General features: G+C 69.7%; 35 protein-coding genes and 1 pseudogene. 20 read left to right on the top strand and 16 right to left on the bottom strand.

Going from position 1 to position 40608, the window contains the following annotated elements; genetic code table 11:
• Window positions 1–32: 32 nt before the first annotated feature.
• From ptlH to fdxA, 14 genes are all read left to right on the top strand, one after another.
• Window positions 33–884 (top strand): 1-deoxypentalenic acid 11-beta-hydroxylase, encoded by an 852-nt coding sequence (gene ptlH / locus FNH08_RS07465; protein ID WP_152770477.1) that lies wholly within the window; start codon window positions 33–35, stop codon window positions 882–884.
• A gap of 55 nt (window positions 885–939) precedes the next feature.
• Window positions 940–2394 (top strand): MFS transporter, encoded by a 1455-nt coding sequence (locus FNH08_RS07460; protein WP_152770475.1) that lies wholly within the window; start codon window positions 940–942, stop codon window positions 2392–2394.
• Between the two features lie 100 nt (window positions 2395–2494).
• A complete protein-coding gene (gene ptlF, locus FNH08_RS07455; RefSeq protein WP_322723939.1) occupies window positions 2495–3322 on the top strand; it encodes a 1-deoxy-11-beta-hydroxypentalenate dehydrogenase in 828 nt (275 codons plus the stop codon).
• Between the two features lie 17 nt (window positions 3323–3339).
• Window positions 3340–5094, top strand: coding sequence for a neopentalenolactone/pentalenolactone D synthase (gene ptlE, locus FNH08_RS07450; protein WP_407704340.1), 1755 nt, complete (start codon window positions 3340–3342; stop codon window positions 5092–5094).
• A 35-nt stretch (window positions 5095–5129) separates the two neighbouring features.
• Window positions 5130–6029 (top strand): neopentalenolactone/pentalenolactone F synthase, encoded by a 900-nt coding sequence (gene ptlD, locus FNH08_RS07445; protein ID WP_152770474.1) that lies wholly within the window; start codon window positions 5130–5132, stop codon window positions 6027–6029.
• Window positions 6026–7039, top strand: a complete 1014-nt coding sequence (locus tag FNH08_RS07440) for a polyprenyl synthetase family protein (RefSeq protein WP_152770472.1) — start codon at window positions 6026–6028, stop codon at window positions 7037–7039. The genes ptlD and FNH08_RS07440 overlap by 4 nt, the downstream gene beginning before the upstream one ends.
• Window positions 7040–7130: 91 nt before the next feature.
• Entirely contained in the window at window positions 7131–8144 is a 1014-nt protein-coding gene (gene ptlA, locus FNH08_RS07435; protein WP_152770470.1) for a pentalenene synthase, read from the top strand.
• A 70-nt stretch (window positions 8145–8214) separates the two neighbouring features.
• Window positions 8215–9609, top strand: coding sequence for a pentalenene oxygenase (ptlI, locus tag FNH08_RS07430; RefSeq protein ID WP_152770468.1), 1395 nt, complete (start codon window positions 8215–8217; stop codon window positions 9607–9609).
• Complete coding sequence (locus FNH08_RS07425) at window positions 9606–10607, top strand: 4-hydroxy-3-methylbut-2-enyl diphosphate reductase (RefSeq protein WP_152770466.1); 1002 nt, start codon at window positions 9606–9608, stop codon at window positions 10605–10607. Before ptlI ends, FNH08_RS07425 begins: the two co-directional genes overlap by 4 nt.
• 29 nt (window positions 10608–10636) lie before the next feature.
• A complete protein-coding gene (locus FNH08_RS07420; protein WP_152770465.1) occupies window positions 10637–12433 on the top strand; it encodes a 1-deoxy-D-xylulose-5-phosphate synthase in 1797 nt (598 codons plus the stop codon).
• A gap of 21 nt (window positions 12434–12454) precedes the next feature.
• On the top strand, window positions 12455–13621 hold the full coding sequence (ispG, locus tag FNH08_RS07415) for a flavodoxin-dependent (E)-4-hydroxy-3-methylbut-2-enyl-diphosphate synthase (protein WP_228033958.1): 1167 nt from the start codon (window positions 12455–12457) through the stop codon (window positions 13619–13621).
• Window positions 13618–15492: a 2-oxoacid:acceptor oxidoreductase subunit alpha gene (locus tag FNH08_RS07410; RefSeq protein ID WP_152770464.1), complete on the top strand. Its 1875-nt coding sequence runs from the start codon at window positions 13618–13620 to the stop codon at window positions 15490–15492. Before ispG ends, FNH08_RS07410 begins: the two co-directional genes overlap by 4 nt.
• Window positions 15482–16420, top strand: coding sequence for a 2-oxoacid:ferredoxin oxidoreductase subunit beta (locus FNH08_RS07405; protein WP_322723936.1), 939 nt, complete (start codon window positions 15482–15484; stop codon window positions 16418–16420). Before FNH08_RS07410 ends, FNH08_RS07405 begins: the two co-directional genes overlap by 11 nt.
• A 52-nt stretch (window positions 16421–16472) precedes the next feature.
• The gene (gene fdxA, locus FNH08_RS07400; protein WP_322723935.1) at window positions 16473–16793 is read left to right on the top strand and encodes a ferredoxin; all 321 of its coding nucleotides are present in this window, start codon (window positions 16473–16475) and stop codon (window positions 16791–16793) included.
• 88 nt (window positions 16794–16881) lie between these two features.
• Here fdxA and FNH08_RS07395 read toward each other — a convergent pair whose 3' ends face one another.
• Window positions 16882–17493, bottom strand: coding sequence for a response regulator transcription factor (locus FNH08_RS07395; protein ID WP_152770461.1), 612 nt, complete (start codon window positions 17491–17493; stop codon window positions 16882–16884).
• 1491 nt (window positions 17494–18984) lie between these two features.
• On the opposite strand from FNH08_RS07395, the gene FNH08_RS07390 reads away from it, so the two are divergent.
• Entirely contained in the window at window positions 18985–19824 is an 840-nt protein-coding gene (locus FNH08_RS07390) for an AfsR/SARP family transcriptional regulator (protein ID WP_152770459.1), read from the top strand.
• Between the two features lie 435 nt (window positions 19825–20259).
• Here the strand turns inward: FNH08_RS07390 and FNH08_RS07385 are convergent, their stop codons facing one another.
• From FNH08_RS07385 to ccrA, 4 genes are all read right to left on the bottom strand, one after another.
• On the bottom strand, window positions 20260–21030 hold the full coding sequence (locus tag FNH08_RS07385; protein WP_152770457.1) for a thioesterase II family protein: 771 nt from the start codon (window positions 21028–21030) through the stop codon (window positions 20260–20262).
• Window positions 21031–21092: 62 nt separating this feature from the next.
• Entirely contained in the window at window positions 21093–21983 is an 891-nt protein-coding gene (locus tag FNH08_RS07380; protein WP_152770456.1) for a 3-hydroxybutyryl-CoA dehydrogenase, read from the bottom strand.
• Window positions 21980–22978, bottom strand: coding sequence for a 3-oxoacyl-ACP synthase III family protein (locus FNH08_RS07375; protein WP_152770454.1), 999 nt, complete (start codon window positions 22976–22978; stop codon window positions 21980–21982). The genes FNH08_RS07380 and FNH08_RS07375 overlap by 4 nt, the downstream gene beginning before the upstream one ends.
• 51 nt (window positions 22979–23029) lie before the next feature.
• The gene (gene ccrA / locus FNH08_RS07370; protein WP_152770452.1) at window positions 23030–24388 is read right to left on the bottom strand and encodes a crotonyl-CoA carboxylase/reductase; all 1359 of its coding nucleotides are present in this window, start codon (window positions 24386–24388) and stop codon (window positions 23030–23032) included.
• Window positions 24389–24779: 391 nt separating this feature from the next.
• Between ccrA and FNH08_RS07365 the strand changes: the two genes are divergently transcribed.
• A complete protein-coding gene (locus FNH08_RS07365; RefSeq protein WP_228033957.1) occupies window positions 24780–25367 on the top strand; it encodes an RNA polymerase sigma factor in 588 nt (195 codons plus the stop codon).
• 28 nt (window positions 25368–25395) lie between these two features.
• On the opposite strand, the gene kynU is transcribed toward FNH08_RS07365, so the two are convergent.
• The 7 genes from kynU to paaA form a co-directional block, all read right to left on the bottom strand.
• Window positions 25396–26664, bottom strand: coding sequence for a kynureninase (kynU, locus tag FNH08_RS07360; protein ID WP_322723933.1), 1269 nt, complete (start codon window positions 26662–26664; stop codon window positions 25396–25398).
• Window positions 26665–26718: 54 nt separating this feature from the next.
• Window positions 26719–27564: a tryptophan 2,3-dioxygenase gene (locus tag FNH08_RS07355; protein WP_152770450.1), complete on the bottom strand. Its 846-nt coding sequence runs from the start codon at window positions 27562–27564 to the stop codon at window positions 26719–26721.
• 93 nt (window positions 27565–27657) lie between these two features.
• Window positions 27658–28761, bottom strand: a complete 1104-nt coding sequence (locus FNH08_RS07350) for a 2Fe-2S iron-sulfur cluster-binding protein (RefSeq protein WP_152770449.1) — start codon at window positions 28759–28761, stop codon at window positions 27658–27660.
• 8 nt (window positions 28762–28769) lie between these two features.
• Window positions 28770–29267, bottom strand: a complete 498-nt coding sequence (gene paaD, locus FNH08_RS07345) for a 1,2-phenylacetyl-CoA epoxidase subunit PaaD (RefSeq protein ID WP_322723932.1) — start codon at window positions 29265–29267, stop codon at window positions 28770–28772.
• Window positions 29264–30064, bottom strand: a complete 801-nt coding sequence (paaC, locus tag FNH08_RS07340; protein WP_152770447.1) for a 1,2-phenylacetyl-CoA epoxidase subunit PaaC — start codon at window positions 30062–30064, stop codon at window positions 29264–29266. Before paaC ends, paaD begins: the two co-directional genes overlap by 4 nt.
• Complete coding sequence (gene paaB / locus FNH08_RS07335) at window positions 30054–30356, bottom strand: 1,2-phenylacetyl-CoA epoxidase subunit PaaB (RefSeq protein WP_152770445.1); 303 nt, start codon at window positions 30354–30356, stop codon at window positions 30054–30056. The genes paaC and paaB overlap by 11 nt, the downstream gene beginning before the upstream one ends.
• On the bottom strand, window positions 30353–31330 hold the full coding sequence (gene paaA / locus FNH08_RS07330; protein ID WP_322723941.1) for a 1,2-phenylacetyl-CoA epoxidase subunit PaaA: 978 nt from the start codon (window positions 31328–31330) through the stop codon (window positions 30353–30355). The genes paaB and paaA overlap by 4 nt, the downstream gene beginning before the upstream one ends.
• Before the next feature lie 230 nt (window positions 31331–31560).
• On the opposite strand from paaA, the gene FNH08_RS07325 reads away from it, so the two are divergent.
• Both FNH08_RS07325 and FNH08_RS07320 read left to right on the top strand, forming a co-directional pair.
• A complete protein-coding gene (locus tag FNH08_RS07325) occupies window positions 31561–31812 on the top strand; it encodes an acyl carrier protein (RefSeq protein WP_322723931.1) in 252 nt (83 codons plus the stop codon).
• Window positions 31812–33323 (top strand): class I adenylate-forming enzyme family protein, encoded by a 1512-nt coding sequence (locus FNH08_RS07320; protein WP_152770441.1) that lies wholly within the window; start codon window positions 31812–31814, stop codon window positions 33321–33323. The genes FNH08_RS07325 and FNH08_RS07320 overlap by 1 nt, the downstream gene beginning before the upstream one ends.
• A gap of 33 nt (window positions 33324–33356) precedes the next feature.
• Here FNH08_RS07320 and FNH08_RS07315 read toward each other — a convergent pair whose 3' ends face one another.
• A complete protein-coding gene (locus tag FNH08_RS07315) occupies window positions 33357–33845 on the bottom strand; it encodes an SDR family NAD(P)-dependent oxidoreductase (RefSeq protein WP_152770439.1) in 489 nt (162 codons plus the stop codon).
• Between the two features lie 29 nt (window positions 33846–33874).
• Between FNH08_RS07315 and FNH08_RS53930 the strand changes: the two are divergent.
• A pseudogene (locus FNH08_RS53930) lies at window positions 33875–34096 on the top strand (MmyB family transcriptional regulator); the annotation flags it as partial.
• Between the two features lie 509 nt (window positions 34097–34605).
• Here FNH08_RS53930 and FNH08_RS07305 read toward each other — a convergent pair.
• Window positions 34606–37083 (bottom strand): DHA2 family efflux MFS transporter permease subunit, encoded by a 2478-nt coding sequence (locus FNH08_RS07305; protein WP_152770436.1) that lies wholly within the window; start codon window positions 37081–37083, stop codon window positions 34606–34608.
• 406 nt (window positions 37084–37489) lie between these two features.
• Between FNH08_RS07305 and FNH08_RS07300 the strand changes: the two genes are divergently transcribed.
• Window positions 37490–38071 carry a toll/interleukin-1 receptor domain-containing protein gene (locus FNH08_RS07300; protein WP_322723930.1) on the top strand — a complete coding sequence of 194 codons (582 nt, stop codon included), beginning with the start codon at window positions 37490–37492 and terminating at the stop codon, window positions 38069–38071.
• A gap of 68 nt (window positions 38072–38139) precedes the next feature.
• Here FNH08_RS07300 and FNH08_RS07295 read toward each other — a convergent pair whose 3' ends face one another.
• Together FNH08_RS07295 and FNH08_RS07290 are read right to left on the bottom strand one after the other, a co-directional pair.
• Window positions 38140–39894 (bottom strand): SPFH domain-containing protein, encoded by a 1755-nt coding sequence (locus FNH08_RS07295; RefSeq protein WP_322723929.1) that lies wholly within the window; start codon window positions 39892–39894, stop codon window positions 38140–38142.
• Window positions 39895–40045: 151 nt separating this feature from the next.
• On the bottom strand, window positions 40046–40608 hold a 563-nt coding region (locus FNH08_RS07290), incomplete at its 5' end, for a GUN4 domain-containing protein (RefSeq protein WP_194238404.1).

The raw sequence follows: 40608 nt of genomic DNA, 5'->3' as shown, positions 1-40608 counted from the left end.
CCCACGCACAGACGTCACGAGGACAAGGAATCATGACGGAAACCTTCAGCGACTACGTCGACTGCACGCCCCTCCTCGACGACCGTGAGGCCCTCAACCGGTTCTACGACGAGCACGGCTACGTCTATCTGCGCGGCGCCCTGGACCGTGAACTCGTGCGGACCGCCGCCGAGCAGATGCTCGAGGGCCTGATCGCACTCGGCCACGCCGCCCCCGGCACCACGCTCGACACCCTCGATATCGAGTCCTTCGAGGCGGTCGACGAGGTGGCGATGCACGACTACGTCAAGTACGACGACCTGTGGAACCACCCCTCGGCCCTCAAGGTCTGGGAGAAGGTCTTCGGCGAGCCCGTCTTCGTCTTCAAGTCGACGACGATCCGCTACTACCCCTCCGCCGCGGGTTCCGCGGACCCGAGCTTCCTGACGCCGCTGCACCAGGACGGCTACTACATCGGCCCGAACAAGGACTTCCGCACCGCCTGGATACCACTGCTCCCGACGACCCGCGGCATAGGCGGCGTCGCCGTCGCCGACGGCAGCCACAAGAAGGGCCCGCGCGAGCACGTCGCCACCGAGAACCACCGCCGCTTCGGCCACCCCATGCGCGGTATCCCGGCGGAGGAGTTCGGCGCGGACGAGCAGCTGCTGTTCTCGCCCATGGAACCGGGCGACGTGATCATCTTCCACGCCTTCATGTGTCACAAGTCCATCCCGAACGTCTCGGTGAACCCGGCCGGCATGCGGATGTCGATGGACACCCGCATCCAGCCCGCCTCCTCACACCGCGGGTTCAATGCTCTGACCCCCTGGGCGGACTCCGCGAAGGACCCCTCCAAGGGACTCGTCGCGAAGCTCTCCGGCACCCCCGCCACCACCGAGTGACGTTCCCTCCGCACCCGCGCCAACCGTCCCCCCACAAACGCCTGGTAGGCAGCGCATGACGAAACGCGAGGGCCTCCCCCCTTTGCAGGAGCCCACCGCGACACCCGAGCCCTCGGCCGGCACGGAACCGGCCACCGCGGGGCTCAGTGGCATCGCCCTCATGGTGGTGCTCACCGGATACGTCCTGTCCATCGTGGACGCCTCCATCGTCAATGTGGCGCTGAGCTCGATCGATGACGACCTCCACGGCGGCCCCGCCGCACTGGAGCTGGTGGTGTCCGGCTACGGTCTCACCTACGCGCTCGGCCTGGTGCTGGGCGGACAGCTGGGCGACGCCTTCGGCAGACGGCGGCTGTACGCCTATGGGCTCGCGGCGTTCACCGTCACCTCGGCGCTGTGCGGACTCGCCCCGACCATCGAGTTCCTCGTCGTGTCCCGGCTGCTGCAGGGCGCCGCCGCCGCCATGCTCGTACCGCAGGTGCTGGCGACGATCCAGGCGGTCACCGTGGGCCAGGCGCGCGCCCGTGCGATCGGCATGTACGGCGCGACCGCGGGCGTCGGCATGGTCATCGGGCAGATCCTGGGCGGGCTGCTGGTCTCGCTGGACATCGCCGGGATCGGATGGCGCATGGTCTTCGTGATCAATGTGCCGATCGGAGTGGCCGCGCTGCTGGCCGTCCGGCGTGTCCCCGCGACCAGGGCCGACACGAAGCCGGGCTTCGACCCGCTGGGCACCCTGTTGTTCGGTGTCACCATGGCCTGTGTGCTGGCCGTGGTCGTGGCGGGCCCCGACCTGGGCTGGCCACTGTGGCTGTGGTCGTTTCTCGCGCTCGCCGCCGTGGGGGCACTGGCGCTGGCGCGGGTCGAACGCGGGCTGGAGGCGCGGGGCGGCTCACCGCTGCTGTCCCCGTCGGTGCTGTCCCACCCGGGGATGCGCAGAGGGCTGGCGGCGATGGTGCCGTTCTCGACCTGTTTCGGCGCCTTCCTGTTCGTCTACGCGCTGATCGCGCAGGGTCACTTCGGCTTCGACGGGCTCGTCTCCGGCGCGGTGATGTCGCCGTTCGCCGTGGCGTTCTTCGTGGTGGCGCAGTTCACCCCGAGGATCGCGGCGGCCCTGGGCGGCCGGATCGTCACCCTGGGCACCGTCGTCCAGGGCGCTAGCCTTCTGCTGCTGGCGCTGGTGCTCTGGCTGGGCTGGCCGCATCCCTCCCTGGCGCTCGTGCTCGTCGGGATCGGCTCCTTCGGAGCGGGCGCGGCGCTGATCGGCCCGACGCTGTTCCGGATGATCCTCGCCGACGTGCCCTCCGCACAGGCCGGCATGGGCAGCGGTGTGCTGGTGACCAGCCAGCAGATGGCGACCGCGCTGGGCGCGACCATCGGCGGAACCCTGTATGTCTCCCTGGCCGGTTCGCTGTCGACGGTGTCGGCGGCCGTGCTCGTTCTCGCCTTGTTGGTGTGTTTCTCGGTGATCGTTCTCGTGATCAGCCTGAGGCTCCCCGACCCCAGATGACACCGGCGCCCCTCGAACGGCGCGCTCTGATCCAGACCTTCTCCTTGGCAACGGCGCGCCGTCCTTCGGCGTACCCGCGCGCAGAAGCGGAGACAGCCAAGTGCACTTACAGACAAGGACAGCCGTGGTCACCGGCGCGGCCAGCGGCATCGGTCTCGCCCTCAGCGCCCGCTTCGCACGGGCCGGCGCCGGCGTGGTCATGGCGGACGTCGAAGGCGACGCACTGCACCGCCGGGCCGCCGAACTCACCGCACAGGGCGCTCAGGTCACCGCCGTGACCGCCGACCTGACCGACCCGGACGCCGTCGAACGTCTCGCGGACACGGCGTTCGACGTGCTCGGCGACATCGACGTCGTGTGCAACAACGCCGGGGTCCTCGGCCCCGTGGGACAGCCCCTGTGGGAGGTGCCGCTGGAGCGGATGCGGCAGGTCTTCGAGGTGAACCACTGGGCGCACGTCCTGGTGGCCCGAGCCTTCGTCCCCCGGCTCCTGGAGCGCGGCCGGCCCGCCCATCTGATCCACACCGCCTCGATGTCCGCCTTCGTCGTCGGCGCCGGCAGCGCCGCCTACGCCGCCTCCAAGCACGCCGACCTCGCGGTCGCCCGCAGTCTCCGTGCCGATCTGCGGGGCACCGGGGTCCGGGTGTCGGTGCTGTGCCCCGGCCGGGTCGACACCCCCATGGTCCAGGGCCTGACGGCCCCGCGCGGCGCGGGCGGTGACACCTCGGTGAGCGCCGAGGACGTCGCCGGACTCGTGTGGGAGGCCCTCGGCTCCGACCGCTTCTATCTCTTCAGCAACTCCGACGCCCCGCTGCGGCTGCGCGATCAGTTCGACGACGTATGGCGTCATCTTTCCCTTCCGCCCCCTTCCCCCGAGGAGGAGCTGTGGCCCGCGCCGAAAGCGACGACCGTACCGATGAAACACTGACCATCGACCTGGAAGCGGTGAGGGAGAAATACCGGCAGGAACGCGACAAGCGCAGCGTCGGTCGCACCTACCAGTTCGCGCGCGGTGACTTCAGCCGCTACGCGCGAGACCCCTACACCGAGTGGCAGGAGCGCGAGCCGCTCACCGACGAGGTGGACGTCGCCGTCGTCGGTGCCGGCATCGGCGGCCTGCTGACCGGCGCCCATCTGCGCAAGGAGACCGGCCTGGAGCGTATCCGGCTGATCGACGAGGCCGGCGACGTCGGCGGCACCTGGTACTGGAACCGCTTCCCCGGCGTCCGGTGCGACGTCGAGAGCTACATCTACATGCCGCTGCTCGAAGAGACCGGCACGATACCCACCGAGAAGTACTCCACCGGGCCCGAGATCTTCGCCCACCTCCAGCAGATCGCCCACAGGTACGACCTCTACCGCGACGCCCTTTTCCAGACCACCGTCACCGAGCTGCGCTGGGACGAGGCCGCCGGGAAGTGGCTGGTGAGCACCGACCGCGGCGATCTGATCCGGGCCCGGTACGTGGCCATGTCGATCGGCCTGATGCACCGCCCCAAACTCCCAGCGCTGCCGGGCCTGGAGACGTTCGCCGGGCACTCCTTCCACACCAGCCGCTGGGACTTCGACTACACCGGCGGCGACAGCACCGGCGGCCTGACCAAGCTGAAGGACAAGAAGGTCGGCGTCATCGGCACCGGCTCGACGACCATCCAGCTCGCCCCGCACCTCGCCGAATGGGCCGAGCAGCTCGTCCTCTTCCAGCGCACCCCGGCCGCGGTCGACGTCCGCGGCAACCGGCCCACTTCGACCGACTGGGCGGACAGCCTCGAACCGGGCTGGCAGCAGCGCCGGATGGAGAACTTCCACGCGCTGACCTCCGGCATCCCGCAGGACGAGGACCTGGTCCAGGACCGCTGGACCCAGACCACGGCCAAGCTGGCCGCCGCGATCCTGCCCACCGGCGACACCGACGGCGACCCGAAGGAGCGGGCTCTCGCGGCCGAGCGGGCGGACTTCCTCAAGATGGAGGAGCTGCGCGCCCGCATCGACAGCGTCGTCACCGACCCCGCGACCGCCGCCGCCCTCAAGCCGTACTACCGCGTCTACTGCAAGCGGCCCTGCTTCCACGACGGCTACCTCCAGACCTTCAACCGGCCCAACGTGACCCTGGTCGACACCCAGGGACAGGGCGTGGAGCGGCTCACCCCGGCCGGGGTGGTCGCCAACGGCCAGGAGTACCCGGTCGACTGCCTGATCTTCGCCACCGGCTACGAGCACGAGTTCTCCGTCCCGTACACCGACCGCGCCGGCTACGACATCGTGGGCCGCGACGGCTTGAAGCTGTCGGAGAAGTGGGCGGACGGGGCGCACACCCTGCACGGACTCCAGGTGAACGGCTTCCCCAACTGCTTCATCCTGTCCAAGGTCCAGGCCGGCCGGCACGTCAACATCGCCTACATGCTGGGCGAGCAGACCCGGCACCTCGCGCACATCGTCAGTTGCGTCGAGGAGCGCGGCCACCAGGTCGTGGAGGCCTCCGGGGCCGGCGAGAAGGAATGGGTCGAGGAGATCCTCCGGCTCGCCAGCAACGACCTCGACTTCCTCGAGAACTGCACGCCCGGCCTCTACAACAACGAGGGCGACCCGAGCGGACTGCCCCAGCTCAACTCCAGCTACGGCGGCGGCTCGGTGGAGTTCGTGAACATCCTCAGGCGCTGGCGCGAGGCGGGCGACCTCGCCGGCCTCGACCTGCGCTGACCATCCCATCCCCTCTGCGAAAGGCGGCAACGCCCATGGACGTAACGCCGATACCCGGCGCCGCTCTCGGCGCCGTCGTGAACGGCGCCCACGTCACCGGAGACATGGACAAGACCCAGTTCGAGGAGATCTGGGCGGCGCTCGACGCGCATCTCGTCCTCGTCTTCCGCGGCCACGAGACCCCCTCCTACGAGGATTTCCTGGCTTTTGGCCGCCGCTTCGGGTACATCCCGAAGACCGGTCTGACCAGCGGCGCCCACCCCGACCACAACGAGATCCTGATCGTCTCCAACCTGGTGGAGGACGGCCGCAAGATCGGCGTCGGCGACGCCGAGTGGATGGGCTGGCACACCGACTACTCCTTCCGCCCCCGCGTCTCCCAGGTCGGCTTCCTGGAGGCCGTGGAAGTGCCGTCCTCCGGCGGCGGGGAGACCCTCTTCACCGACATGTACGCCCTGTACGAGTCGCTGTCGCCCGAGGAGCGCAGGCGTCTGCACTCCTACCGGGTCCGCCACGCCCTGCGCACCGGGTACGAGGAGACCATCGAGGAGGAGCTCCAGCGCGAGGTGTCCCTCGGCGAGGGCACCGCGCAGATCCAGCCCGAGGACGGCACCTCCACCATCCACCCGCTGATCGCCCGCAATCCGCGCACGGGCCGCCAGTCGGTCTACATCAGCACGCTGAACACCAAGCGGATCGTGGACCTCGCTCCCGACGACAGCCGCAAGCTGCTCGACGAACTGCTGTCGCACGCGGGCAAGCCCCAGTACACCTACGCCCACACCTGGCAGCCCGGGGACATCGTCATGTGGGACCAGCTCGGCACCGTCCACGCCAAGCAGGCATTCGACCCGGCCGAACGGCGCATCATGCGCCAGGTCGTCAGCATCTTCGACGACCCGACCGGCCCCTGGCGCGCGGAGGTCGCCGCATGAGCACCGCTCCCGCCTGCCTCAGCCACAGCCGGGGCACGATCACCCCGGCGCTGCGCGCGGCCGTCGACCGGCTCGACCACCGTTCACGTCATCAGGCGGCCTACCACTTCGGCTGGATCACCGCCGGCGGCGCGCCCACCAGCGCCGACGCCGGCAAGGCCGTACGGCCGGCGCTCGCGCTGCTGTCGGCCGAGGCGGTCGGCGCACCGCCGGAGGTCGCCCTGCCCGGAGCCGTCGCCGTCGAGCTCGTGCACAACTTCTCCCTGGTGCACGACGATCTGATGGACGGCGACGAGGAGCGCCGCCACCGGCGCACGGTGTGGAAGCTGTGGGGTGCCTCCAGCGCGATCCTGACCGGTGACGCGATGCTGGCGCTCGCCCAGGAGGTTCTGCTGGACTCCGGGCTGCCCACGGCGGCGCCCGCGGCACGGCTGCTGGCGCAGACCACCCGGCATCTGATCCGCGGCCAGGTGCAGGACCTGTCCTTCGAGCAGCGGCCGCACGTGGCGATCGAGGACTGTGTCGACATGGCCGCGGGCAAGACCGGGGCGTTGCTGTCGGCGAGCGCCGCGATCGGCGCCGTACTCGCCGGGGCTCCGGAGGCCACCGTGGACGCGCTGGCGCTCTACGGTGACCAGGTGGGCCTGGCCTTCCAGCTCGTCGACGACGTCCTCGGCATCTGGGGTGATCCGGCCGTCACCGGCAAGTCGGTCCACTCCGATCTGCGCGCCCGCAAGAAGTCCCTGCCGGTCAGCTACGCGCTCAATCAGGGCGGCAAGCTCAGCGTCGAGCTGTCAGCCTGGCTCTCCGCTGCCGGCGAACCCGGCGAGGAGGAACTGCGGCGCGCGGCCGAACTGATCGCGGACGCCGGCGGCCGCGACTGGGCCATGGCCGAGGCGGCGCGGCGGATGGCGCTCGCCGAGGATGCCCTGCGCGGTGTCGAGCTGGACGCCGGTGCGTGCGAGGAACTTCTCGCGCTCGGGCGCTTCGTCGTCGACCGCGAGGTCTGAAGCCGGACCGGGCCCGACTGCCCTTGTCCGTTTCTCTCCCCCCACTTTCAAAGCACCACCATGCCCTCTGCTCCCACTTCAAGGATCCCCCATGCCACAGGATGTCGACTTCCACATACCGCTGCCTGGACGGCAGAGCCCTGATCACACCCGGGCCGAGGCCGAGCAGCTGGCGTGGCCGCGCTCGCTCGGTCTGATCAAGTCCGATGCGGCGGCCGAGCGTCATCTGCGCGGCGGCTACGCCGATCTGGCCTCCCGTTTCTACCCGCACGCCACCGGCGCCGACCTGGACCTGGGCGTCGACCTGATGTCGTGGTTCTTCCTCTTCGACGACCTCTTCGACGGGCCGCGCGGCGAGAGCCCCGAGGAGACCAGGCACCTCACCGACGCGGTGGCGGCCGCACTGGACGGGCCTCTCCCGCCCTCGGCGCCCCCGATCGCCCACGGATTCGCCGACATCTGGCAGCGCGAGTGCGAGGGCATGACACCGGCCTGGTGCCTGCGCACCGCCCGGCACTGGCGCAACTACTTCGAGGGCTACGTCGACGAGGCGGAGAGCCGGTTCCTGAACACGCCGTACGACTCCGCCGCGCATTACCTCGCCATGCGGCGGCACACCATCGGCGTGCAGCCGACGGTGGACCTCGCCGAGCGTGCCGGCCGCTTCGAGGTGCCGCACCGGGTCTTCGACAGCGCGGTGCTGTCCGCGATGCTCCAGATCGCAGTCGACGTCAACCTGATGCTCAACGACGTCGCCTCCCTGGACAAGGAGGAGGCCCGCGGCGAGCTGAACAACATGGTCATGATTCTGGGCCGCGAGCACGGCTGGTCCAGGGACCGCAGCATCTCCCACATCCAGGACGAGGTGCACGCCCGGCTCGAACAGTTCCTGCTGCTGGAGTCCTGCCTGCCGAAGGTCAGCGAGATCTACCAGCTCGACGCGGGTGAACGCGAGGCGCTGGAGCGGTACCGCACGGACGCGGTACGCCCGGTGATCAGCGGTTCCTACTACTGGCACCGCTCCTCGGGCCGCTACGACGCCGAGTTCGCGCTCGCCGCCAGCTCCCAGGGCTACCTGGAGGAACTCGGCAGCTCCGCCCGCTAGCACCTGTGTGTGGCCGTGGGAACGGCCCCATCCATCAACAGCTCCGTACCGACGGGAAGTTGAGAAAAGAATGTCCGAGCAGACGACCTTCGTCGCGGGAGCGGCGCCCGGGGCCGTCCCCATCGTGGGACACGCCCTGCAGATGATGCGCAACCCCGTGAACTTCATGACGTCGCTGTCGGCCCACGGCGACCTGGTCCAGATCAGGATCGGTCCCACGACGGCCTACGTCCCGACCCACCCCGACCTCCTGCGGTATGTGCTGACCAACGACCGCATCTTCGACAAGGGCGGCGTCTTCTACGACCGCGCCCGCGACATCGCCGGGAACGGGCTGGTCACCTGCCCGTTCGCCGACCACCGCCGCCAACGCCGGCTGATGCAGTCGGCGTTCACCCGTGGCCAGCTCAAGCGCTACGCGGCGGCCATGCACGCCGAGATCGAGGACACGGCGTCGCGCTGGCACGACGGCATGGTCGTCGACGCCTTCCAGGAGATGTACGGCATGGCCCTGCGCACGGTCGGCCGCACCCTGTACTCCACCCCGGTCAGCCCGGAGCTGACGGCGAAGGTGGAACGGTCCTTCGACGTCGTACTCAACGGGCTGTTCCGCCAGATGTTCCTGCCCGGTGTGATCCGCCGTCTGCCCCTGCCGTCCAACCGCCGCTACCAGAGCAACCTCGAGTTCCTCCACGAGACCACCCAGGAGCTGATCAAGGACTACCGCAACGACGGCGTCGAGCACGACGACCTGCTCGCCGCGCTGCTGGCCTCCCGCGACGACGACGGCGGCCGGCTCGACGACAGGGAGATCCACGACCAGGTCATCACCGTGATGGCGGCCGGCACCGAGACCGTCGCCGGCACCCTCACCTGGGTGTTCTACCTGCTCTCCCAGCACCCGGAGATCGAGGCCGCGCTGTACGAGGAGATCGACACCGTCCTCGACGGCCGCGCCCCGGAGTGGGACGACCTGCCGAACCTCTCCCTGGCGGACCGGATCATCTCCGAAGCGCTCCGACTGCACCCGCCGGCCTGGCTGTTCACCCGGCTCACCGCCTCCGAGACCGAACTGGCGGGCCGGCAGCTGCCCGCGGGCACGACCGTGGTCTTCAGCCCCGCGGCGGTGGCCCAGTACGACGACGCCTTCGACAACCCCGCGAAGTTCGACCCGGACCGCTGGCTGCCGGACCGGGTCTCGCCGTCGGCCCGCCAGGCGTTCATGCCGTTCGGCACCGGCGCCCGCAAGTGCATCGGCGACCTGTACGCGCGCACCGAGGCCACGCTGGGGCTCGCCACGATCCTCGGCCGCTGGCGGGTCACCCCTGAGCCGGACATGGACATCCGCCCGGTTCCGCTGGCCACCGTCTACCACCCGCGCCGCTTGCGCTTGAAGCTGTCCGCGCGTACCCCGCATCCTGTGGCGTCCGCCGTACCGGCACCGACCGGGGGTGACGCCATATGACGGGGAGCAACGTCGTCCTGGCCCAGCCGCGCGGCTTCTGCGCGGGCGTGCGGCGCGCCATCGGCATCGTCGAGCGGGCACTGGACCTGCACGGAGCGCCGGTGTACGTGCGCAAGGAGATCGTGCACAACCACTACATCGTCTCGGAACTCAAGAAGCGCGGCGCGGTCTTCGTCGACAGCGAGGACGAGGTCCCGCAGGGCGCGGTCTGTGTGTTCTCCGCGCACGGCGTCTCTCCCGGTGTGCGGTCCTCCGCCGCCGAACGGCAGCTCGAAGTCATCGACGCCACCTGCCCACTGGTCTCCAAGGTGCACCAGGAGGCGGTGCGCTTCGCCCGCGACGGCCGGACCATCCTCCTGGTCGGGCACGAGGGACACGAGGAGGTCGAGGGCGTCCTCGGCGAGGCACCCGACCGCGTCGTCGTCATCGAGACCGAGGAGGACGTACGGCGTCTCGGTCTGCCCGACGACACCCCGGTGGCGGTTCTCACCCAGACCACCCTGTCGTTCGACGAGACCGCGAAGGTCGTCGAGGCGCTGCGCGCCCGCTTCACGGACCTGATCACCCCGAACGACGACGACATCTGCTACGCGAGCCAGAACCGGCAGAACGCCGTCAAGGACCTGGCACGCCGCAACGACCTGGTCCTCGTCGTCGGCTCGCTCAACTCCAGCAACTCGCTGCGCATGGTCGAGGTGGCACGGGAACACGGGGCCGCGGCGCATCTCGTGCCCGACGAGGGCCATCTCGAACCTGCGTGGCTGGAGGGAGTCTCGACCATCGGCATCAGCTCGGGTGCCAGTGCCCCGGAAATCCTGGTGGACGGGCTCGTCGCCAGGCTCGCCGCGCTCGGTTTCGACGGCGTCGAGCTTCAGCAGGGCATCGCCGAGGACGTCGTGTTCTCCATGCCCGGACGCCTGGCCGACCCGGCCACCGGCCGGGTGCCGCAGACACCGCTGGCCGGAGAGGCCCTGTCATCACCCGGTGGGGCGCGATGAATCCGTCACAGGAGAAAGAGGGTTCCGCAATGCCCTGCCTGGAGGAGATCCGCGGGCCGGAGGACGTACGGGCCCTGTCCCCGCAGCAGGCCCGCGACCTGGCGCCGCAGATCCGGCGGCTGCTCGTGGACACCTGCACCGCCACCGGCGGTCACCTCGGTCCCAATCTCGGGGTCGTCGAGCTGTCGATCGCCCTTCACCGGGTCTTCGACTCTCCCCGCGACCGGATCCTGTGGGACACCGGCCACCAGGCCTATGTTCACAAGATCCTCACCGGCCGCACCGAGGACCTCGCCACGCTCCGTCAGACAGACGGGCTGTCGGGGTATCCCTGCCGCGCCGAGTCCGAACACGATGTCATCGAGAACTCGCACGCCTCGACGGCCCTGTCGTGGGCGGACGGGCTGGCCCGCGCCCACGCCATCCGCGGGGTGACCGACCGCGCCGTGGTGGCCGTCGTGGGCGACGGCGCGCTGACCGGGGGCATGGCCTGGGAGGCTCTCAACAACATCGCGTCCGCCCCCGAGCGCCCGGTGGTCGTGGTGCTCAACGACAACGGCCGCTCCTACGCCCCCACGGTCGGCGCCATTGCCGAGCACCTGGCAGTGCTGCGCGGCCCCGACGCCCCGCAGGCCCTCTTCGAGAGCCTGGGGCTGGCCTACCTCGGCCCGGTCGACGGCCACGACTTGGAGGCCGTGGAGGCCGCGCTGCGCAAGGCGGCCGGCCTGCGCCACCCCGTGGTGGTGCACTGCGTCACGGAGAAGGGCCGCGGTCATCTCCAGGCCGAGCAGGACGAGACGGACCGATTCCACGCCGTGCGCGCCGCTTCCGCGAAGAAGGCGTCCGGCGCGGCTTCGTGGACGTCGGTGTTCGGTCGGGAGCTGGTGGACCTCGCAGCCGACCGGCCGGACGTGGTCGCCATCACCGCCGCCATGCTCGACCCGACGGGGCTGAGCGAGTTCGCGCGCCGCTACCCGGAGCGCATCATCGACGTGGGCATCGCCGAGCAGCACGCCGTTACCGCGGCCGCGGGACTGGCCCTGGGCGGCATGCATCCGGTCGTCGCGCTGTACGCCACCTTCCTCAACCGTGCCTTCGACCAGCTCCTGCTGGACGTGGCCCTGCACCGCGCGCCGGTGACGTTCGTCCTGGACCGGGCGGGCGTGACCGGCGACGACGGCCCGTCGCACAACGGCATGTGGGACCTGTCGCTGCTGAACCTGGTGCCCGGCCTGCGCCTGGCCGCACCACGGGACGCCGCCACCCTGCGCCGCTCGCTCAGGGAGGCCGTCGCCTGCCACGAGGGTCCCACCGCCCTGCGTTACCCCAAGGGCGCCAGCGTCGAGGACATTCCCGCCGTCGACGCCTTCGCCGGAATCGACATCCTGCGCAGCGGCGAGCGGCCGGACGTCCTCCTGGTCTCCGTCGGCGCCATGGCCACCACCTGCCTGGACGTGGCCGAGCGGCTGGCCGCGCAGGGCGTCGGCGTCACGGTCGTGGACCCCCGCTGGATCAAGCCGGTCGCACCCGAACTGATAGGGCTCGCCCTCGACCACCAGCTGGTCGCCACGGTCGAGGACAACGGCCGGGTCGGCGGCGTCGGGGCGCGTGTCGCCCAGGCGCTGAGCGAGGTCGAAGCGACGCTGCCGGTCCGTACCTTCGGTGTCCCGCAGCACTTCCTGAACCATGGCTCACGGTCCGACGTGCTGCAGGCAAGCGGCCTCACAGCCCGTCACCTCACCCACGCGCTGCTGGAATCCCTGCCTTCCGGACAGGGCCGGGCCCGGCAGGAGGCCACTCCCTCTCTGGCCCTCGGCGGACGCTGAGAACTTCAAGGAGGAATTGTCATGACTGTCGCACTCGGAGTGCCGACGGTGCCGCCGAGGCTGGCCCAACGGCGTGCCAGCCGTCAAATCAACGTAGGACCCGTGCCGGTGGGCGGGGACGCCCCGGTGTCCGTGCAGTCCATGACCACCACCCGTACGTCGGACATCGGTGCCACGCTGCAGCAGATCGCCGAACTGACCGCGTCCGGCTGCCAGATCGTGCGGGTGGCCTGCCCGACACAGGACGACGCGGACGCCCTGGCCACGATCGCCAGGAAGTCGCAGATCCCGGTGATCGCGGACATCCACTTCCAGCCGAAGTACGTGTTCGCCGCGATCGAGGCCGGCTGCGCGGCGGTCCGCGTCAACCCGGGCAACATCAAGCAGTTCGACGACCAGGTCAAGGAGATCGCGCGCGCCGCCAAGGATCACGGCACCCCGATCCGCATCGGCGTCAACGCCGGTTCCCTGGACAAACGGCTGCTGCAGAAGTACGGAAAGGCCACCCCGGAGGCCCTGGCCGAATCGGCGCTGTGGGAGGCGTCCCTGTTCGAGGAGCACGACTTCCGGGACATCAAGATCTCCGTCAAGCACAACGACCCGGTGGTGATGGTCAACGCCTACCGGCTGCTTGCGGAGAAGTGCGACTACCCCCTGCACCTCGGGGTCACGGAGGCGGGCCCGGCGTTCCAGGGCACGATCAAGTCGGCGGTCGCGTTCGGCGCGCTGCTCAGCGAGGGCATCGGCGACACCATCCGCGTGTCGCTGAGTGCCCCGCCCGCCGAGGAGGTCAAGGTCGGCATCCAGATCCTGGAGTCCCTGGGCCTCAGGCAGCGGCGCCTGGAGATCGTCTCCTGCCCTTCCTGTGGGCGTGCCCAGGTCGACGTGTACAAGCTGGCCGACGAGGTCTCGGCCGGCCTGGACGGCATGGAAGTGCCGTTGCGCGTCGCCGTCATGGGCTGTGTCGTCAACGGCCCCGGTGAGGCCCGCGAGGCCGACCTCGGTGTGGCCTCCGGCAACGGCAAGGGCCAGATCTTCGTCAAGGGCGAGGTCATCAGGACCGTTCCCGAGTCGAAGATCGTCGAGACGCTGATCGAAGAGGCGTTCAAGCTCGCCGAGCAGATGCCGCCGGACGAGGCCGCCGACCCTGCCGCCGAGCAGGTGACCGTGAAGGTGGTGGGCGGATGAGTACACCGCCCACGGTGAAGCAGCTCGACCGGGTCGTGATCCGGTTCGCCGGCGACTCGGGCGACGGGATGCAGCTGACGGGCGACCGGTTCACGGCGGAGACGGCGGGCTTCGGCAACGACCTGTCGACGCTTCCGAACTTCCCGGCCGAGATCCGGGCGCCCGCCGGCACGCTGCCCGGGGTGTCGTCCTTCCAACTGCACTTCGCCGACCACGACATCCTCACTCCCGGTGACGCGCCGGACATCCTGGTGGCGATGAATCCGGCCGCGCTCAGGGCGAACCTGGCGGACCTGCCGCGCGGCGCGGAGATCATCGTCAACACGGACGAGTTCTCCCGGCGCGCCCTGGCCAAGGTGGGCTGGTCCGCCAGCCCGCTGGACGACGGCACGCTGGAGGCGTACCGGGTGCATCCGGTGGCGCTCACCACGCTGACCGCGGAGGCGCTGAAGGACTCGGGGCTCACCCGCAAGGACGCGGAGCGGGCGAAGAACATGTTCGCGCTGGGCCTGTTGTCCTGGATGTACCACCGGCCCACCGAGGGCACCGAAAGGTTCCTGCGCACCAAGTTCGCCCGGCGGCCGGAGCTTGCCGAGGCCAACGTGACCGCCTTCCGGGCGGGATGGAACTACGGCGAGACCACCGAGTCGTTCGCCGTCTCCTACGAGGTGGCGCCGGCCGAGCGCGCCTTCGCACCGGGCCGCCATCGCAACATCTCCGGAAACCTGGCCCTGTCCCTGGGGCTGGTGGCGGCCGCCGAACGCGCGAGCCTGCCGCTGTTCCTGGGCTCGTACCCGATCACCCCGGCCAGCGACATCCTGCACGAGCTGAGCAAGCACAAGAACTTCGGGGTGCGCACCTTCCAGGCCGAGGACGAGATCGCCGGCATCGGCGCGGCCCTGGGGGCGGCCTTCGGCGGCGCGCTGGGCGTGACCACCACATCCGGTCCGGGCGTGGCCCTGAAGTCGGAGACCATCGGCCTCGCGGTCTCCCTGGAACTCCCGCTTTTGGTGGTCGACATCCAACGCGGCGGACCGTCCACCGGACTGCCCACCAAGACCGAGCAGGCCGACCTGCTCCAGGCGATGTTCGGCCGCAACGGCGAGGCCCCGGTCCCGGTGCTCGCCCCGGCCACCCCGGCCGACTGCTTCACGGCCGCTCTGGACGCGGCCCGCATCGCCCTGACCTACCGCACTCCGGTGTTCCTGCTGTCCGACGGCTACCTGGCCAACGGCTCCGAGCCCTGGCGCATCCCCGACGTGGCCGAACTGCCGGACCTGCGCGTGGAGTTCGCCACCGCTCCGAACCGGCCCGACGGCTCCTTCTGGCCGTACCAGCGCGACCCCGAGACCCTGGCACGCCCCTGGGCGGTGCCGGGCACACCGGGCCTTGAACACCGCATCGGCGGCATCGAGAAGCAGGACGGCACGGGCAACATCTCCTACGACCCCGCCAACCACGACCACATGGTGCGGCTGCGCCAGGCCAAGGTGGACGGCATCGCCGTACCGGACCTGGAGGTGGACGACCCGTCGGGGGACGCCCGGCTGCTGGTGCTGGGCTGGGGCTCGACGTACGGCCCGATCGCCGCCGCGGTGTCCGAGGTGCGCGCCGCCGGCGGCAGGGTCGCGACCGCGCATCTGCGGCACCTCAACCCCTTCCCCGCCAATCTCGGCGCGGCGCTCCGCCGCTACGACCGCGTCCTGGTCCCGGAGATGAACCTCGGTCAGCTCGCGCTGCTGCTGCGCGCGCGGTTCCTGGTGGACGTCCGCTCCCACACCCAGGTCTCCGGCATGCCGTTCAAGGCCGCACAGCTGGCCGCCGTGATCGAGGAGAACGCCAAGAACACGGAGGCCACCGGTGCCCACTGACATCGCGCTCACCCCGAAGGACTTCAAGTCCGACCAGGAGGTGCGCTGGTGCCCCGGCTGCGGCGACTACGCGATCCTCGCCGCGGTCCAGGGCTTCATGCCGGAGCTGGGCATCGCGCGCGAGAACATCGTCTTCGTCTCGGGTATCGGCTGCTCCTCCCGCTTCCCGTACTACATGAACACGTACGGCATGCACTCCGTCCACGGCCGCGCCCCGGCCATCGCCACCGGCTTGGCCTGTGCCCGCCCCGACCTGTCGGTGTGGGTGGTCACCGGCGACGGCGACGCGCTGTCCATCGGCGGCAACCACCTCATCCACGCCCTGCGCCGCAACGTCAACCTCAAGATCCTGCTGTTCAACAACGAGATCTACGGCCTCACCAAGGGCCAGTACTCGCCCACCAGCGAGCGGGGCAAGATCACCAGGTCGACCCCGATGGGCTCCCTGGACGAACCGTTCCGCCCGCTCTCACTGGCCATCGGTGCGGAGGCATCCTTCGTCGCCCGCACCATCGACTCCGACCGGGGGCATCTGACGGACGTCCTGCGTCAGGCCGCCGCCCACCAGGGCACGGCCCTGGTCGAGATCTACCAGAACTGCAACATCTTCAACGACGGCGCCTTCGACACTCTCAAGAACCCCGCCACCCGCGACGACGCCCTGCTGCGTCTGGAACACGGCAGGCCCTACCGGCTCGCCCCGGACGCCGAGGAGATCGTCCACGACGTCGAGGATCCCGATCCCACCGCTGCCTTCACCCTCTCCCGGCTCAGGCACCCCACCCCCATCGGCGTCCTGCGCAGTGTCCGGCGCCCCGCCTACGACCAGCTCATGAACCGGCAGACCGCCGGCGCCGTGGCCGAGCGGGGCCCGGGCGACCTGGCTGCCCTGCTGGCCGGCACCGACAGCTGGACAGTCCGAGGCTGAGCCCGACAACGACAACCGCCGCAGACAGCGCCATGAACAGAGGAAAGCACTCGTGACCTACGTCATCGCCCAGCCTTGTGTCGACGTCAAGGACAAGGCGTGCATCGAGGAATGCCCGGTCGACTGCATCTACGAGGGACAGCGGTCCCTCTACATCCACCCGGACGAATGCGTCGACTGCGGTGCCTGTGAACCGGTCTGCCCGGTCGAGGCGATCTTCTACGAGGACGACACTCCGGAGGAGTGGAAGGACTACTACAAGGCGAACGTCGAGTTCTTCGACGAGCTCGGCTCCCCCGGCGGCGCCGGCCAGCTGGGGCTGATCGAGCGCGACCACCCGCTCGTCGCCGGACAGCCGGTCCGCGCGGCATGAGGAGATCCGCAGATACACGGCGCGGCGGACACCGCGGTCGGCGCACCGGCCGATGTGTCCGCCGCGGAGACCTCCGCAGCCGCCCGGCTCACGGTAACCAGCCCTGGTCGTAGGCGATCCGGACCGCGTCGATGCGATTGCGTGCACCGAGCTTGGAGACGACGGAGGTCAGGTAGTTCCGCACGGTCCCTTCGGACAGGCACAGGCTGTTGGCGATCTCGCCGACGTCGGCCCCCCGGGCGGCGTGTCTCAGGACTTCCGTCTCCCGGGCCGAGAGGGGATTCTCCTTGATGTTCCAGGCGTCCAACAGCAGCTCGGGGTCGATGGCCTGCTGGCCGGCGGCGACCGCACGCACCGACTTGGCGAGCTCACCCGGCGGGGCGTCCTTGACGAGGAACCCCCGCGCGTGGGCGGACAGCGCGCGTCGCAGGAGGCCCGGGATCCCGAATGAGGTGAGGATCAGGGTGCGGCAGCTCGGGAGCTTCTGGTGGAGTTCCGCCGCCGCGGTGAACCCGTCCTTGCCGGGGAGATCGATGTCGAGCACCGCTACGTCGGGCCGGGTTTCAAGAGCGGTGGGCAGGACGTCGTTCCCCTGACTCACCGAGGCCACAACGAGCAGATCCGCTTCCAGCTCCAGTAGGGCTGCCAGGGCCCCGCGGACCATGTGAACCTCGTCGGCGAGCAGGATTCTGGTGTGCATGATCGTGTACTTTCGTCTCGTTCCGTGCGCTCCGGCCCGACGCCGGTGCACTTGCTCTGCCCCGTTGCTTTCGGCAGCGGCCGCCCAACCGTGCGAAGTCCGCAGATGCGCGAGGTATCCGGAATCGCCGCGATCTCCTGACGGGAGCGCCGCTGTCGGGACCCGTCGATGGGTCGGCTTCCCCGTCGTCCTGGCCGGTTCGTTCCGCTCGACGTGCGATGCCATGTACACGGCGCACGAGACAGCCGCGAGCAACGGCGCCTTGGCCCAGGCGATACCCGGAGCACCGGCGACGACCGGAGGTCAGACGAGCCCGACTCCGCGCAAGCTGATCAGCGGTGTGGCCGACGGCCCCGCCATACGGGTCCGGAGGACGCCGTAGTGGAGCGGGGGCGGACCGGTCGTCGTGGCTTGCGCACGGAGCCCGACGAGCAGGAAGAGGGCGATGGCCCAGCGGGATGACGGCGATGATCCGGCTCAGCCAGTACGCGGGGATGTCACGGTGCGGCACCCGATCCGGTCCGTCCGGCCACCGCTCCCCGAGGAGCACCCGCATTTCGTCTCCGCACGAGCGCCGGCCGCTCGCGGTCCGGTACCTGCCATGCCACGGACGTGCCGCGCGATACGGGAGTTCTCGCCTTCGTAACCGACTGGCCGTCAGGACGACCGCCGCCCGCCCGAATGTCGCACCCATCTCATACGAATGCCATTTCCGGTCGATCAGGGACGGCGGCATCGAGAGCAGTCGGTGATGGGTGGATTCTTGCGAGTGAATGAAGGAATCAGAGCACAGCAATATCGCAGAGACGAAAGCCGAGGATGCGCTCCGACCTTCCTTCTCGACTTCCTCCCTCTGCTTCCGGCACGGAAGATCCCGAGCGCCGATGCCCCGATATTCCGCTCGGCCGCATCAGATCCATGCCCCACCGCGCCTGTCGATAACCGCCCGGCAGACCTGAACGTGCTCCATGTCACCAGGGTCATATGCGCCCCAACTCCCCTCGTGACAGCGGCACATGCGCGAGCGGCGCGGGCGACCGGCTCGGCACCCCGCAGTGAATACAACTTCCTGATTCTGTGATGTGCCGCACAGAGATAATTCCGGTACAGAAGCGAGGGGGGCGATGAGTGGGGAGTCTCATGGGTCCATGATGGCGGACCTGGCCTGCATGTTCAAGATTCTTAAAAACTAAAAGACCATCAAATCTTTCTTGGCCAGATCTCACTCTGATGAACACTTGGTGAAGGGGGCAGAGTTTTGGCATAGTCGGATGACGCCCGATTTGCGATCAGTCGCAACCCCCAGGGCTGCCGCACGACAGACCGTCATGAACCGGACGCCACAGGTCCCGAGGCAGCTCGACCGCCCGGCCGGTTGCGGCATGACATGACATATTCATACGCAAACTCGTGAATGGATCACTAGGCCCCACGGCACAGCCATGCCAGTCTTCGAGGCGCGGGGGTTCCGCAAGACAGCAGAGGACTCGGATGACGGAAATTACGGTTCTGGGGCCGTTCACAGCCACCTACGGACAGTCGTCCTTCGCCCCCAGTGCTACCAAGCCCCGCCAGGTCCTGGCACTCCTGGCACTGCAGGCCGATCGCGTCGTCACCGCGCCAACTCTGATGGAGGAAATCTGGGGCGAGGAACTGCCCCGCAGCGCCGCCACGACACTGCAGACGTACATCCTGCAGCTGCGCCGCAAGCTCTCCGCCGCTCTGGAGTGCGACGCGGTGGAGGCGAAGGACGTACTGGTGACGCTGCACGGTGGGTATCTCCTGCGGGCCCGGCCCGAGCGGGTGGACGCACAGGGATTCGAGAAGCTGGCCGCCTCGGGAGGCAGAGCCTTCGAGGCGGGTGACGACCTCACAGCATCCCGCCTCCTCAGCCAGGCCCTCGGGCTCTGGCGCGGGCCGGCGCTGATGGATGTGAAGGTGGGCCGTGTGCTGGAGCTGGACGTCGTCCGACTGGAGGAGAAGCGGATGACCGTCCTGGAGCGGCGGATCGACGCGGACCTCGGACTCGGGCGCCATGGCGAACTGGTCCCGGAACTCTCCGTGCTGGCCGCCCGGCACCCCATGCAGGAGACATTCTGCGCGCAGCTCATGACGGCCCTGTACCGGTCCGGCGGCGCGTGGCGGGCCCTGGAGGCCTACCAGCGTCTGCGCTCGTCCTTGGTGAAGGAGCTGGGCCTGGAGCCCTCGCAACGGCTGAAGCGGCTGCACCAGGCGGTGCTCTCCGGTGAGGAGTTCGCCGACCACCGTAGCTTCGGCGCATCCCACAGCCACACCTCGGCCCGGCTGACCAGCCGGACGAACGCCGCCTGACGCTGACCGTGGCCACCGGGGCCGTCCGCTGGCCACGTTTCGGCGAACGTGTGGCGTTCCTGTGTCTCCTGGGGCACACAACGCAGTTGCCGCCGGCGAGTGAGGCCAAGTGCCCGCCGAGGCCGAGCGGCTGCTCGACGACCGAGGTTTCCACACCACGTTCGTACGCGCCCCGCTCGGCGGGTGGCTGCACAGGTCGGCCGGTCTTCCGGTGGGACGTCTCGCTCGGCTTCGGCCACGGCCTCACCGCACTCTGCGGCGACGACCGGCAGCGTGGCCGGATCGCCCGACCAGGGCCAGTGGGGGAAGTCCCGTCGTCCGCCGCCCCGCGGCGCGAACGCCGCCTACCGGGCACCGCTCCCGGCGACAGGTGGCGCACACCTTTCGGCCCGTGTATCAGGGGCGTGCGCGCCCCTGATACACAGGCCGGTTCCGTCAGTGCCGCGGTCCCGCAGTCGAGCCTGACTCGGTCGGCGCCAGAACGGCCGGTGGACCGAGCCGGCCGAGCCGGTCCGCCAAGGCCGCCCGGAACTCCGGCTCGTCGAGGAAGAAGTGGCCCTTCCGCAGCAACGTCAGTTCGAAGTGCCGTTCGGTGAGCTCGGCCCATGCCTCCATGCCCGCCGGATCGGTCAGCCGGTCCCGGAGTCCCGCGAAGGCGGCGATCGGCACGTCCAGCGGCTCACTGTGCGTATGAGCATAGGTCTCGACCATTCCCAGGTCGGCACGGAGCGACGGCAGGTACACCTGGAGCACCGACGGATGCGCGAGCAGAGCCTGCGGGATGCCGCCCATCCGACGCAGCCCGGCCGTGAACAACGGGTCCGGAAGCGTGTGGATGGGCTCGTGGGACAGCGGCCATACGGGGGTGTTGCGCCCGGAGACGAGCAGCAGTTCGGGCGGTGTGCTCAACTGCCGCAGACGCCGCGTGGTCTCGTAGGCGACGAGTGCGCCGAAACTGTGGCCGAACAGGGCGAAGGGCCGGCCCTGGTACTCCCCCATCAGACGGATCACCTCGGTCACGACCTGTCCGATGTCCCGCAGCAGGGGCTCGCGCAGCCGCGTCCCGTGGCCGGGCAGTTCCAGCGGGACCACCCGCACTCCCGGTGGCACCGCGGTCCCCAGGCCGCCGTACGGCCGTGCGCTGCCTCCGGCGTGCGGCAGGCAGTAGAGAGTGAGCCAGGTCTCGGGGGTGAAGACCTGCGTCATGGACCGTCTCCTTCCGCGGCACGGGGGATGCCCGTGCCGCGTCGATCAGCGATGGATTCGCGTCACCCGTAGCGGTAGAACCCTCGCCCCGTCTTCTTGCCGAGGAATCCGCTCTCGACCATGCGCGTCAGCAGCGGCGGCGGGGCGTAGAGCGTCTCCTTGAACTCGTCGTAGAGGGCGTCGGCCACCGAGCGCACGACGTCCAGACCGATCAGGTCGGCGAGTTTGAGCGGGCCCATGGGGTGGGAGCAGCCCAGCGTCATGCCGCGGTCGATGGTCTCGGCGGAGGCGAAGCCCGACTCGACCATCCGCACGGCGGCCAACAGATAGGGCACCAGGAGGGCGTTCACCACGAACCCGGTGCGGTCCGTCGACGGGATGGCCTGCTTGCCGAGGCCCACGGTCACGAACTCCTCGGCCCGGGCCAGCGCCGACTCCGCCGTGTGCAGGGAGGAGATGACCTCGACGAGCGGCATGCGCTGCGCCGGGCTGAAGAAGTGCAGCCCCAGGACCTGCTCGGGCCGCCCGGTCGCGCTCGCCATGGTCGTGATGGGCAGGGAGGAGGTGTTCGAGGCCAGGATCGCCTCCGGGTCCTCCACGGTCTTGTCGAGCAGGGCGAACAGCTCCACCTTGGCGTCCTTGTCCTCGGCGATGCACTCGATCACCAGCTGACGGTCGGCCAGGTCGAGAAGGTCGCTGGTGAAGGAGATCCGGCCCAGGGCCTCATCGCGCTCGGCCGCGCCGATCCGCTCCGCGCGCACCGCCCGGTCGAGGGAGGCGGCGACGCGGCTCCGCCCGGCCGCGGGCGTGCTCCTCGACGAGACGGCCACCCGCACGTCGTACCCGGCCAGCGCCGACAGTTCGGCGATGCCCGAGCCCATGAGTCCGCAGCCGACGACTCCGACCCGTTCCACTCCGCCTGCCCCTTCCTGGTGGTGTGACGTGGGTGTCATGCGGCGGCCCCCCAGCGCAGATAGGCGGCCGCCATCGCCATGCCACCGCCGAAGGCGCCCAGCATGACCAGGTCGCCGGGCCGCAGGTGTCCCGCGCGGGCGGCGTCGTCCAGGGTGATCGCGACCGAGGCGCTCCCGACGTTCCCGTAGCGCTCCAGCGTGCGGTGGGTGTGCGCATGGGCCAGGCCGCCGGCCTCGGCGAGTTGGGAGAGCAGCACGCCGTTGGGCTGGTGCGGAACGAAGTGCCGCACCTCGCTGAGCGGGATCCCCGTCCTCTCGGCCAAGCCTTGGGCGAAGGGCGGAAAGTTCTCCATCACGAATTCCCGCACACCCCGCCCGTCCATGCGGACGAGGTGGTCACCGCGGGCGAGGGTCTCGGCGGACGCCGGGAGCCGGGTGCCGCCCGCGTCCACCCTGATGAGCCGCTGGGCATCACCGCGGCTGGCGAGTTCGAAGTCGACGAATCCGTACCCGTCCTCCGTCCGGCCGACGAGCGCCGCCCCGGCACCGTCGCCGAACAGCACCGCCGTGCGGCGGTCGGAGAAGTCCAGGGACCGGGAGTACAGATCGGCGGCGACCACGAGGGCACGGCTCTCCGGCCGCTGGGCGACCAGGGCATGGGCGAGCGCGAGGGCGTAGATGAAGCCGCTGCACACCGCGTTGATGTCGAAGCAGGCGGCACGAGTGGCGCCCAGGTTGTCCTGCACGATGCAGGACGTCGGAGGCTGCGGTGCGTCCGGCGTCGAGGTGGAGACGATCAGGTAGTCCACGTCCTCGGCCGGCACGCCGGCGCGATCCAGTGCCTCGGCCGCCGCGCGGGAGACCATGTCGGACGTCACCTCGTCGGGTGCCGCGTAGCGCCGGCTCCTGATCTGTGTCTTGCGCTCGATCCACTCGGTTTCCACACCGACGCGTTCGGCGACCTCGGCGTTGCTCACCTCCTGCTTCGGAAGATACGAACCCGTGCTCAGGATTCCTATGGACTGGAAGGACATGGGGGCAGTGTCTCCTTCGGGCGGGATTCCGGATGCATGTCGGATTCCAGGTCAGGCATGGCTTTCAGTACGGGCGGACTGCGACTCGGGATTCCGCAACGGGTTGAGCCGCTTCTCCCCGATCCTCGTCCGGAGTTCGGGATCGGTGACGCCCAGTCCCTCGCGAGGGGCCATGCAGAGCACTCCGACCTTTCCGACGTGCCGGTTCTGCTGCACCAGGCGTACCGCCGCACCACTGTCCTCGAGCGGATGGAGATCGGACAGCGCCGGAAGGAGTTTCGAGAGGCCGAACAGCCGGTTGCACTCCGCCATCTCCTGAAGGTTCGCGGCGTGGCTGCCCACGATGCGCTTCAGGTTCATCCACAGATAGCGGTTGTCGTACTGGTGCTGATAGCCGGTGCTCGATCCGCAGGTGACGACCGTGCCGCCGCGGCGGACGACGAACACCGAGATCCCGAAGGTCGCCGCGCCGACGAAATCGAAGACCACGTGGGGATCCTCGCCGGTCTCCTTGCGGATGATCCTGCCCAGCCGCTTGCCGAGTGTGATCGGGTCCTCGGGTGCGCTGTTGCCGTGCAGGCCGATCTCCGCGCGGTTGACCACGACGTCGCAGCCGAGGGACCGCACCAGCTCTGCCTTCTCCTCCGAGCCGACCACGCCGACCGGGATGCCACCCGCGTTCTTGACCAGTTGGACCGCGTAGGCGCCGAGGCCGCCGGCCGCTCCCCAGATAAGGACCACGTCGCCGAGCTTGATCCGGGCCCCCCGGTCGCTGATCAGCATCCGGTAGGCGGTCCCCGCGGTCAGGAGGTTGACGGCTGCCTCCTCCCAGGTCAGATGGGCCGGCTTGGGCAGGAGCTGGCTCGCCCGGACCACCGTGTAGTGCGCCAGCCCGCCGAAGTTGGTCTCGAAGCCCCAGGCGCGCTGCCCGCCGCCGAGCACGCCGTCGGCGTGGGTCATCGGCTCCTGGTCGTCGGCCTGGATGGGGCTGACGACGACGTGGTCGCCCACCCGCCACCTTCGGGTGCCGGAGCCCACGCGGACGATGACCCCGGCGGCGTCGGACCCGATGACGTGGTAGGGCTGGTCGTGCCGGGCGGCGTGGCCGCCCTCCCTGGCGAAGCGCTCCAGGAAGGTGAAGGTCGGGATCGGCTCGAACATGGCCGACCAGACGCTGTTGTAGTTGACGGAACTGGCCATCACGGCCACCAGTACCTCGTCCGGGGCCAGTTCCGGCATGGGCACCATGCCCACGTGGAGCGACTTCCGGACGTCCTTGTCCTCGACCCCCGCGAAGATGCCCACATCTTCCTTGCGAAGGTGCGCGGCAAGGTATTCGTCCGGGACTTTCTCCCGTTGCAGTTCTTCCGGATCCGCACCGGCCAGCACCGCCTCGGTCAGAGACGACATGGGAATTCCTCCAACTCGCTTCAGAACAACTTCTTTCCCACGGCTTTGGCCTTGACCGCTGCCCGCGCTCGGCGAAGCCGAGGCTGAGGCCGACGCTGCACAGGAAGTTCGTCGCGGTGGGGCGGCCACGCTGTACCGCGGTGGTTTGCCGAGCACACGTACGCCTCCGCCGGTCCGGGATCACAAGGCCCGGACCGGATCACACCACTGGCGAGTCGTACTTCGGCGGATATCCACTTGAGGACGGCTCGGCCGGGGTTCGAGACAGATTCCAGTCGGCCTGGCCAGGCTTCGAGGCATGAGAAAAACCGATGCGGTCCTGTCCAGGCAACGCGTCTGAGAGCGGACCAGCCCCTGACGCCCTGACCGCCCGCCACACTCGTGAGGACCCATGTCCAGCCCCCTCATGTCATGCACGCCCAAGGCCGGCCCCGAGCCCTGCGAAGCCGACGTCAGCCCTTCCCGCGACCGCCACGCCCCGCAGGTGAGCAGCCTGCTGCCACGCGCTCAGGCCGGCGACCGTGAGGCCATGAACGACCTGTTGCGGCATGTCGCCCCACTGGTCGTGCGGCACTGTCAGCGGGTCACCCGGCGGCACGGCCCGGATGCCGCGCAGGAGGCCATGCTCGCGATCTACCGCGGCATCCGCGGACTGCGCGAGCCCAATGCCTTCTACTCCTGGGCCCGCGCGATCGCGGTACGGGAAGCCATACGCACCAACCGGCGCCTCGGCAACTTCGCGGCCGAGGATCTGCCCGACCTGATGCAGGACGCCAATCCCATGGCCGCCGTTCACATCAGCGACATCCTGGACCGGCTGCCGAACCACCATCGCGAGGTACTCACCCTCCGCGCGGTCTACGGCCTGGACGAGCAGGAGATGGCAACGGCACTCGCCCTGCCTCTCGGTACGGTCCGCTCCCGGCTGTACCGGGCACGGCAGAACTTCCACGACGCCTGGCACCAGCAGTCCGCCTGACGGCCCGGCCCAGGACGCGCCACGGGGGTCAGGTGACGGCTGCGCGGTGCAGGAAGCGCGGGTCCCGGTGCTCCCCTTGGGTCACGGCCTGCCTCAGGTGTCGTACGGCCGTCAGCATGTCGCGGTGGGAGACGTACAGGGCGTTGACGCCGAACCGCAGCAGGTCCGGAGCCCGCATGTCGCCGATGACGCCGCGGGCGGCGAGCGCGCGCACCAGTGGATACGCGTCGGGGTGCCGGAGAGCCACCTGGCTGCCGCGCCGGTGCGGTTCCCGTGGGGTGACCACGGTGAAACCGAGACCGTCCAGCAGGGTGTCGGCGCAGTCCATGAAGAACCCGGTCAGCGAGAGGCTCTTGGCCCGGACCTGCTCCATGCCGACCCCCTCGAAGGCGGTGAGGGCCGCCTCCAGTGCGAGCAGGGAGAGGATCGGCGGCGTGCCGATGCGGGCGCGATCCACTCCCGGGGCAGGAACGTAGTCGCCGCTCAGTCCGAAGGGATCCACGTGCCCGTTCCAGCCGGTGAGCGGATGGTCGAAGGCTGCCTGGTGGCGCCGGGCGATGTAGATGAAGGCCGGGGCACCCGGTCCGCCCGACAGGAACTTGTAACCGCAGCCCACCGCCAGATCGACGCCCAGCTCGTCCAGTCGGACGGGCAGCGCGCCGGTCGCGTGGCACAGATCCCACAACATCAGTCCCCCGGCCTCCTGTACGGCACGGGTGATCGCGGGCATGTCGTGGAGCTCACCGGTGCGGTAGTCGACCGGGGAGTAGCCGGCCACCGCCACCTCGTGTCCCCGTTCGGCCAGGCACCGGGGCAGGTCGTCCGGCGCGACCCGGAGGACCTCCAGGCCGAGCAGCCGGGCCACCGAGTCGGCGATGTACCCGTCGGTGGGGAAGTGGCCCGGGTCGGTCAGCAGCAGCCGCCGCCCGGGACGCAGCCGCGCGGCCGCGGCCAGGCCGTTGAACAGTTGCACGGTGGTGGAGTCGCCCGCCACGGTCTGCCCGGGCGCCGCGCCGAGCAGCTGTCCGATCGTGTCCCCCACCCGCAGCGGCGCCTGCCACCAGTGGTGCTCGTTCCAGGAGCGGATCAGGCCCACACCCCATTGCCGGTGGACGCCGTCCGCGAGCGCTTCCGGCACCGCGGCCGGCAGGGCACCGAGCGAGTTGCCGTCCAGATAGACGACTCCGTCCGGCAGGACGAAACGTTCCCGCTGCGCCGCCAGCGGGTCCGAGGTGTCGAGTTCGGACGCCCGTGCCTGGAGTTCCTTCAGGGCGGTCGTGGTCTCTGAGACGGTCACGGTCGCTCCTTGCCCAGCGCTCGGTGCTCTTCCTCGGCGGCTCCGGAGATCCGCCTAGACATGACCGCGCGCCGACCAGAGCTCGGGGAACACGGGACGGGCGGCTCGCTTCTCCAGCCAGGCGACCCCCGAGGAGCCGCCGCTGCCCGCCTTGGAGCCCATCGCCCGGCGGGTGGCGAGCACATGGTCGCTGCGCCAGCGTATGACCAGCTCGGCGAGGTCGGTCAGCGCCTCGCCCAGGTCCAGCAGCGGGTCGTTCTGCGGGCCGGCGTAGATACGCCGCCAGACCTCCTCGACATCCGGGTCGGCCTCGTACGGGGCGGTCACGTCGCGCTCCAGCACACGGTCCGGAACGGGCAGACCCCGGCGGTGCAGGTAGGCCAGGATCTCGTCGTACAGCGACCGCTCGTTCAGCAGCTCCTCCAGTTCGGCGTATGCCCTGGGATCCTCCCGCTGCGGGTTCATCAGCGAACGGGACTTGTCCCCGAGAAGGAACTCCAACTGCCGGTACTTCGCCGACTGGAAGCCGGACGCCTCGCCGAACGCCTCGCGGAATCCGTTGAACTGGGCCGGGGTCATCCTCGCGATGGGCTGGAGGGAGTCGTTGAGCGCGTGATGAGCGCTGATGCTGCGGCGCAGGGCGTCCATGGCGCGCTCGTGGTCGTCCTTGACGAGCGCGTCCCGGGTGGTCCGCCACTCGTGGACGACCAGGGTGAACCACAGCTCCATCACCTGGGTCGTGACCAGGAACGCCATCTCGTCAGGGGCGTCGGTCAGGGGCTGCTGCAGCGAGGACAGCACGGAGGCGTGGACGTAGTCGTCGTAGGGGGTCTTTCCCCGGAAGGTCACCAGCGGATCGTCCGTCCCCGGGTCACGGGGAAGTGACGTGGTGTCGGTCATCGCGTCTCCTCAACAGGGTGCACTGATCGATACGGTGAGATGTCAGCAGGCAGTGGCCATGCGGTGCCCTTCTCGTCTGCTCGGACCGTCTGCTCAGACGTCGAAGTCCAGCCCCGTCTCGTCGGACTCGGGTCGGGCACGGCAGGCAAGGGTGTATCCCGCCGCGAGTTCCGCGGGCCCCAGCACGTACTGGCGGCCGGTCGTGACGGCTCCGTGGGTCACCCTGGCGCGACAGCTGCCGCACAGGCCCTCGCGGCAGGAGTACGGAATGTCCGGCCGGGCCCGCAGCAGTGCGTCCAGCGCCACCCGGTCCTGGTCCTCCATGGCGGCTACGGTGGTCCGTCCGCCGAGAGAGGCGGTGATCCGCACGGTGCGGCCGCGCGGTTCGACCACCGGCGGTGACGGGTCCCGGGAGGCGAGGGAGAAGAGTTCGGAGCGTATCCGTGCCGGGTCGGCACCCCACCGGGTCAGGGCCTCGCCCAGCGACGTGACCATTTCCCCGGGCCCGCAGAGGTAGAAGTACGTGTGGCCGTCCGGCTCGGCGCCGACCGCGCGGAGCAGTTTCGACAGCCTCGTGGGGTCGATGCGGCCGGAGAGCATCTCGGCCTCGCGGGTCTCCCGGGTCAGCGGGTACAGGGGGTGGAACCGGTCGACGTAGGCGTCCTTGAGGTCGGCCAGTTCGTCGGCGAGCAGCACCGACCGGGCCGTCCGGTTGATGTGGACCAGCGACACCCTGCACCGTGGATCGTCCCGCAGTGCCGCCGTGGCCATGCTCAACAGCGGGGTGATACCGCTGCCGGCGGCCACCATCACATGGTGCGCCCCGGGCCGCGCCACGAGTTCGAAACCGCCGGTCGGAGGCGCGATGTCCAGCTCGTCACCGGCGGCCAGCCCGGTCGTGGCGTACTCCGCGAAGCCGCCGGGGCCGAGCCGCTTGACCACCAGACGCAGTTCGCGCTGATCGTGGGGTGGCGGGCAGATCGAGTAACTGCGGCGGATCTCGGTGCCGTTCAGAACATGCCGGACCGTCACGTGCTGACCGGGCCGGTGGGCGAAGGCACCGGCCAGCCGCTCCGGGAGGTCCAGAGTGAGGGCCACCGCGTCGTCGGTGAGCGGCCGCACCCGCGCCACCCGCAGCCGGTGCCATCCGGTCGCCTCCCCGGTGCTCCCCACCGGGCCCTGCTCGGTCGTCGTCATGGGCGCCGTCACACCGCCTTCATGTGGGGGAAGGACTCCCGGCAGGCGGTGCACACCAGGATCGTCTGGCATCCGGTCGACCCGAACGGGCCGAGCGGCCGGGTCGCCAGGGAACCGCAGTTCGGGCAGGGCCGGCCGAGGCCGAGCCGGACCGGCAGCGGTGCTCCGGCGGCGCCAGGGGGCACGATGCCGTGTTCGGCGAGCTTGCGGCGGCCCTCCTCGCTGATCCACTCGGTGGTCCACGCGGGCGTGAGCGCCCACGTCACCCGCCCTTCGGGCTGCCCGCACTCCGCCAGTACGGTCCGCAGGTCGGCCTCGATCACCGGGAGCGCCGGGCAGCCGAGGTAGGTCGGCGTGACGACGACCTCCACCACACGGTCCGAGCCCTCCCGCACCGAACGGATCACTCCCAGATCGGCCAGGGTGATCATCGGAAGTTCCGGATCCGGTACGGCCTCCACCCGGGCCCGGATCCGGTCGAGGTCCAACCGGACGGCCGCGCTCACCAGTTGCCCCCGGGGTACTGCCGGAAGACCGACTGGAACTCGGCCAGCAGCGGGGCGAACGCCTCGGTGTGGATTCCAGACCGCCCGCCGGTCGCCTCCCAGGACGGCGCCGGGACGGTGAGCCCGGCCTCCGTCAGGACACGTGTCACCTCTCGTTCCCAATCGGCCCGGAGGCGGGCCGGGGCGACCGCCGTGCCGTCGGTGTCGAGCCGGGTCGTCAGGTCGTCGGCCTCGAACAGCTCGGCCGCATAGGGCCAGACGTGTTCCAGACCCGCCTGCATCCGCCGATGGCTCTCCTCGGTTCCCAGACCCAGCCGTACGGTCCACTGCGAGGCGTGCATGCAGTGGTACTCCGCCTCCTTGGCCGCGCGCGAGGCGAAGGACGCCAGCCCTTCGTCGGCCGATGCCGCCAGCTCCGCGTACAGCAGGCTCGTGTAGTGCGTGTACGCCAGCTGCCGGGCGATGGTGGCGGCGAAGTCGCCGCTGGGCAACTCCACCAGCAGCGTGTTACGGAACTCGCGCTCGGTCCTGCGGTAGGCGAACTCGTCGTCGCTGCGGTTCGTCCCGTCCGAACGGCCGCTGAGGCCCAGCAGGACCCGGGCGTGGCCGAGGAGGTCCAGTGCGATGTTCGACAGCGCCAGATCCTCTTCGATGGTGGGGGCGTTGGTCACCCAGGCGCACAGTCGCTGGCAGAGGATCAGCGCGTCGTCACCGAGCCTGAGCGCGTACTCGGCGATGTCGTGGTTCCGTGTACCGGCTGGGGCACCGGGGGTGGCAGTGGGGAGTTCACTCGTCATGGTCGCCTGCCTCGCTGAGCGGCACGTACATCTGCGGATACCGGTAGGGCTTGTCGGCTCCGTTGCTGAAGAAGGGGTCCTTCTCATCGGGAGACGAGGCCCGCACCGCGTCGGAGCGCACCACCCAGATCGACAGCGGGTCCCCGCGGCGGGTGTAGAGGTCCCTGGCGTTGGCGATGGCCATGTCCGCGTCCGCGCCGTGAACCGAACCGACGTGCTGGTGGGAGAGGCCACGGCGCGGCCTGATGAACACCTCCCAGGGCGTCTGCCCCCCGGCGGCTTCGCGGCTCATGGTTCCTGCCTCTCCGTCACCGGGCGTGCCGCGTAGGCGTCGGCCGCCGCGCGCACCCAGGCGCCGGCCTCGTGGGCCGCCACTCGGTGCGCCAGCCGCTGTCGGCCGCACTGCGCGCCGGCTGCCACGGCCGTGCGGTACACCTGCCAGGTCACCGGGGTGAAGTCGTAGTGCCCGCGCTCCTCGTTCCAGCGGATCGCCGGGTCGGGCAGAGTCACCCCGAGCCGTTCCGCCTGTGGGACGACGTTGTCGATGAAGCGCTGCCGCAGCTCGTCGTTGGTGTGGCGTTTGATCCCCCAGGCCATCGAACGGCGACTGACCGCGGCGCCCAGGGCCGCGGCCCGCGTGTCCCCGTCACCGCCCTCGACCGTGTCCGGCGGGCCGAACATCAGGGCAACGGCAGGCAGCCACCATCGGTCGACGGCGTCCTGTGCCATCTCCTGCTGCTCCCGCGTGCCCCGGCACAGCGACCAGAGCAGGTCGTATCCCTGACGGACGTGGAAGGTCTCCTCCTGGCACACCCGCTGCATGGCCCTCGCGTACGGGCCGTAGGAAGTGCGGCACAGCGGGGCCTGGTTGATCACCGCCGCACCGTCCGTCAGCCAGGCGATCGCCCCGGTGTCGGCCCAGGTCAGGGCGGGCTGGTTGAACGTGTCACTGGACCGCTGGTGTCCGTTGTGCAACGCGTCGAGGAGTTCGGCCCGGGTGACGCCGAGGGTCTCCGCCGCCGCGTACAGGTACAGACCGTGTCCGGCCTCGTCCTGCACCTTGGCGAGCAGGGCGGCCTTGCGATGCAGGGAGGGGGCCCGGGTCAGCCAGGACCCCTCCGGCTGCATCCCGATGATCTCCGAGTGCGCGTGCTGGGCGATCTGCCGGAGCACCATCCGCCGGTAGCCGTCGGGCAGCCAGTCCCGGGGTTCGACGCACTCGCCGGCCGCGACGAGTGCGTCGAAGTACTCGTCGCGTTGCTTCACGTCGTCCGCGGCAGCGGCCGTGGAACCTGCCTCGGTGGTCACCTGGATCCTCCGCTCCCCTCTTCCTCAAGGGCTTCACATACGGAGGAGTGGCGGCCCGGCGGGTTCAATCCCTCGCCGGCTGTCGAAAGGGCGTGAGTAACACCACAGCGGTGGCAGGGATTGTCGGCGCCCTTCCGCTCCTCCTTCCCATGCAAGAGACCGCTTGGTGTTGTGAAAGGTGGACAGGCGTGAGCACCGTACGAGAGCTACTCACCGAACTGACCGGGACGTCGGAGTACGCCGAGAAACTCAGCGACGACACCGATCTGGCCGCCAGCGGTATCGACTCGGGGGACCTCGTTCGTCTGATCCTGCTCGTCGAACAGCACACGGGAGTGGAGATCACCGCCCAGGACATGGAGCAGCTGTCCACGATCGCGGACTACGAACGGTTCCTCGCCGATCGTTCCGGCTCCGCGCCGCAGCCGGGCAGTGCGTGATGTGGCTGACCCAGTTGCTCCAGCGCAACCAGCAGTGCTTCCCGGACCGGACGGCGCTGGTGGACGCGCACCGCTCGGTCACCTGGGCCGAACTCCACGACAGGGTGACCCGGCTCGCCCACGGGCTCTCGGGGCGCGGCATCCGCCGTGGCGACCGCGTGGCCGTCCTCTCGCTGGACCGCGTCGAGGTACTGGAGACGTACTTCGCACTGGCCCGTCTGGGAGCGCTGTTCGTCCCGCTCAACCACAGCCTCACCCCCGCCGAGGTGACCGGGATCGCGGAGTCCTGCGACCCGGTGGCGTTGATCGGTGAGTCGGCCCTGCTGGAACGGCATCCGGACCTGCCTGCGCGGATCCGCGTGCCACTGGACGGCGCGGAGTTCGCCGCACTGTGCGAGACGGACGGGCCGGCCCTTCCCGACGCGCCCGCGCCGGGCCCCGCCGAGGCCCCGGCCCTTCCCGACGTACCGGACGACGCACTGGCGGCGATCCTGCACACCTCGGCGACCACCGGCCGGGCCAAGGGCGTCGCCGTCGACCACGCCTCCTTCCGGGCCATCGCGCTCGGCTGGCTCACCCAGGCGCGGCCCACGGACGACATGGTGCTGGTCAACTGCTGCCCGCTCTACCACGGCAGCATGGTGGTCTCCCTCACCTATATGGCCGCGGGTGCCACCGTGGTGCTCATGCCGGGCTTCCAGCCGCAGCGGGCGCTGGCCGCGATCGAGGACAACCGGGCCACGCATGTCTGGCTGGTGCCTCAGATGATCCGTTTCCTGACGCAGGCGAAATCGCTGCGGAGCACGGACCTGTCCAGTCTGCGCGAGGTGCTCTACGGTGCCGCGCCCATGCCGCCGGAGGTCTACGCCGAGGCCGTCGAACGGCTCGGCTGTGGCTTCCGGCAGGTCTACGGGATGACCGAGGTGGGCGGTCCGTTCGTCACGCTCGGTCCGGACGAGCACCCCGTGCCGGGCACCAGCGACGTGATCCCGGCCGGCCGGGTGATCCCCGGTATGTCGGTGAAGGCCCTGGACCCGAAGGACCAGGAGGTGCCCCCCGGCGTCATCGGGGAGATCTGTGCGCGCGGCCCCGGTCTGATGAGCGGCTACTGGAACGACGAGAAGGCCACCGCCGACATCACCACGACGGACGGCTGGATCCGCACCGGCGACCTCGGCTTCATCGACCGCGACGGCCGGGTGCACCTGATCGACCGGAGCAAGGACCTGATCATCCGGGCGGGGCAGAACGTCTACCCCAGGGAGATCGAACAGGCTCTGCGTTCCCACCCCGCGGTGCACGACGCGGCCGTGGTCGGGGTGTCGGACGCCGACTACGGCGAGGTGCCGCTGGCCTTCGTGGTGGCCGAGGACGGGACCACCGCCGACGAGGTGCGTGCCCACCTGACCGGCCTCCTCGCCGCCTACAAGCGGCCCCGGCACATCCGGTTCATCGAAGAGGTGCCCAGGAACCCCGCAGGCAAGATCCTCAAGAAGTCACTGCCTCTCTGACCCACCCACCCTCCTGCGCACCGAGGCGGCAGGTCATCGGCCGACTCCCGTCAGCCCGGCGGTGGCCTGCCACAGCCTGCCGGCCGTGGCCTCGTCCAGGCCGGCCTTGCCCGGCTTGCGCCGCACACGGCTGCCCGCGGCGGTCAGCCGCCGCTGCAACTCCAGGGAGAACAGCACGCCCGCAAGCTTGGAGTCCCGGTAGGCGTCCATCCCGTTGTACTTGCGCGTGCGCCAGTACAGGTCGTCCACGTCCAGCTTGGACATCCGGTGCAGTTGGCTGCTGACCGTGACCACGCGGTCGGTCAGACGCGGCAGAAGCAGGTTGGTCAGGACAAACGGACCGGTGTAGTTCGTGGCGGTCTGCAGGTCCAGACCGTCCGCGGTCCGCGCCGCCGGGATGTCCATCACACCGGCGTTGTTGATGAGGATGTCCAGGGCGCCGTGCCGCTCCTGCGCGAAGCGGCGTACCGACCACGACCACAACAGCCGGGTGAACGTCTCGCTGCTGCGGGCGGCCTCCATCAGGGAAGGCCCCCCGGTCGCAGGCCGCTCGCCTCGTTCGGAACCTGCAGCACCGCAGTGCGGAGTTCACGTCACTGTGGGATCAGCAGGAGATCGGCCTGCACTGGAACAGCGCCAAACGGTTCGTCCACCCCCAGGTCGGTCGCATCGACCTGTTCTGCCAGAACCTGCTGGACCCCGACCAGTCGCAGTCCCTCCTCATCTTCACCGCGACACCCGGCACCGAGAGCCACGACAAACTGGCCTGCTGAACGTCCTCGGCACGGACAGCTTCGCCGCCGGCTGAGACGGGATGCTGAGGCGCTTCGCCTTGGGGCCGCGGAGCACGTCGTGAGTGCCGTAGCCGACAGTGCCGACGGCGACCGAGGCGGCGGTCCCTGCGACGACGCGGGAAACGAACTGGCGGCGTGACGACACGCTGGGGGCGCGCCCCCAGCGTGTCGGACTCGGCCGTGCCGCCCTGCACCGTCCGCGCCCGACCCCGAGTCCCGTCGCGCAAGGAAACGCACCGCCCCGTTCGGACGGCCCTCATCCTGCGCCAGGTCAAACAGCTCACCCATGAACCGAGCCTCTGATCGCGGCAGGCGCTTCCGCCGTGTTGCGACATCGTGGTCCGGGACCCCCCGGGGGGAGTCGGGGCCCCGGACCACCCGCGGGCGCGCTCCCGTCCCCACGGACGCGCCCCTACCGTCCCGGCCGCTCGATCCGGTCCGGTAGTTCCTTTGCCTTCTCAGTCGGCAGTTGCTGATCGGGTGACCCGTCAGCCCTTCGGATGAGTCAGCTCCAGGTCGAACTCGATTGCCGGGCCGTCCACCGCGACCGGCACGGCGACCGGCGGATAGCCGCTGGCAATCACCGAGTAGTCGCCCGCGTCCAGATCGGTGAAGGCATACTCACCGTCCGGCCCGGTGGTAGCCGTACCGATCACGTTGCCCGCCTTGTCCACGAGCGTGACCCGCGCGTCGTCCAGCGGCCGGCGATCGTCCCCTGCTCGCACGGCCCCCCGCAGGACTGCTGTCGGCCACAACGCCACGTCCAGGCGGGCGAGTTGAGGTCCGAAGACCCGTACAGGAAGAGCGGCGGGCCGGAATCCGGCAGCGTTCACCACCACGGTGAGATCGCCTTCCGGCAGCTCGCCGAAGGCGAACGCACCGAGTGCGTCGGTCGTTTCGGCGGCCAGTGCCTCTCCCCGGACGTCGGTCACGGCCACGGTCGCGCCCTCCACGGGCGTGCCCTCTCCGGCCGTGATCACCGTGCCCACCAACCCGTGGTTCGCGGACAGCAGGACGTCGTGGGCCAGCGGTTCGTCACCCACCACCACAGAGGACGCCTGCGGTTGGTGGCCCTCCGCCGCCGCGATCAGCACGTACGATCCCGCACCCGGCGCGTCCATACGGTATCGGCCCTCGAAATGCGCCACGGCCCGGCCGAGTTGTCGCCCGGCCGACGAGATGAGTGTCAGCGTGGCTCCTTCGACGGCCGTTCCCGCCGCGTCACGTACCCGGCCGTACAGCATGGGACCCGAACCACCGTCAGGGATGACCGTGTCACCGCCGGTCGCGGCCCCGGATACGCCCACCCGCGGACCCGGTCGCTCCGATCCCCCTCGGGCCCGGGCGCCGACCAGCACCGGCTCCGACTCCACTTCGGCGAAGGTCTCAGGCTCCTCCGGTGCCGTCTGATCCGCAGCGCCGGCCACCGGCGTCGTGGCGCGTTGTGGCGTCCGCAGCAGTACGGCACCCACGAGCGCTGCGAGCAGGGCCAGGCACGCGGCCACGACGAGGCACAGTTGGATACCGTCGAGGAACGACTCGGAGAGCGCCCCCAGCGCCCGGCCAGTGTCCTTCCCGAGATCCATCCCGGCGACCGCTCCCAGGCCGTCCGCGTTCGCGACGTCGGTGATCCGGTGCGCCGTCGGCCCGGTGAGACCGACATCGCGAAGGTGGTCGGGCAGGGCGTCGGTGCTCTTGGTCGTCAGCAGGGTGCCCAGGACGGCCGGGCCGAGTACGCCGCCGACCTGCCGGAAGGCGTTGTTGCCCGCCGACGCCATACCGGCCAGGTGGTGTGGCACCGCCGCGACGGCGGTGGCGGTCATGGGGGTGATCACGATCCCCAGGCCGAGGCCGAGCAGACCCAGTCGCCAGGCCAGCGGCCCGAAGCCGGTCCCGGCGTCGATCGACGTCAGGGAGAGCAGTGCTCCCGTGGTGATCAACAGACCGGTGGTGATCATCACTCGTGGTGGGATCTTGTGCATCAGACGTCCGGCCAGCGGGCCCACGACGAGGGATGTCACACACACGGCCAGCAGCCGGTAGCCGGCGTGCAGGGTGTCGAGCCGCTGCACCAGACCGAAGTAGAGGCTGAGGACGTAGAAGAAACCGATCAGTCCCAGGAACGTGATCATCGCGATCAGCGTCGTCGCGCTGAAGGCCGGGCTACGGAAGAGCGACAGATCCAGCATGGGGCTGGAGCTGCGGCGCTCGGCCACGACAAAGGCGATGATGCTGACCGCCGCCAGGGTCAGGGCCGCAATCACCCTGCCTTCGGTGAATGAGCCGGCACCACCCTCGATGACGCCGTAGACCAGCGCCGTGATCGCCACCGCCGCGGTGATCTGGCCGGGCCAGTCCAGTCGGCGCCCGACGGGGGCGCGGGAGTCGGTCACCAGCGGTGCCGCTACGGCGAGGGTGAGGACGGCCACCGGTATGGTCGGCAGGTAGATCCAGCGCCAGGTGGTGTGGTCAAGGATCACGCCGGCGATCATCGGGCCTACGGCCAGCGCCGCCATCAGGGACGCCGCCCAGAGTCCGACGAACGTGGCGCGCTTGCGCGGGTCGGGCACGGCATGGCTGATCAGCGCCAGGGTCGAGGGCAGCAGCGCGGCCGCGCCCAGTCCGGCGCACGCCTGGCCGATCCACAGAACCTCGACCGAGTGGGCCGACAGTGCGATGGCAGCCCCCGCGCCGGCCAACGCAAGGCCTGCCAGGTACACCTTCTTGCGGCCGTGCACGTCGCCGAAGACCCCGGCGGTGAGGATGAAAGCCGCCATGGGGAGCTGGAACGCCGACTGGACCCAGGTCAGTTCGGAGGACGACGCGTGCAACGCGGCCTGAATGGCGGGCAGGCTCACTGAGACGGTAGTCACTGGCAGGTAGGCGACGAACATGCCCAGACAAGCCATGACCAGCGTGGCCACTTGCCGTTCTCGGGGCTCGTTCACCGGTGGTGTGACGTTCACGGAAATCTCCCTCGTGGCGCGGCGAGGCCGCACTCGGCTTGCAGAACGACACCTTCCGCCCGCTCCTGCCGCGCGATCCAGCCACAGTCTCGAAACCCAGGAAAATCGACATCCTGAGCGGGCCTTCGAGGGATTTCCGACGGCCGTGATGGGCCCGGCGAACGGGTGGGTTGAGCAATGCGTCGCCGGGTCCGCCTCTGTGACGTGGATGAAAAGGGCCGCTCTGGGTCCTTCGCCGCGGTCGCGGTGGGACTCGGACTGCTCGCCGTCAGCGTCCCGGCGCGAGTGACGCTGCGCGACCGGGCGAAGTGAGCTTCGGAGCGCGACGTGGCACCGGCGCACCAGCGGAAGAACTCGTACGAGATCCAACGACCGACTACCGGCGCAGGACATTAACCTGATGTTTGTGGATACGGCTGGATTACTCCTGAGCGCGGTCGGCACGGTCGCCGGTGTCGTCAGCGCGTACCTCGCCTACGTGGCGGTTCGCCACCAGCTGTCCAGACGCCGGCACCGCCCCGTACCGCCGGTACCACCGCCCGCACCGGCGCCGTCCGCCCAAGGCTCCGCGCGCTACGACGTGTTCGTCTCGTACGGCCGCGAAGACGCCGACTGGGTGCGTTCGTTCGCGGCGCGGCTCCGCGACAAGGGACTGAACGTGGCGTACGACGAAGTCGTGAGCCGGCCGGGTGGGATCCGCGTGCACACGGTCGAGACCGCGATCCGCGAGGCGGCCCACGGACTGCTGGTGTTCAGCCCGGCGTCGATGAACAGCGGTTGGGTCAGGCAGGAGTACGCGGCCCTGATGCAGCCGTCGATCGAGTCCGGCCGGCTGTTCATCCCTGTCGTGCTGGGGGACGTGGAGTTGCCGGAGTTCGCCGCCACCCGGTATTTCGCGGACTTTCGCGGACTGGGCGACGGCTCGGGGCACGACGGTGTGTATGAACGGCGGGTCGACGAGATCGCGCGGGCCCTGCGTGACCGCTGACGTCAGAGGAACACACGCGGCAGTCGGGACGGCCGAGGCGGAGGGGACGGTCCCTCGTGGAGTGAGTCCTAAATCGGTCCGCCTTCGCCGACCCCAAGGTCCTCTTCTGCCGGGGCGCTCTGCGGCAGGGCCGACTGTTCAGCATGCCGCTTCGCCCCATCGATGATCTCCAGGGCGCGCTGCAGGGGCAGGTACTTCAGCAAGGACTCCGCGTCCCCACTGACGACCTGCGGCACGTTCATGTGCTTGAGTTCCGCCAGGAACATGTGCATGGCGACGGTGTCCCGGCCTAGAAGCTCGATCCTGCGTTCCAGCTTCACGACGTCCAGCAGTACGTGTTCCCGCTCGGCCGCGAGCTCTATGTGCCGGATCTCCGCCTTGATGTGGGCGTTCTTCTTCTGCTCCTCCAGTTCCTGGGTGCGTGTCTGCGCTTCGAACACTCTCTTGCGGGCCTTGTCGAGGTCATCGTCCAGGGATTCGAACTCACCCAGGTTGGTGCTCGCCGCTTCGACTCCCCACCCGGCGAGGGCATTGCGTACCTGCGCCGCCAGGTCCGTGCGGATGCTGGCGTACCGGGTGAGGAACTCCTCCACCGTGGACTCGGCGGCGATGCCGTTGAAGTACGTGTCCACGGCGCCACCAAGCACCCGTTCGACGAACCTCTGTACCGGGGCGGGGTTGTTGACCAAACCGCCCACCCCTGACGTCGAGGAGTCGCCGAACTCGCTGACCAGCCGGGGAGCGGCGGTCTCGGGGATGTTCAGCGTCTGCCGGAGCTCCACCTGGAGCCGGTGCCCCTGGACGTTGACCCTGATCCGGTCCAGCGCGGCATCGTAGTTGTTGTCCGACTGGGAACCGCCCTTGTTGCTCCAGTCCAGGATGAGCAGGCGGGTGGGTATGAGTACGACGCGTACGAACCACGGGTTGAGCGCGTAGACAGAGCCCTCGCCGAGGGTCTCCTCCTGTACGCCCCGCCACCCTCCGCTCCCGAGGAACACCCAGGGCAGGCGGAAGCTCCTGTGGCCCTTGACGATCGGGCCGACCCGGCGCTCTGCTCTGTCCGGCTCGGCGCCGTCCAGGGTGATCACTACTCCGGCATGGCCGACGGGGATCGCGATCTCCTTCAGTCGCTCGGCACTGAGACCGTCCGAGCCGCCCCGCCCCGAACCGCCCACGCTGCTGCCGGTGATCACCTCGAACAGGTACGGATTGATGTCGTAGTGCGTGCCGCCGGTGAGGATCGCCAGTTGTCTGCCCTGTTCGCCGCCACCGAGGAGGAACGCCGGACCGTCCTGGAAGTTGTCGCACTCCACGTACCGGCCGAAAGGACGGTCCGGGGGCCTGATGGCGCCGTCCTTGGCGATGACCAGTCCGACCGTGCCCGGCTCCACATAGGTCCGGGGTACGACTTCGACATGGAAGAGAGCGGTGTTGATGTAGTACGAGCTGTCGCCGCGGAGGAACGCGAGCTGTCTGCCCTGTTCGCCACCGCCGAGCAGGAACGCCGGACCGTCCTGGAAGTTGTCGCACTCCACGTACCGGCCGAGGACTCGCCCTGGCTCGCGCTTGGCGCCCTCGGTGGCGACGACGAGTCCGATCTGTCCCGCCGGCACATGGATCCGCGGTACGAACTCGACGCTGTGGACGAAGGGGGTGAGCCAGTACGGTCGGCCCGGCAGAAGGGCGCGTGCCTGGACACCGCGCGCGTCGTGGGGTGTGATCCTCTTGAAGCGCTGGTCCGGATGGGCCCTCCCGAACCTTCTGTGGACGATGCCGACATGGCCCGCGGGTACCACGCAGAGACCCGCCCAGGAGACCAGCACGCCTGCTCCGATTCCGGCCAGGGCGCCGGACTGCCGCCCTGAACGTGATGGTCTCTCACGCTTCGATCTGGCCGCGCCGTAACCGATGAGACTGCTCAATACCGCAATCCCCACGACCAACAACAGCACCAGTAACAGGATCAACGGAGACTCATCCCCTCTCGCGAAGCCGCAGATGGACGGCGAGCACCGTCTCGGTCCACTGGTCGTACCAGTCCCGATACTGCTCGCTCTGGGGGTTGCGCAGTGTCGGGAAGAAGGCGAACCTCCCGGCCGCGCCGGTGAAGTGCTGGTACTTGGGCACGGTCTCGTACGGCGAGGAACGCCAGCCGTATCCCACGGAGAGCGCCATGAAGTCCGCATGCCGACCGCCGCTCACACGGGCGCGGCGCACCTGCGCACCGAAGCCGTAGGCCCCGCCCGAGAATCGCGACCAGAGGGAGTCGATCCCGGAGAGCAGGGCCTCGGGCAGGCGTTTCCCGTCGGACCGGCGCAGCCACCCGGTTTCGAGTCTGTCGACCGCTTCCAGGAGCAGTGTCGTCGTCAGCAGATCGGCGTGCTCGGTCTCGTGCTCGGCGAGCAGGGCTTCGAGCGTGATCAGCGACCTGCGGACGGGAGCGCGGACGGCGGGCATCAGCGGCTGAGCCGCCGGGAGCGGCAGGACCGGCTGAGTTCGCGGGGCGGCGGGGGGTTGCCGGTCGGAGCGTTGGGAGC

The organism is Streptomyces spongiae (assembly GCF_009377185.1).
Lineage (GTDB): Bacteria > Actinomycetota > Actinomycetes > Streptomycetales > Streptomycetaceae > Streptomyces > Streptomyces spongiae.
Note: the sequence above shows the minus strand (reverse complement) of the source record. Positions and strands in the feature narration are given on the sequence as shown.

What these genes read in the sequence shown, in the direction of transcription:
- ptlH (WP_152770477.1), top strand. Translation starts at nt 33, where the DNA reads ATGACGGAAACCTTCAGCGACTACGTCGACTGCACGCCCCTCCTCGAC.
- FNH08_RS07460 (WP_152770475.1), top strand. Translation starts at nt 940, where the DNA reads ATGACGAAACGCGAGGGCCTCCCCCCTTTGCAGGAGCCCACCGCGACA.
- ptlD (WP_152770474.1), top strand. Translation starts at nt 5,130, where the DNA reads ATGGACGTAACGCCGATACCCGGCGCCGCTCTCGGCGCCGTCGTGAAC.
- FNH08_RS07440 (WP_152770472.1), top strand. Translation starts at nt 6,026, where the DNA reads ATGAGCACCGCTCCCGCCTGCCTCAGCCACAGCCGGGGCACGATCACC.
- ptlA (WP_152770470.1), top strand. Translation starts at nt 7,131, where the DNA reads ATGCCACAGGATGTCGACTTCCACATACCGCTGCCTGGACGGCAGAGC.
- ptlI (WP_152770468.1), top strand. Translation starts at nt 8,215, where the DNA reads ATGTCCGAGCAGACGACCTTCGTCGCGGGAGCGGCGCCCGGGGCCGTC.
- FNH08_RS07425 (WP_152770466.1), top strand. Translation starts at nt 9,606, where the DNA reads ATGACGGGGAGCAACGTCGTCCTGGCCCAGCCGCGCGGCTTCTGCGCG.
- FNH08_RS07420 (WP_152770465.1), top strand. Translation starts at nt 10,637, where the DNA reads ATGCCCTGCCTGGAGGAGATCCGCGGGCCGGAGGACGTACGGGCCCTG.
- ispG (WP_228033958.1), top strand. Translation starts at nt 12,455, where the DNA reads ATGACTGTCGCACTCGGAGTGCCGACGGTGCCGCCGAGGCTGGCCCAA.
- FNH08_RS07410 (WP_152770464.1), top strand. Translation starts at nt 13,618, where the DNA reads ATGAGTACACCGCCCACGGTGAAGCAGCTCGACCGGGTCGTGATCCGG.
- FNH08_RS07395 (WP_152770461.1), bottom strand. Translation starts at nt 17,493, where the DNA reads ATGCACACCAGAATCCTGCTCGCCGACGAGGTTCACATGGTCCGCGGG.
- FNH08_RS07390 (WP_152770459.1), top strand. Translation starts at nt 18,985, where the DNA reads ATGACGGAAATTACGGTTCTGGGGCCGTTCACAGCCACCTACGGACAG.
- FNH08_RS07385 (WP_152770457.1), bottom strand. Translation starts at nt 21,030, where the DNA reads ATGACGCAGGTCTTCACCCCCGAGACCTGGCTCACTCTCTACTGCCTG.
- FNH08_RS07380 (WP_152770456.1), bottom strand. Translation starts at nt 21,983, where the DNA reads ATGACACCCACGTCACACCACCAGGAAGGGGCAGGCGGAGTGGAACGG.
- FNH08_RS07375 (WP_152770454.1), bottom strand. Translation starts at nt 22,978, where the DNA reads ATGTCCTTCCAGTCCATAGGAATCCTGAGCACGGGTTCGTATCTTCCG.
- ccrA (WP_152770452.1), bottom strand. Translation starts at nt 24,388, where the DNA reads ATGTCGTCTCTGACCGAGGCGGTGCTGGCCGGTGCGGATCCGGAAGAA.
- FNH08_RS07365 (WP_228033957.1), top strand. Translation starts at nt 24,780, where the DNA reads ATGTCCAGCCCCCTCATGTCATGCACGCCCAAGGCCGGCCCCGAGCCC.
- FNH08_RS07355 (WP_152770450.1), bottom strand. Translation starts at nt 27,564, where the DNA reads ATGACCGACACCACGTCACTTCCCCGTGACCCGGGGACGGACGATCCG.
- FNH08_RS07350 (WP_152770449.1), bottom strand. Translation starts at nt 28,761, where the DNA reads ATGACGACGACCGAGCAGGGCCCGGTGGGGAGCACCGGGGAGGCGACC.
- paaC (WP_152770447.1), bottom strand. Translation starts at nt 30,064, where the DNA reads ATGACGAGTGAACTCCCCACTGCCACCCCCGGTGCCCCAGCCGGTACA.
- paaB (WP_152770445.1), bottom strand. Translation starts at nt 30,356, where the DNA reads ATGAGCCGCGAAGCCGCCGGGGGGCAGACGCCCTGGGAGGTGTTCATC.
- FNH08_RS07320 (WP_152770441.1), top strand. Translation starts at nt 31,812, where the DNA reads ATGTGGCTGACCCAGTTGCTCCAGCGCAACCAGCAGTGCTTCCCGGAC.
- FNH08_RS07315 (WP_152770439.1), bottom strand. Translation starts at nt 33,845, where the DNA reads ATGGAGGCCGCCCGCAGCAGCGAGACGTTCACCCGGCTGTTGTGGTCG.